General features: G+C 67.5%; 53 protein-coding genes, 1 tRNA gene and 2 pseudogenes (1 of these 56 running past the window's edge). 32 read left to right on the top strand and 24 right to left on the bottom strand.

Going from position 1 to position 55,289, the window contains the following annotated elements; translation table 11 throughout:
- From AC3A6X_RS33355 to AC3A6X_RS33305, 11 genes are all read right to left on the bottom strand, one after another.
- On the bottom strand, positions 1-473 hold the 5' portion of the coding sequence (locus AC3A6X_RS33355) for an ABC transporter permease (RefSeq protein ID WP_487846197.1). 448 nt of this gene lie to the left of the window's left edge; 473 of the gene's 921 nt are visible here — the first part of the coding sequence; it begins with the start codon at positions 471-473; the stop codon falls past the left edge of the window.
- Positions 464-1,525, bottom strand: coding sequence for an ABC transporter permease (locus tag AC3A6X_RS33350; protein WP_487846237.1), 1,062 nt, complete (start codon positions 1,523-1,525; stop codon positions 464-466). Before AC3A6X_RS33350 ends, AC3A6X_RS33355 begins: the two co-directional genes overlap by 10 nt.
- 163 nt (positions 1,526-1,688) lie before the next feature.
- Positions 1,689-3,188, bottom strand: a complete 1,500-nt coding sequence (locus AC3A6X_RS33345) for an ABC transporter ATP-binding protein (protein WP_487846236.1) — start codon at positions 3,186-3,188, stop codon at positions 1,689-1,691.
- A gap of 156 nt (positions 3,189-3,344) precedes the next feature.
- Positions 3,345-4,346, bottom strand: a complete 1,002-nt coding sequence (locus AC3A6X_RS33340) for a BMP family protein (protein WP_487846196.1) — start codon at positions 4,344-4,346, stop codon at positions 3,345-3,347.
- Between the two features lie 33 nt (positions 4,347-4,379).
- Positions 4,380-5,009 carry a uracil phosphoribosyltransferase gene (upp, locus tag AC3A6X_RS33335; protein ID WP_106559555.1) on the bottom strand — a complete coding sequence of 210 codons (630 nt, stop codon included), beginning with the start codon at positions 5,007-5,009 and terminating at the stop codon, positions 4,380-4,382.
- Between the two features lie 37 nt (positions 5,010-5,046).
- Positions 5,047-6,456, bottom strand: a complete 1,410-nt coding sequence (locus AC3A6X_RS33330) for a URC4/urg3 family protein (RefSeq protein WP_487846195.1) — start codon at positions 6,454-6,456, stop codon at positions 5,047-5,049.
- A complete protein-coding gene (locus tag AC3A6X_RS33325; RefSeq protein WP_487846194.1) occupies positions 6,453-7,811 on the bottom strand; it encodes a GTP cyclohydrolase II in 1,359 nt (452 codons plus the stop codon). Before AC3A6X_RS33325 ends, AC3A6X_RS33330 begins: the two co-directional genes overlap by 4 nt.
- A gap of 67 nt (positions 7,812-7,878) precedes the next feature.
- A complete protein-coding gene (locus AC3A6X_RS33320; RefSeq protein ID WP_487846193.1) occupies positions 7,879-8,364 on the bottom strand; it encodes a DoxX family protein in 486 nt (161 codons plus the stop codon).
- Positions 8,361-9,128 carry an HvfC/BufC family peptide modification chaperone gene (locus AC3A6X_RS33315; RefSeq protein ID WP_487846192.1) on the bottom strand — a complete coding sequence of 256 codons (768 nt, stop codon included), beginning with the start codon at positions 9,126-9,128 and terminating at the stop codon, positions 8,361-8,363. The genes AC3A6X_RS33320 and AC3A6X_RS33315 overlap by 4 nt, the downstream gene beginning before the upstream one ends.
- Entirely contained in the window at positions 9,125-9,976 is an 852-nt protein-coding gene (gene bufB / locus AC3A6X_RS33310; RefSeq protein ID WP_487846191.1) for an MNIO family bufferin maturase, read from the bottom strand. Before bufB ends, AC3A6X_RS33315 begins: the two co-directional genes overlap by 4 nt.
- Positions 9,977-10,002: 26 nt before the next feature.
- Positions 10,003-10,293 carry a BufA1 family periplasmic bufferin-type metallophore gene (locus AC3A6X_RS33305; RefSeq protein WP_487846190.1) on the bottom strand — a complete coding sequence of 97 codons (291 nt, stop codon included), beginning with the start codon at positions 10,291-10,293 and terminating at the stop codon, positions 10,003-10,005.
- Between the two features lie 156 nt (positions 10,294-10,449).
- Between AC3A6X_RS33305 and AC3A6X_RS33300 the strand changes: the two genes are divergently transcribed.
- From AC3A6X_RS33300 to AC3A6X_RS33285, 4 genes are read left to right on the top strand one after another with little or no spacing between them, the layout of a single operon-like run.
- Positions 10,450-11,022 (top strand): sigma-70 family RNA polymerase sigma factor, encoded by a 573-nt coding sequence (locus AC3A6X_RS33300; protein WP_487846189.1) that lies wholly within the window; start codon positions 10,450-10,452, stop codon positions 11,020-11,022.
- A complete protein-coding gene (locus tag AC3A6X_RS33295; RefSeq protein ID WP_487846188.1) occupies positions 11,019-11,660 on the top strand; it encodes a DUF1109 domain-containing protein in 642 nt (213 codons plus the stop codon). The genes AC3A6X_RS33300 and AC3A6X_RS33295 overlap by 4 nt, the downstream gene beginning before the upstream one ends.
- Before the next feature lie 23 nt (positions 11,661-11,683).
- Entirely contained in the window at positions 11,684-12,352 is a 669-nt protein-coding gene (locus AC3A6X_RS33290; RefSeq protein ID WP_487846187.1) for a transcriptional regulator, read from the top strand.
- Positions 12,330-12,782 carry a hypothetical protein gene (locus AC3A6X_RS33285; RefSeq protein WP_487846186.1) on the top strand — a complete coding sequence of 151 codons (453 nt, stop codon included), beginning with the start codon at positions 12,330-12,332 and terminating at the stop codon, positions 12,780-12,782. Before AC3A6X_RS33290 ends, AC3A6X_RS33285 begins: the two co-directional genes overlap by 23 nt.
- A 449-nt stretch (positions 12,783-13,231) precedes the next feature.
- Here the strand turns inward: AC3A6X_RS33285 and AC3A6X_RS33280 are convergent, their stop codons facing one another.
- Positions 13,232-14,749, bottom strand: coding sequence for a helicase HerA-like domain-containing protein (locus tag AC3A6X_RS33280; protein ID WP_487846185.1), 1,518 nt, complete (start codon positions 14,747-14,749; stop codon positions 13,232-13,234).
- A 112-nt stretch (positions 14,750-14,861) separates the two neighbouring features.
- Between AC3A6X_RS33280 and AC3A6X_RS33275 the strand changes: the two genes are divergently transcribed.
- From AC3A6X_RS33275 to fabG, 10 genes are all read left to right on the top strand, one after another.
- Positions 14,862-15,179 (top strand): phosphopantetheine-binding protein, encoded by a 318-nt coding sequence (locus AC3A6X_RS33275; RefSeq protein WP_309961784.1) that lies wholly within the window; start codon positions 14,862-14,864, stop codon positions 15,177-15,179.
- A 170-nt stretch (positions 15,180-15,349) separates the two neighbouring features.
- The gene (locus AC3A6X_RS33270) at positions 15,350-15,973 is read left to right on the top strand and encodes a COG4648 family protein (protein WP_487846184.1); all 624 of its coding nucleotides are present in this window, start codon (positions 15,350-15,352) and stop codon (positions 15,971-15,973) included.
- A 13-nt stretch (positions 15,974-15,986) separates the two neighbouring features.
- Entirely contained in the window at positions 15,987-17,681 is a 1,695-nt protein-coding gene (locus AC3A6X_RS33265) for an ApeI family dehydratase (RefSeq protein WP_487846183.1), read from the top strand.
- A complete protein-coding gene (locus tag AC3A6X_RS33260) occupies positions 17,678-18,661 on the top strand; it encodes a lysophospholipid acyltransferase family protein (RefSeq protein ID WP_487846182.1) in 984 nt (327 codons plus the stop codon). The genes AC3A6X_RS33265 and AC3A6X_RS33260 overlap by 4 nt, the downstream gene beginning before the upstream one ends.
- On the top strand, positions 18,633-19,229 hold the full coding sequence (locus AC3A6X_RS33255; protein ID WP_487846181.1) for a LolA-related protein: 597 nt from the start codon (positions 18,633-18,635) through the stop codon (positions 19,227-19,229). The genes AC3A6X_RS33260 and AC3A6X_RS33255 overlap by 29 nt, the downstream gene beginning before the upstream one ends.
- Positions 19,226-21,619 (top strand): MMPL family transporter, encoded by a 2,394-nt coding sequence (locus AC3A6X_RS33250; protein WP_487846180.1) that lies wholly within the window; start codon positions 19,226-19,228, stop codon positions 21,617-21,619. The genes AC3A6X_RS33255 and AC3A6X_RS33250 overlap by 4 nt, the downstream gene beginning before the upstream one ends.
- Positions 21,619-22,464: a polysaccharide deacetylase family protein gene (locus AC3A6X_RS33245; protein WP_487846179.1), complete on the top strand. Its 846-nt coding sequence runs from the start codon at positions 21,619-21,621 to the stop codon at positions 22,462-22,464. Before AC3A6X_RS33250 ends, AC3A6X_RS33245 begins: the two co-directional genes overlap by 1 nt.
- Entirely contained in the window at positions 22,461-23,222 is a 762-nt protein-coding gene (locus AC3A6X_RS33240; protein ID WP_487846178.1) for a class I SAM-dependent methyltransferase, read from the top strand. The genes AC3A6X_RS33245 and AC3A6X_RS33240 overlap by 4 nt, the downstream gene beginning before the upstream one ends.
- Positions 23,219-23,680 carry a hotdog family protein gene (locus AC3A6X_RS33235; protein ID WP_487846177.1) on the top strand — a complete coding sequence of 154 codons (462 nt, stop codon included), beginning with the start codon at positions 23,219-23,221 and terminating at the stop codon, positions 23,678-23,680. The genes AC3A6X_RS33240 and AC3A6X_RS33235 overlap by 4 nt, the downstream gene beginning before the upstream one ends.
- A 5-nt stretch (positions 23,681-23,685) precedes the next feature.
- Positions 23,686-24,417 carry a 3-oxoacyl-ACP reductase FabG gene (gene fabG, locus AC3A6X_RS33230; RefSeq protein WP_487846176.1) on the top strand — a complete coding sequence of 244 codons (732 nt, stop codon included), beginning with the start codon at positions 23,686-23,688 and terminating at the stop codon, positions 24,415-24,417.
- 40 nt (positions 24,418-24,457) lie between these two features.
- Here the strand turns inward: fabG and AC3A6X_RS33225 are convergent, their stop codons facing one another.
- From AC3A6X_RS33225 to AC3A6X_RS33210, 4 genes are all read right to left on the bottom strand, one after another.
- Positions 24,458-25,234, bottom strand: coding sequence for a glycosyltransferase family 2 protein (locus AC3A6X_RS33225; RefSeq protein WP_487846175.1), 777 nt, complete (start codon positions 25,232-25,234; stop codon positions 24,458-24,460).
- Positions 25,201-25,998, bottom strand: coding sequence for a lysophospholipid acyltransferase family protein (locus tag AC3A6X_RS33220; RefSeq protein WP_487846174.1), 798 nt, complete (start codon positions 25,996-25,998; stop codon positions 25,201-25,203). Before AC3A6X_RS33220 ends, AC3A6X_RS33225 begins: the two co-directional genes overlap by 34 nt.
- A 15-nt stretch (positions 25,999-26,013) precedes the next feature.
- Positions 26,014-27,045 carry a chorismate transformation FkbO/Hyg5 family protein gene (locus tag AC3A6X_RS33215; protein ID WP_487846173.1) on the bottom strand — a complete coding sequence of 344 codons (1,032 nt, stop codon included), beginning with the start codon at positions 27,043-27,045 and terminating at the stop codon, positions 26,014-26,016.
- Between the two features lie 91 nt (positions 27,046-27,136).
- Positions 27,137-28,498, bottom strand: a complete 1,362-nt coding sequence (locus AC3A6X_RS33210; RefSeq protein WP_487846172.1) for an NAD(P)/FAD-dependent oxidoreductase — start codon at positions 28,496-28,498, stop codon at positions 27,137-27,139.
- A gap of 168 nt (positions 28,499-28,666) precedes the next feature.
- On the opposite strand from AC3A6X_RS33210, the gene AC3A6X_RS33205 reads away from it, so the two are divergent.
- From AC3A6X_RS33205 to rng, 8 genes are read left to right on the top strand one after another with little or no spacing between them, the layout of a single operon-like run.
- Positions 28,667-29,392 (top strand): YebC/PmpR family DNA-binding transcriptional regulator, encoded by a 726-nt coding sequence (locus AC3A6X_RS33205; protein WP_487846171.1) that lies wholly within the window; start codon positions 28,667-28,669, stop codon positions 29,390-29,392.
- A gap of 22 nt (positions 29,393-29,414) precedes the next feature.
- Positions 29,415-30,710, top strand: coding sequence for a phosphoribosylamine--glycine ligase (purD, locus tag AC3A6X_RS33200; protein WP_487846170.1), 1,296 nt, complete (start codon positions 29,415-29,417; stop codon positions 30,708-30,710).
- A complete protein-coding gene (hemF, locus tag AC3A6X_RS33195; RefSeq protein WP_487846169.1) occupies positions 30,710-31,624 on the top strand; it encodes an oxygen-dependent coproporphyrinogen oxidase in 915 nt (304 codons plus the stop codon). Before purD ends, hemF begins: the two co-directional genes overlap by 1 nt.
- Positions 31,615-32,232: a nicotinate (nicotinamide) nucleotide adenylyltransferase gene (gene nadD, locus AC3A6X_RS33190; protein WP_487846168.1), complete on the top strand. Its 618-nt coding sequence runs from the start codon at positions 31,615-31,617 to the stop codon at positions 32,230-32,232. Before hemF ends, nadD begins: the two co-directional genes overlap by 10 nt.
- Positions 32,232-32,885 carry a ribosome silencing factor gene (gene rsfS, locus AC3A6X_RS33185; RefSeq protein WP_309961812.1) on the top strand — a complete coding sequence of 218 codons (654 nt, stop codon included), beginning with the start codon at positions 32,232-32,234 and terminating at the stop codon, positions 32,883-32,885. Before nadD ends, rsfS begins: the two co-directional genes overlap by 1 nt.
- The gene (gene rlmH, locus AC3A6X_RS33180; RefSeq protein WP_093107651.1) at positions 32,882-33,349 is read left to right on the top strand and encodes a 23S rRNA (pseudouridine(1915)-N(3))-methyltransferase RlmH; all 468 of its coding nucleotides are present in this window, start codon (positions 32,882-32,884) and stop codon (positions 33,347-33,349) included. Before rsfS ends, rlmH begins: the two co-directional genes overlap by 4 nt.
- Entirely contained in the window at positions 33,346-33,951 is a 606-nt protein-coding gene (locus AC3A6X_RS33175) for a Maf family protein (RefSeq protein ID WP_487846167.1), read from the top strand. The genes rlmH and AC3A6X_RS33175 overlap by 4 nt, the downstream gene beginning before the upstream one ends.
- 7 nt (positions 33,952-33,958) lie before the next feature.
- Complete coding sequence (gene rng, locus AC3A6X_RS33170; RefSeq protein WP_309961817.1) at positions 33,959-35,485, top strand: ribonuclease G; 1,527 nt, start codon at positions 33,959-33,961, stop codon at positions 35,483-35,485.
- Here rng and AC3A6X_RS33165 read toward each other — a convergent pair whose 3' ends face one another.
- Both AC3A6X_RS33165 and msbA read right to left on the bottom strand, forming a co-directional pair.
- Positions 35,486-37,297, bottom strand: a complete 1,812-nt coding sequence (locus tag AC3A6X_RS33165) for a hypothetical protein (RefSeq protein WP_487846166.1) — start codon at positions 37,295-37,297, stop codon at positions 35,486-35,488.
- Positions 37,298-37,424: 127 nt separating this feature from the next.
- On the bottom strand, positions 37,425-39,209 hold the full coding sequence (gene msbA, locus AC3A6X_RS33160; RefSeq protein WP_487846165.1) for a lipid A export permease/ATP-binding protein MsbA: 1,785 nt from the start codon (positions 39,207-39,209) through the stop codon (positions 37,425-37,427).
- A gap of 145 nt (positions 39,210-39,354) precedes the next feature.
- Between msbA and tolB the strand changes: the two genes are divergently transcribed.
- The 7 genes from tolB (at position 39,355) to AC3A6X_RS33125 (ending at position 46,758) form a co-directional block, all read left to right on the top strand.
- Positions 39,355-40,671, top strand: coding sequence for a Tol-Pal system beta propeller repeat protein TolB (tolB, locus tag AC3A6X_RS33155; RefSeq protein WP_309961824.1), 1,317 nt, complete (start codon positions 39,355-39,357; stop codon positions 40,669-40,671).
- Positions 40,672-40,694: 23 nt separating this feature from the next.
- The gene (gene pal, locus AC3A6X_RS33150) at positions 40,695-41,210 is read left to right on the top strand and encodes a peptidoglycan-associated lipoprotein Pal (RefSeq protein WP_106556632.1); all 516 of its coding nucleotides are present in this window, start codon (positions 40,695-40,697) and stop codon (positions 41,208-41,210) included.
- Positions 41,207-41,962 carry a tol-pal system protein YbgF gene (gene ybgF / locus AC3A6X_RS33145; RefSeq protein WP_309961826.1) on the top strand — a complete coding sequence of 252 codons (756 nt, stop codon included), beginning with the start codon at positions 41,207-41,209 and terminating at the stop codon, positions 41,960-41,962. Before pal ends, ybgF begins: the two co-directional genes overlap by 4 nt.
- 17 nt (positions 41,963-41,979) lie before the next feature.
- On the top strand, positions 41,980-42,792 hold the full coding sequence (locus AC3A6X_RS33140) for a tRNA threonylcarbamoyladenosine dehydratase (protein WP_487846164.1): 813 nt from the start codon (positions 41,980-41,982) through the stop codon (positions 42,790-42,792).
- Positions 42,793-42,840: 48 nt separating this feature from the next.
- Positions 42,841-42,916: transfer RNA gene (locus AC3A6X_RS33135), tRNA-Lys, on the top strand.
- Positions 42,917-43,223: 307 nt separating this feature from the next.
- Positions 43,224-45,536, top strand: coding sequence for a DUF4062 domain-containing protein (locus AC3A6X_RS33130; protein ID WP_487846163.1), 2,313 nt, complete (start codon positions 43,224-43,226; stop codon positions 45,534-45,536).
- 769 nt (positions 45,537-46,305) lie between these two features.
- Positions 46,306-46,758, top strand: a complete 453-nt coding sequence (locus AC3A6X_RS33125) for a DUF4124 domain-containing protein (RefSeq protein ID WP_487846162.1) — start codon at positions 46,306-46,308, stop codon at positions 46,756-46,758.
- 324 nt (positions 46,759-47,082) lie between these two features.
- On the opposite strand, the pseudogene AC3A6X_RS33120 reads toward AC3A6X_RS33125, so the two are convergent.
- Positions 47,083-47,538: pseudogene (locus AC3A6X_RS33120) on the bottom strand (chromate resistance protein ChrB domain-containing protein); the annotation flags it as partial.
- Between AC3A6X_RS33120 and AC3A6X_RS33115 the strand changes: the two are divergent.
- Positions 47,524-47,781 (top strand): annotated as a pseudogene (locus AC3A6X_RS33115) (MFS transporter); the annotation flags it as partial. The pseudogenes AC3A6X_RS33120 and AC3A6X_RS33115 sit on opposite strands and share 15 nt — an antisense overlap.
- 21 nt (positions 47,782-47,802) lie before the next feature.
- On the opposite strand, the gene AC3A6X_RS33110 reads toward AC3A6X_RS33115, so the two are convergent.
- The 4 genes from AC3A6X_RS33110 to AC3A6X_RS33095 are packed head-to-tail and all read right to left on the bottom strand — an operon-like array spanning position 47,803 to position 51,169.
- Positions 47,803-48,288: a hypothetical protein gene (locus AC3A6X_RS33110; RefSeq protein ID WP_487846161.1), complete on the bottom strand. Its 486-nt coding sequence runs from the start codon at positions 48,286-48,288 to the stop codon at positions 47,803-47,805.
- A complete protein-coding gene (locus AC3A6X_RS33105; protein ID WP_487846160.1) occupies positions 48,278-49,612 on the bottom strand; it encodes a hemolysin family protein in 1,335 nt (444 codons plus the stop codon). The genes AC3A6X_RS33110 and AC3A6X_RS33105 overlap by 11 nt, the downstream gene beginning before the upstream one ends.
- A 30-nt stretch (positions 49,613-49,642) precedes the next feature.
- A complete protein-coding gene (locus AC3A6X_RS33100) occupies positions 49,643-50,473 on the bottom strand; it encodes an undecaprenyl-diphosphate phosphatase (protein ID WP_487846159.1) in 831 nt (276 codons plus the stop codon).
- A 3-nt stretch (positions 50,474-50,476) separates the two neighbouring features.
- The gene (locus AC3A6X_RS33095; RefSeq protein ID WP_487846158.1) at positions 50,477-51,169 is read right to left on the bottom strand and encodes a Bax inhibitor-1 family protein; all 693 of its coding nucleotides are present in this window, start codon (positions 51,167-51,169) and stop codon (positions 50,477-50,479) included.
- Here AC3A6X_RS33095 and AC3A6X_RS33090 point away from each other — a divergent pair.
- Together AC3A6X_RS33090 and AC3A6X_RS33085 are read left to right on the top strand one after the other, a co-directional pair.
- On the top strand, positions 51,168-52,814 hold the full coding sequence (locus AC3A6X_RS33090) for an AI-2E family transporter (RefSeq protein WP_487846157.1): 1,647 nt from the start codon (positions 51,168-51,170) through the stop codon (positions 52,812-52,814). The two genes, AC3A6X_RS33095 and AC3A6X_RS33090, sit on opposite strands and share 2 nt — an antisense overlap.
- 1,262 nt (positions 52,815-54,076) lie before the next feature.
- Complete coding sequence (locus tag AC3A6X_RS33085; protein WP_487846156.1) at positions 54,077-54,754, top strand: HNH endonuclease; 678 nt, start codon at positions 54,077-54,079, stop codon at positions 54,752-54,754.
- A gap of 43 nt (positions 54,755-54,797) precedes the next feature.
- Here AC3A6X_RS33085 and AC3A6X_RS33080 read toward each other — a convergent pair whose 3' ends face one another.
- Positions 54,798-55,166 (bottom strand): hypothetical protein, encoded by a 369-nt coding sequence (locus AC3A6X_RS33080; RefSeq protein ID WP_487846155.1) that lies wholly within the window; start codon positions 55,164-55,166, stop codon positions 54,798-54,800.
- Between the last annotated feature and the right edge of the window lie 123 nt (positions 55,167-55,289).

The following is a 55,289-nucleotide window of genomic DNA, read 5'->3' as shown; positions in this document are numbered from 1 at the left end:
TACGCCAGCAGCGGCACCAGCAGCAGCGCCAGCAGCGTGAGCGGCGTCTGCGCGTCGAGCACGGGGATCGGCAGCCACTCCATCGGCGCGAAGGGCGTGACCGTCGGCGGCGTGTTGACCTTCGGGAAGCTCACGCGGTAGCCGTAGTAGCTGAGCGCCGTCGCCAGCAGCGTGATGCCCAGGCCCGACACGTGCTGCGACAGCGCGAGGCCCACGGTGAGCAAGGCATGCAGCAGCCCGAAGACCGCACCCGTGAGCGCGGCCACCGCCACGCCCGCCCACAAGGGCGCACCGGCATACACCGCGAGCCATCCGGTGAAGGCGCCCGCGACCATGATGCCTTCGATGCCGAGGTTCAACACGCCCGCGCGCTCGCACAGCAGCACGCCGAGGGTACCGAAGACCAGCGGCGTGGCGATGCGCAGCACCGCCACCCAGAAGGCCTGGTTGGACAGGATGTCGGCTATTTCCATCGCAGGCGATATTGCGTGAGCAGTGTGGCCACCAGCACCGCGATCAGCGAGGCGGCCACGATCACGTCCGCGATGTAGGTGGGCACGCCGATGGCCCGGCTCATGGTGTCGGCGCCCACCTGCACGCCGGCCACGAACACGCCCGCGGCCAGCACGCCCAGCGGGTGCAGCCCGGCCAGCATCGCGATCACGATGCCGCTGTAGCCGTAGCCGGGCGACATGTCGAGCGTGACGTAGCTGGTGCGGCCCGCCACCTCGATCGCGCCGGCCAGCCCCGCCAGCGCGCCCGAGATCAAGGCCACCAGCACCACCGTGCGCGTGACCGGCACGCCGGCGAAGGCCGCGGCCCGCGCATTGGCGCCCAGCGCGCGGATGTCGAAGCCGATCACCGTGTACTTGAAGAGCACCCAGGCCAGCAGGGCCAGGGCGCCGGCCCACAGCAAGCCGGTGTGGACGCGGGTCTGGGCAATCAACCGGCCCAGCTCCAGCTCGGACTGCAGCGACACGCTCTGCGGCCAGCCCATCGCCGTCGGGTCCTTCATCGGCCCGTCGAGCAGGGCCGAGACGCCGAGCAGCACGATGAAGTTGATCAGCAGCGTGGTCACCACCTCGTCCACGCCCAGCTTGTTCTTCATCAGTGCGGGCCCCAGCAGCAGCAGGGCGCCCACGCAGGCGGCCGCCGCCATCATCAGCGGGAAAAGCAGCCAGATCGGCAGCGCGAAGCCGGTGCCGCCATGCAGGCCGCCCACCGCCACCGCCGCGAGCGCGCCGCCGTAGAACTGCCCCTCGGCGCCGATGTTGAAGAGCCGGGCCTTGAAGGCCACCGTGGCGGCCAGGCCGGTGAGGATCAGCGGCGTGGCGCGCGTGAGCGTCTCGCTCCAGGCGAAGACCGAGCCGAAGCCGCCCTGCAGCAGCAGTGCATAGGTGCGGCCCACCGGCGCACCGGCCCACAGCACCAGCAGCGCACTGACCAGCAACGTGAAGCCGATCGCGCCGACGGGCGCCAGCATCAGCGCGGCGCGCGAAGCTTCGTGTCGACGCTCCAGTCTCATCATGGGTGTGGCCCCCACGCTCGGCACTTCGTGTTCTCGCTGGACGAGTCGCCACCAGAGGCGGCGGCTCTTCGGCCTGTCCAAGCCTGCGCAGGCAGCCTTGGAGCCGCAGGCCTCAGCCCCTCGGGGGCGTGAGCCTGCTTGGGGCGGCCCGGCGCTGCGCTCATGAGCCCGCCATCGCCAGCCCGATGGCCTCGCGGGTCCAGGCCGATGAGGGGCGCGGCTCGCCCAGCCGGCCACCGTGCATCACGGCGACCCGGTCCCCCAGCGCCAGCACCTCGTCGAGGTCATCGGAAATCAGCAGCACCGCGGCGCCGGCATCGCGTGCCGCGATCAGCTGCTGCTGCACGTAGGCGACCGCACCGATGTCCAGGCCCCAGGTGGGCTGGTGCGCGACGATCAGGCGCGCCGTCTTGTTCTTCGCCGCATCCGGCGCCAGGAGCGCACGGCCGAGGATGAGCTTTTGCATGTTGCCGCCCGAGAGCGCGCGCGCCGGCGCGTCCAGCCCGGCGCCGCGCACGTCGAAGGCCTGCTCGACGCGGCGTGCATGGGCACGCGCCGCCGCCCGCCGCACCCAGAGCCAGCGCGAGAAGCCGGCGTTGCGAAGCCGCTCGGAGACCGCGTTCTCCCACACCGGCAGGTCGCCCACCACGCCGACCGCGTGCCGGTCCTCCGGGATGCGGGCCACGCCGCGCCGGACCAGGCGAGCGGGCGAGGCGGGCAGGGCCCGCCCCATCAGCTGCACGCTGCCGCCGGTCGCGCGGCGCGTGCCGCAAAGCAGCTCCGCCAACGCGACCTGGCCGTTGCCGGAGACGCCGGCCACGGCCGTGATCTCGCCGGCGCGCAGGCCGAGCGAGACATCGAGCAGCCGGTCGTGCCCCTCGCCGGCGGTGCGCACGTGGTCGAGCACGCAAACCGCATCGCCCACCTGCCGCGCCGGCGTTGGCTTCACGCCCTCCACCGCATGGCCGACCATCCACAGCGCCAGCTGCGCCTGCGTGGTCTCGCGCGCGGGCGCCTCGGCCACCAGCCTGCCGCCGCGCAGCACGGCGATGCGGTGCGAGACGCGCAGCACCTCGTCCAGCTTGTGGCTGATGAAGATGATCGAGAGTCCGCCCGCCACCATCTGCGCGAGCGTGTGGAACAGCGCCTCGCTTTCCTGCGGGGTGAGCACGGCGGTGGGCTCGTCGAGGATCAGGATGCGCGCGCCGCGGTACAGCGCCTTGAGAATCTCCACCCGCTGCCGCTCGCCCACCGACAGGCTGCCGACCCGGGCCTCCGGCTGCACCGGCAGTCCGAAGCGCTGCGAGACCTCGAGCAGCCTGGCGCGCGCCGCGGCACGTCGCGAGAAGGGCTGCCACCAGGGCTCGGTGCCCATCATCACGTTGTCGAGCACGCTCAGGTTGTCGGCCAGCGTGAAGTGCTGGTGCACCATGCCGATGCCCGCGGCCAGCGCGGCCTTGGGCAGGCCGGGCGCCAGCGGCCGGCCGAAGACCTCGATCTCGCCTTCGTCGGCGGTGTAGTGGCCGAAGAGGATCGACATCAGCGTGGACTTGCCCGCGCCGTTCTCGCCCAGCAGCGCGAGCACCTCGCCGGCCTTCAGTTCGAGCGAGATCGCGTCGTTGGCGACCAGGGCGCCGAAGCGCTTGGTGATGCCGCGCAGCGAGAGGACGCTCTCTTGCTCCCTCTCCCGCTTGCGGGAGAGGGCGGGGGTGAGGGCAGCGGAGGGTTGCCGAGGCTGAGCGCTATCCACGGCCCAATGCCCTCACCCCAACCCACTCCCGCAAGCGGGAGAGGGAGCAGGAACCATCCATCGCGTTTACTTGGCGGTGGATTTCGGTTGGCTGTCGTCGACCTTGACGGTGAATTTGCCGGAGAGGATCTCGGCCTCTCTCGCCTTGACCTTGGCGACGATCTCCGGCGGCACCTTCTTCTCGAAGGTCCCCAGCGGCGCCAGCTCGGAGCCCTTGTGCTTCATCATCGAATAGGGGCCGTAGTCCTCGGCGGTGAACTTGCCTTCCTTCACCAGCTTGATCGCGCGGTCGGCCGAGGGCTCGAAATTCCACAATGCCGAGGCCACCACGGTATCCGGGTACTTGTCCTGCGTGTCGATCACGTTGCCGATGGCGAGCTTGCCCTTTTCCTTGGCCGCGTCGCTGACGCCGAAGCGCTCTGCGTACATCACGTCGGCGCCCTTGTCGATCATCGCGAAGGCGGCCTCCTTGGCCTTGGGCGGGTCGAACCAGCTGTTGATGAAGCTCACGCTGAACTCCACCTTGGGGTTGGTTTCCTTCGCGCCGGCCATGAAGGCGTTCATCAGCCGGTTGACCTCGGGAATCGGGAAGCCGCCGACCATGCCGATCTTGTGGGTCTTGGTCATGCCGCCGGCCACCATGCCGGAGAGATAGGCGGGCTCCTGGATGTAGTTGTCGAAGACCGAGAAGTTGGGCGCCTGCGGCTTCAGCGAGGAGCCCATCAGGAAGGCCGTCTTCGGGAAGTCCTTCGCGACCTTGCGCGCCGCGGCCTCGACGCCGAAGACCTCGCCCAGGATCAGCTGGTTGCCCGCCTGCGCGTACTCGCGCATCACGCGCTCGTAGTCGGCGTTGGAGACGTTCTCGGTGGCCTTGTACTCGATCTCGCCGCGCGCTTCGGCCGCCTTCAATGCCTTGTGGATGCGGCCGACCCATTGCTGCTCGAAGGGCACGGTGTAGACCGCCGCCACCTTGAGCTTGGCCTGCGCGAGTGCGAGGCCGGGCGCGCCGGCCGCGAGCGCTGCGGCGATGGCGACTGAACGGACGATCAGGTGACGGCGTAGGGGCACGGACTCTCTCCTCGTTGATGGAAGCTTGTTTGTTTACTTGGTGCCGAAGATGCGGTCGCCTGCATCTCCCAGGCCAGGCAGGATGTAGCCGTGGCTGTTGAGCTCGCGGTCAATTGCGGCTGTGTAGATCGGCACATCGGGGTGCGCCGCCTGCATGTTGCGAATGCCTTCGGGGCAGGTCAGCAGGCACACGAACTTGATCGACTTCGGGTTCAGCTCCTTGAGCCGCTCCACCGCCGCGACCGCCGAGTTGCCCGTGGCCAGCATCGGGTCGACCACGATGCAGTCGCGCTCGCCCATCTCGCCGGGCATCTTGAAGTAGTACTCGACCGCGGTCAGCGTCTTCGGGTCGCGGTACAGGCCGATGTGGCCCACGCGCGCGCCGGGCACCACGCTGAGCATGCCGTCGAGGATGCCGGTGCCGGCGCGCAGGATGGAGACAAGCACGACCTTCTTGCCGTCGATCACCTTGGCGTTCATGGTCTCGAGCGGGGTCTCGATCTCGATGTCCTGCATCGCCATGTCGCGCGTGACCTCGTAGGCCATCAGCATGCTGATCTCGTTGAGGAGGCGGCGGAAGCTGTTGGTGCTGGCCTCCTTGCGGCGCATCAGCGTGAGCTTGTGCTGGACGAGGGGGTGGTCGACGAGGTGGACGTTGCTCATGAGAAAAGGCTTCCTGCGTTTTTCGAAAGGAGGGAGTCTAGAAGACCGTGCCGTCGCTTTCGATGCGCAGAGGCGGCGTGCCGCCACGCAAGCGCTGTGCCAGCACGCGGCCCGCGGCCCAGGTGCCGCCTTCGAGCACGCGGGCCAGCGGCAGCTCTTCCTCACTGCGGCCGAGCGCCTTGCGCACGCGCGGCGCCAGCTCGTCGAGCAGCGCGATGGTCAGCGCGCGCCACTCGACGATGAACTCGTCGCCGGTCTTCCAGGTGCGCTCCAGCAGGGCTGGGTCCCGCGGCACGATCACGCCGCTGTCGAGCAGCAGTCCGCCGTTGCGGTACTCCGGCAGGGCGGTGAGCGCCTCCAGGTGGCGCACCCTGACGCCGGCCCATTCGAAGGGCTCGATCAGCGAGTAGGTGAGCCACTGCGAGAGCTTGTGGAAGGGCATCCAGCCGTTGGTGAGCCCGGGCCCGCGCACGGCGCGGTGGCGCCAGCAGTCTCCCAGGGCCAGTGCGGGATCGCCCGAGGGAATGCCGCCGGCTGCATCGCTGCCGTCGGCTGCAAGGCTGTCGATGAAGTTGGCGGCGGGCCAAATGCCCGACAGCGATTCGAGCAGCAGCGAAAGGATGTCGTGCGCGGTGACTTCGGCCGTCGGCGGCGCGGTGGGTCCGAGGGGGCTGACCAGCGCGTTGAAGATGCCGCCCGGGCGGCCGTCGTCGCCGAAGGTCTCGGGCTGCTCGCTCATGGCCTCGCCCAGGCGGCGCAGCAGGGTGGCGCGGCCGGAGAGCCCCACCAGCTGGTTCATGTCGCTGACCTGGAAGGCATCGCCGAGCCGGTCGGTCACCAGGCCGCGCAGCCCTGCGGCGTCGGCCTGCAGCGGGCGATCGGGGTCGGAAGAGAACAGGCCGCTTGTGAAGGCATGGAAGCTCGCGACGCCCAGCCCTTCGGAGCGCGTGAAGCGCTTGCCGGTGGCAGGCTCGGTGTAGTGCCAGTAGGGGCCGGCGCCGGCATCGAGCAGCACGCTCACCAGCACCAGGTCGATATGGGCGCGGGCGCGCTCCGTCGGGTTCAGATGGCCCAGCAGGCGGTCGAGCTCTTCCATCCGGTTCACGTCGCCGGCCTCGAAGTGGCGCCAGCGGCTGTGAAAGGGGATGGGGCCGGAAGGGTAGCGTTCGTGCGTCACTCCCGCCACGGCGCGCGCGGTCTCCTCGAGCGCCGCCTCGTCGCCGATGGTGAACCACTCCGATTCGCCGCGTCGCGCATGCGCCAGCAGCGCGGCGGCGCGGATGCGGATCGCGCGGGTGGTGCGCAGGAAGGCCACGGCGCCGGCGGGGTGGGCGGTGTCTTCGACGAACTCGAGCGCGGGGTCGACATGGCCGTCGGCGTCGGCATGGCGAACAGCCGCGTTCGAAGTGGGCCGGTCGGGGTCGACCCCGTAGTTGTCCTTGCTCATGTGTCGAGGGTCCTTCCCTTGGCCTTCTTGAGTTCTTCGGCGTCGGGCACGACGCCGGGCGTGAAGTAGCCGGCCGCCATCTTGGCGTCCATCTCGACCCGCGCGTCGGCGGGGATCAGCTCGTCGGGGATGTTCACCCGCTCGCCGATCTCGATGCCCGAGCCGGCGATGGCGTCGAACTTCATGTTGCTCATCGACACCAGGCGGTGGATCTTGCGGATGCCGAGCCAGTGGAAGACGTCGGGCATCAGCTCCTGGAAGCGCATGTCCTGCACGCCCGCCACGCACTCGGTGCGGGCGAAGTATTGGTCGGCCGTGTCGCCGCCCACCTGGCGCTTGCGCGCGTTGTAGACCAGGAACTTGGTCACCTCGCCGAGCGCCCGGCCTTCCTTGCGCGAGTAGGCGATGAGGCCCACGCCGCCGCGCTGCGCACCGCGGATGCACTCCTCGATCGCATGCGTGAGATAGGGGCGGCAGGTGCAGATGTCGGAGCCGAAGACGTCGGAGCCGTTGCACTCGTCATGGATGCGTGCCGTGAGCTCGACCTCCGGGTTGGCCAGGTCGCGCGGGTTGCCGAAGATGTAGAGCGTCTGGCCGCCGATGGGCGGCAGGAAGACCTCGAGGTCGGAGCGGGTCACGAGCTCGGGGTACATGCCGCCGGTTTCCTCGAAGAGCACGCGGCGCAGGTCGGTCTCGGAGCAGCCGAAGCGGCGGGCCACCTCGGGCAGGTACCAGACCGGTTCGATCGCCGCCTTGGTGACGATGGCCGCGCCGCCGGCCGTGAGGAACTTGCCGTCGGCTACCAGCCGGCCCTTCTGCAGCCCCTCGATGACCTCGGGCAGGATCACATGCGCCTTGGTGATCGCGATGGTGGGGCGGATGTCGTAGCCGGCCGCCAGCTCGGCCGCGAAGGCATCGGCCACCACCGCACCCCAGGGGTCGAGCGAGACGATGCGGCCCGGCTCGCCCCATTGCGGGTAAGGCCCGACCACGTCGGTGGGCGCCGTGTTGGTGAGGTCGGCCTTGTGCTCGCGCTTGAGCGCGCCGGCCGCCACGGCCAGCGCGCGATAGACGCTGTAGGAGCCGCTGTGCGTGCCGATCACGTTGCGATGCGCGCGCTTGGTGGTGGTGCCCACCACCGGCCCGCGCTCGGCGGCGCTGGCGGCGCCCCACTGGATGGGCAGCGCGCCCATGCCGCCGGCATGCGAGGTCAGGCGGATATGCGGCCGTTGCGGGGAGGAAGAGGCCGGCAAGGTGGAGGCCGGCAAGGCGGAGGCCGGCGCGGAGGGGGAGGGCTCGGAAGGATTCGGGGAAAGCGTCGGCGTGGAAGGAGTCGGAACGGCGTCAACGGACATTGCAGGCCCTCAAAAAACACAATGTAGCGAGGGCTTCTGCGGCTGGCAAGCCGCGCACCGTGGGCGATTAGGCGATGCGCAACACCCGGTCGAGCGAAAGCGTGCCCCCGCCGCGCCCGACGAGGTAGAGCAGCAGAGCCGCCCACGACAGGTGCGTGGGCCATGCGTCGGGGTAGACGAAGAGCTGGATCACCAGCGTCATGCCCAGCAGCGCCAGGGCCGACAGGCGGGTGAACAGGCCCAGCACCAGCAGCACCGGGAACAGGTGCTCGGCGTAGGCCGCGAGATGGGCCGCGAGCTCCGGTGGCAGCAGCGGCAGCTTGTACTCGGTGCGGAACAGCTCGTAGGCGCTCGGCGTCAGCGTGAGGAAGCCTTCGACCTTGGTGCGCCCCGAGAGAAAGAAGATCGCGGCGATGCCCACGCGCGTGGCCAGCGCCAGCAGGTCGTGCGGGACGAGGCGCGTGAGCAGCTCGGCGAGCCGGTTCCAGTGTGCGCGAAGGCCGTGCGCGTCATCGGCTGCGAAGGGGGCGGAGGCGGCGGTGTTCGAGCTCATGGGGTGCTTTCGGTGGAAGGGGCGGTGGGGTGGGTGAAGGCGCCGGCGCGCAGCAGGGCTTCGAGCAGCGCTGCGAGCTTGCAATCGGCATCGAGGGCCAAGGCCAGCTCGGCGGCGTCGCCCAGCGGCAAGCCGTTGGCGCAGGCATCCAGGAAGGCGCAGGCCGCGCGGCCGATGGGATGCCAGGTCACGGCGTCGGCGGGGCGCGTGAGAAGTGCGCCTTCGCCGCGCCAGACAAGTTCTTCTTCGTCGCTGCCGTCGCCACGGTTGCGCGCCCAGATGCTGTAGATCGGCTGCGCGTCGAACCAGGCCCAGCGCGCCGCCGGATGTGGAGGCAGCACAAGGGCCGCGAGCCGCTCGGGCGCCTGGCGCGACAGCCATGCCGTGTCGACCAGGGGCGCGTTTTCGGCCGCATGAGCCTCGCGCCACAACGCGTCGAGGCGTGCGACATCGGGCAGGTAGGGCAGCTCGGTGGCCGGCTCGAAGCCTTGCAGGAAATCGGCAAAGCCTTCGCCGTAGTTGAGCAGCCGCCCATCGCGCGGCGGGCTGGCCGCCACATGCAGCGCGGCGGCGGCGCGGAACCATTCGCTGCCCACCAGCCGCGCAACAGCCGGGAAGTTGGCTTCGAGCGCGTCGATGCAAGCCTTCATGACCGTGTTGCGGTAGACCGCGAAGGCGGGCTGCGCGGCGAGCTGCCGCACGGCCGGGTTCGTCACCGCACCGGGCGCGAAGAGGGCCTGGGCGAAGGCGTCCTGGAAGCTCATGCCAGGGTCTCCGGTGTTGGCGTGCCCTCGCGCAGCGCGGCTTCGGCCAGGCTGCGCTCATGCATCAGCGCGTCGAAGGCCGGTACGTTGCCATCGCGCTCGATCAGCGTCGGCCGCGCACCGGCGCGCTCGATGAAGCGGCGATAGAGCGCCCAGACTTCCGGCGCGACCGGTGCATCGTGCGAATCGATCAGCAGGGCCTCGCCCAGCGCTGGGTCCTGCGAATGGCCGGCGAGATGGACTTCGCTCACCAGCGCCTGGGGAAAGCGGTCGAGCCAAGCCTCAGCCGAGTAACCGAGATTGCGCGCCGACACATGGACGTTGTTGATGTCCAGCAGCAGCGTGCAGCCGGTGCGGCGCGCCAGCTCGGCGAGGAAGTCGATCTCGTCCCAGGCGTGGCCATCGAAGCGCAGGTAGTGGGAGGGGTTCTCGATCGCGATCGCCGTGGCCAGCGCGTCCTGCGCTCGGCCGATGTTGGCCGCGATGCGGTGCAGGGCCTCGGTGGTGCGGGCAAAGGGCAGCAGGTCGGGAAAGTAGTGGCCGTTCCAGGCCGACCAAGCCAGGTGTTCGGAAATCAGCGCCGGCCGGATGCGCCTGGCGAGCGCTGCCAGCCGCTGCAGGTGCGCGGCATCGGGCTCGCTCTCGCCCGCGAGCGAGAGCGACACGCCATGCAGCGAGACGGGATGCTGCTCGCGCACCGCCTCGAGCCATCCGAGCCGCGGCCCGCCCGCCACCATGTAGTTCTCCGGATGCACCTCGAACCACAGGCCGCAGGCGCGCGCCGACACGGCGGCGTCGTAGTGTTCGGCCTTGAGGCCGAGGCCGGCGGTGAGGGCGGGGGAGGGCATGGTGGCGCAGGGGCCTGTGGGATCGATCAGGACTTGATCGGCGTCAGCGAGCCCATGCCCTTGGGTGTCTTGATCGTGGCGCAGGTGCCGGCCGGCACGTTCTTCCAGGCGTTGCCCTGGTAGTCCACCTTCGAGGTGCCGGCGCAGGTGGTGCCGGGGCCGGCGGCGCAGTCGTTCTTGCCGGCCATGGAGACGCCGTAGCATTTCTCCATCGCGGCCATCTTGTCGGCCATCGGCTTCGTATCTTGGGCCATGGCGGAACCGGCGGCGAGGACGCCGAGGGCGAGGGCGGTGATGGCGAGAGGACGAGTGATCATGGATAGTGCTCCAGTGGTTGAGTGAAGTTTGCAACCGCGCGTTTGGCACGGTCGCTTCTACTTCGCCGTCCGCGGCGGCGGGGTTACAACGCACGGCACAATCCGCCGGATTTCTTTTTTTGCCCGTCGCCGTAACCGGAGCGGGCCGGCGCACGAATGACCCATGGGAGCCCGATGGCAAGGAGCGATGCGGAGACGGTGCTGCACGAGTTGTTCGTGCGCGGCCTGGACGGCGATGCCGCGGCCTACCGGGCTTTCCTGCAGAAGCTCAGCGCACACCTGCGCGCCTTTCTGGCCAGGCGCCTGTTCGGATGGCCCGATGAAGTGGAAGACCTTGTCCAGGAATGCCTGCTCGCCATGCACAACCAGCGCCACACCTACCAGAGCGACCAGCCGTTGACGGCCTGGGTGCATGCGATCGCGCGCTACAAGATGATCGACCTGCTGCGGTCCAAGGCCGGACGCGAGGCGCTGCACGACCCGCTCGATGACGAGCTCGCCGTGTTCGCCGATTCGGCCACCGAGGCCAGCGATGCGCGCCGCGACCTGGCCGGGCTGCTCGACACCCTGCCGGACCGGCATCGATTGCCGATCGTGCACGTCAAGCTCGAGGGCCTGTCGGTGGCCGAGACCGCACGCCTGACCGGCATGTCGGAGTCGGCGGTGAAGGTGGGCATCCATCGGGGGCTCAAGGCGCTGGCACTGAAGATCGGAAAGTCCTCATCATGAAAACAGACGAACTCGTGGCCTTGCTTGCGGCCCGCGCGGAGCCGGTGCCGCGGCATGCTGCCGTACGGCGCTTTGCGTTCGCGCTTGCAGTCGGCCTGCCGCTGTCGATTGCCGTGATGGCCCTCGAGTACGGCGTGCGGCGCGACCTGGTGCAGACCCTGTTCTGGCCGATGTTCTGGGTCAAGCTGCTGTTCCCGGCCTGCATCGCCGTCGCCGGCTTCGTGATCGTGCAGCGCCTGGCGCGGCCCGGGGTGCGCGTGCGCACCGCGTGGCTCGGCCTGGCGGTGCCGGTGCTGCTGGTGTGGGCACTGGGGCTCGTGACCTGGCTGATGGCGCCGCTCGACGAGCGCGTGGCGATGGTGTGGGGGCAGACCTGGCGGACCTGTGTCTTCAACATTGCGCTGATCGCGGCGCCGGTGTTCGTGGCTTCGCTGGTGGCGCTCAAGAGTCTCGCGCCGACCCAGCCAGCGCTGGCCGGCGCGGCGGCGGGTGCGATGTCAGCGGGGGCGGGGGCCGCCGTTTATGCCTTGCACTGCCAGGAACTGGCGGCGCCATTCCTGGCGATCTGGTATGTGATTGGGATGGCGCTGCCGGTGGTAGCGGGGGCGATCTTGGGATCTCGGTTGCTGCGGTGGTGAAACAGCGGGTAGAAGAATTATCCATGCCCAATATGGGCACAAGCATGCCCAAATTGGGTATAGTCATGCCCAATATGGGTACAAGGCGTATTGTTCTCCCTCATCACGGCAGCCTCGCGGACGCGCTTTTTTCTGGCACGAGGCAACGGGTGCTCGGGCTGCTGTTCGGCCAACCTTCGCGCAGCTTCTATGCCACCGAATTGATCGGATTGACCGGAAGCGGATCGGGCGCAGTTCAGCGTGAACTGGCCAACTTGGCACAGAGTGGATTAGTCAACGTGACAGCGGTCGGCAATCAGAAGCACTATCAGGCCAATGCCGAGTCCCCTCTCTTCGAGGAACTGTGCGGCATCGTGCAGAAGACCGTCGGTCTGGCCGAGCCGCTGCGGCAAGCACTGGGGCCGTTGAAGGGACGGATCCTCGCAGCATTCGTCTATGGTTCAGTCGCCAAGAAAGCCGACACGGCCCGCAGCGACATCGACCTGATGCTGGTCAGTGATGAAGCGAGTTACGGAGATACCTTTGCGGCGTTGGAAGCGGCGAGCAGCAAGCTCGGCCGTACCGTGAACCCGACGATCCTCACGCGCAAGGATCTTGCAAAACGCTTGAACGCGAAAGACTCGTTCCTGACCCGTGTGCTCGAACAGCCCAAGATCTGGATCATCGGAGGTGACAGTGACCTCGCCGTTTGAAAACCTGAGTGGCCCGGGCAAGCCATTGAAGGCAGAGCTGCCCGACGCCAAGGAATTTGCCGGGCTCAAGCGCTCGGGGCACGCCAGGTTGCAGGACGCACTCAATGTGTCTCTCTCGTTGGAGAGTCGCTTTGATCTGGCCTACAACGCTGCGCATGCGCTGTGCCTGGCGGCGCTCCGGTGGAGCGGCTATCGCTCCACCAATCGATACATCGTGTTCCAGCTGCTGCCGCACACCCTCGGACTCGGGCCCGAAGTCTGGCGCGTCCTGTCGAAGTGTCACGACATTCGCAATCTCGGCGAGTACGAGGGCGATCTGAACGTCGACGAGCGCATCGTCACTGACTTGGTTACTGCGTGCCAGATTGTTGCGACGCGGGTCGACACCCTGGGGCCGGTTCCACAAAAAGCGCAAGGAGAGAAGGAATAGGAGATGTCGCGTGGCAACTGGCCAATGTTGTCTGCATCCTTGGGCCTTGGAACTGCTTCGCGGAGCACAGCTTGCGCATCTGCGGCCACTCGGGCCCGAGCGAGGGCTTTTCCACGCCGGGGGCCTCCAGCAGCGCGTCCACAAAACGCAGCGCATTGGCCAGGGGTTGTGGGATGGACGAAGATCTTGGGATGCGTCACCAGGCGCAGAATGCTCGCAAGCACCATGGACTGCAGCTTCAGGGGTGTTCCTCGATTCGCGTCGATCAGGGCCTGTTCGAGCCACGCGCTGGCAGTCGCATGATGCGGATGGTCGCTTCGCGAGGCGGCGACCAGGATGTTGACATCAGGTGTCACGAATCGGCGGCGTCCAGCATCGCCTTGTTGCTGAGTCCATCCAGTCCCGAAGCCAGCCCTCCCTTGTACAGATTTCTGTATTCCACGGCGCACTCACCGTCGCGACTTGGCGCCAAAAATCCCCCCCAGCACCCCTCGCAGGATTTCCTTCCCCACCTGCGTCCCCATCGTCCGCATCGCCGACTTCGCCATGGTCTGCGCAAGCCCATCGCGCTTGCCCCCGCGCGGCCCGGTCGAGCCGAACAGGATCTCGTTCAGGCTGCCCATGACGCCGCCCGATTCGGCCGGCGTCGCGGCGCCGGGCTTCCCAGCAGACGCAGGCGCATCCGGCGCCGTCTCGGCCCGCCCCTTGAGTTTCTCGTAGGCCGACTCCCGGTCCACGGCCTTCTCGTACACGCCGGCCACCAGCGAATTCGCCATCAAGGCCTGCCTCTGCGCCGGCGTGATGGGCCCGATCTGGCTGCCCGGCGGCAGCACATAGACGCGCTCGGTGATGCTGGGCCGCCCCTTGGCATCGAGGAAGCTCACCAGCGCCTCGCCCACCGCCAGCTCGGTGATGGCGGTCTCGATGTCCAGCCCCGGCTTCTGCCGCATGGTGGTGGCGGTCGCCTTCACCGCCTTCTGGTCGCGCGGCGTGAAGGCGCGCAGGGCGTGCTGCACGCGGTTGCCCAGCTGCGCCAGCACCGTGTCGGGAATGTCCAGCGGGTTCTGCGTCACGAAGAACACGCCCACACCCTTGGAGCGCACCAGCCGCACCACCAGCTCGATGCGCTCGACCAGCGCCTTGGGCGCCTCGTTGAAGAGCAGGTGCGCCTCGTCGAAGAAGAACACCAGCTTGGGCTGCTCCGGGTCGCCGATCTCGGGCAACTGCTCGAACAGCTCCGACAGCAGCCACAGCAGGAAGGTGGCGTAGAGCCGGGGCGAGTTCATCAGCTTGTCGGCCGCCAGGATGTTGACCACGCCCTTGCCGCCCTCGGTCTGCATGAAGTCGGAGATGTTGAGCATGGGCTCGCCGAAGAACTTGTCGCCGCCCTGGCTCTCGATCTGCAGCAGCCCGCGCTGGATCGCGCCCACGCTGGCGGCGCTGATGTTGCCGTACTCGGTGGTGAACTGGCTCGCGTTCTCGCCCACGTGCTGCAGCATCGCGCGCAGGTCCTTCAGGTCGAGCAGCAGCAGGCCGTTGTCGTCCGCGATCTTGAACACGAGATTGAGTACGCCGGCCTGGGTCTCGTTGAGGTTGAGCATGCGGCCCAGCAGCAGTGGCCCCATGTCGGAAACGGTGGCGCGCACCGGGTGGCCCTGCTCGCCGAACACGTCCCACAGGGTGACGGGGCAGGCCACGGGCGGGGGCTGCTCGAGGCCCCGCTCCTTCAGGACGGCGGCCATCTTCTCGCCGATGCTGCCTGGCTGGCTGGCGCCGGTCAGGTCGCCCTTGACGTCGGCCATGAACACCGGCACGCCGATGGCCGAGAGCTTCTCGGCGATGGTCTGCAGCGTGACGGTCTTTCCGGTGCCGGTGGCGCCGGTGATCAGGCCGTGGCGGTTCGCAAGCCCCGGCAGGAGGCTGCATTCGATGCTGTCGTGGCGGGCGATCAGGAGGGGGTCGGCCATGGGTGCTCCGGGTGTTTCAGTACTGAGCGCAGTCTATCCAAGGCGTCCGGGGCCGCCTCCTATAATTCCGACCCCGTGCGATAGTTCATTCAAAAGTTCTCGGAGCCCTCATTTGTCATCGACCCAGCCCCCCATTTCCGCCCTTGGCGATGCGCCCGAACAGACCGCTCTGGAGACCGAGCTGGCCGTGCTTCTGGTGGAGTCGTTGAATCTCGAGATCGCACCCTCCGAGATCGTGCCGTCGGCGCCGCTGTACGGCGAAGGGCTGGGGCTCGATTCGATCGACATCCTCGAAGTCGCCCTGGAGGTCTCGCGCAAGTACGGCTTCCAGCTGCGCTCGGACGACGAGCGCAACCAGCAGATCTTCCAGTCGCTGCGCAGCCTCGCAGCCCACGTCGCCCAGAATCGCGGCGACTTGGAGAAGGCATGAACGAACCCGTCATGCCCGCTCATCCTGCCCAGACGCGCCCACTCTGCGTTGCAAATGCTCGCCGTAGCACGGGCTACGGCTGCGCTTTGCGCCTTGAATGGGCACGCCTGGACAGGCTGCTCGGGCACGCCGGATTCATTCACGCCTTCTGAGTCATGTCTCGATGGCGCATGGCGCTCCTGCTGCTCGCGGGGGTGGCCTATGCCGGCGTTTCCCATTGGATGATGCTCTTCCACGCCGCCGAGCCCTGGGCGGTGGGGGTGCTGCTCGGCCCGCTGTGGCTGACGGCGCTGGGGCTCGCGGGTAGCCGCTTCGGCAAATGGGGCCTGGCGATCGCCGGGCTGGCTGGCGTGCTGGGCTTTGCATTGGTGCTGCGCGGCGAGGCGGGCGACCCCAACCGGCTCTACATGCTGCAGCACGTGGGCATCAACGCGCTGTTGTGCGGCTGGTTCGGCGGCACGCTGCGGCGCGAGCGGCTCTCGCTGATCGGCCAGTTCGCGCAGCGCATCCACCCGCTGTCGCCCGCGATGCGCGACTACACCTGGCGCGTGACCCGGGTCTGGACCGTGTACTTCGCGCTGCTGGTGCTGGCCTCGATCGTGGTCTATGCCACGATGTCCTTCGCCGCCTGGTCGGTACTGGCCAACCTGCTGACCCCCCTGATGGTGGCAGTCCTCTTCGTGGGCGAGTATCTGCTGCGCTACCGGCTGCATCCCGAATTCGAGCGCACCCGCCTGATCGACACGGTGCGTGCCTTCTACAGTGCGCCGGCCGATCCGGCGCCGCGGCAATGAATGTGATCCCAGCTTGAGCCCTGAACTTCTTCCGCTCCTGGCCGACCGCGATCCGGACGCGCCGCTCGCCTGGCGCGCCGGGGTGCCGGTGAGCGCGCGCGAGTTCCTGGCCGACGTGGCGCGCCTGGCGCCGCAGCTGCCGGATGGCGGCCCGGTGGTCAACCTCTGCTCCGACCGCTACGCCTTCACGCTCGGCCTGGCGGCGGCGCTGGTGCGCGGCCAGACCAGCCTGCTGCCGCCCGACGCGCGGCCCGACACCCTGGCGCGCCTGGTCGAACCGGGCTCCCGCACCTATGCGGTGCTGGACGACACCGGCATCGAGACGCCCGGCATGCCGCGCGTCCTGATCGAGCACCGGCTGCCTCCCGCCGGCGCTGCCCTGCAGGCCGTGCCTGCGATTGCCGGCAGCCTGCACGCGGTGAGCCTGCTGACCTCCGGCTCCACCGGCACTCCGCAGCCGCACGCCAAGTCCTGGAAGACGCTGGTGGGCGACGTGGCCGCCGCCGTGGGCCGCCTGTCCGAGCTGCTCGGGCGCCCCTCGCTGGCCGGCCTGACGCTGGTGGCGACGGTGCCGGTGCAGCACAGCTACGGCCTCGAATCCTCGGCACTGCTCGCGATGCTGGGCGGGGCTGCCTTCGACAGCGGAAGGCCCTTCTTCCCAGCCGACGTGGCCCAGGCGCTGGCCTCGGTGCCGCAGCCGCGCGCGCTGGTGACCACACCCTTCCACCTCAAGACGCTGCTGCTCTCGGGCATCGCGCTGCCGCGGGTGGACCTCATTCTCTCGGCCACCGCGCCGCTCTCGCCGCAGCTCGCCGCCCAGGCCGAGCAGGCCATGGGCGCCCAGATGATCGAGATCTACGGCAGCACCGAGTCGGGCCAGGTCGCCACCCGGCGCCCGACCCGCAGCGAGGTCTGGGAGACCTTTGGCGAGATCCGCGTGCATGCCGAGCACGACGCCGAGGGCGCCGAGCGCTTCGTCTTCGCGGGCGACTTCGTGCCCGAGCCGACGCCGATGGCCGATGTGCTGGAGCTGGTCGACGACCGGCGCTTCCGCCTGCTCGGGCGCGCCAACGACCTGATTCATGTGGCCGGCCGGCGCAGCTCGCTGGGCTACCTCAACCACCACCTCAACAGCATCCCCGGTGTGGAGGACGGCGCCTTCTGGCTGCCCGACGACGTGACCGATGGCGTGGTGCGCCCGGTCGCCTTCGTGGTGGCGCCCACGCTCGACGCCCACGCCATCATTTCCGCGCTGCGCGAGCGGCTCGAAGCGGTCTTCGTGCCGCGCCGCGTGGTGCACGTGAGCGCCTTCCCGCGCGAGGGCACCGGCAAGCTGACGGCGCGCGCCCTGCGCGAGTTCGCGCTGGCGCAGCTCGCGTCCGACGGCACCCCGGTGCAGCTCACGCACGAGGTGCCGGCGGACCATCCCGCCTTCGCGGGCCATTTCCCGGGCCAGCCGCTGCTTCCCGGCGCCTTGCTGCTGGCCGAGGTGCTGGAGGCCGCCCAGGGCGTGCCCGCGCTGGCCGCCCGACTGGGCCCGCGGCCCACGCTCGCGGCCGCCAAGTTCCTGGCGCCGGTGCGCCCGGGCAGCACGCTGCGCATCGATCTCAATCCCGAGAGCGGCGCCTCGCGCGGCCTGCGCTTCGAGGTGCGGGTGGCGGAGGTGGTCGCGGCCAGCGGCCGCTGGACGCCGGGCAGCGCACCATGAGCCTTGCGCAGCCCCCCGAGGCCGGCAACGCGAAATCGCGCCAGGCCGACTGGTCGCGCATGCCCGAGCGCAGCAACATGCTGGCGCTGCGCGTGATCTGCTGGATCGCGATCCGCTGCGGGCGCCCGCTGGCGCGGCTGGTGCTGCATCCGATCAGCCTGTACTTCCTGCTGTTCTCGCCCACGCCGCGCCGGCACATCAAGCGCTACCTGTTCCGCGCCATCGGCCCGCGCGCGGGCTGGGTCGACGGCTACCGGCTGCTGCATGCCTTTGCCTCCACGGTGCTCGACCGCATCTACTTCCTGCGCGGGCGCATGGACCTGTTCGACGTGCGCGTGCATGGCAACGTGCCGGTCGAGGCCGAGGTGACTGCGGGGCGGGGCGCATTCCTGCTCGGTGCGCACATCGGCAGCTTCGAGGCCATGGGCGCCTGCAAGCACCAGAGCGGCCGCCCGAAGGAGTTGCGGCTCGCGATGCTGATGTACCAGGACAACGCGCAGCAGATCACCGCAGTGCTCGAGGCCATCGCCAAGCCCGGCCTGCGGCCGCACATCATTGCGCTGGGCCGGCCGCATTCCATGCTGGATCTGCGCGACTGGCTGGACGGCGGCGGCCTCGCGGGCCTCTTGGCCGACCGCACGCTGCCGGGGCCTGAAGAAGCAGGCCAGCAGCGCGGCAACAGCATCAGGCTGCCCTTTCTCGGTCATCCGGCCGTCATCAACGACGGCCCGTTCCGGCTGGCCGCGCTGCTGCGCCGCAAGGTGTTCTTCATGGCCGGCCTCTATGTGGGGGGGGCGCGCTACGATGTCCATTTCGAGCCGCTGGCCGACTTCAGCGAACGCGTGTCCGACCCGGCCGAGCGCGAACGCCGCATCCGCGGCGCGCTCGAAAGCTATGTCGAGCGGCTCGAGGCCCTGTGCCGCGCCTACCCGTACAACTGGTTCAACTTCCATGACTTCTGGCTCGAAGATTCGGATTGAGCGCTGGTGCCGCTGGCTGGTGGCCGCGCTGGCTTTCACGGCATCCTCCGCCTGGGCCTTCGACCTGCCCGAGCTGATGGGGCTGCTCGCCCGCCAGAAGAACGGCGAGGCGCGCTTCACCGAGCAGCGCTTCGTGCGCGGCATCGAAGGCCCGCTGGACGCGAGCGGCACGCTGAGCTTCCAGGCGCCCGACCGGCTGACGCGGCGCACGCTCGCGCCGCGGCCCGAGACCATGACGGTCGACGGCAACACCCTGACCCTGTCGCGCGGCGGCCGCACCCGCACGCTGACGCTGGACAGCATGCCCGAGCTGCTGGGCATGGTCGAGGCCATGCGCAGCACCTTGAACGGCAACGCGCTGACCCTGCAGCGCTACTTCCGCAGCACGCTCACGGGCACGCCCGACAAGTGGACGCTGGACTTGGCGCCCATCGACGAGAAGCTCGCGGCGCAGGTGCGCTCGCTGCGGCTGACGGGCAAGGCGGGCGAAGTGCTCGGCATCGAGATGGAATTCATCGGCGGTGACCGTTCGGTCATGGTCATCACGCCGGTGCGCGCCGCATCGTGAGCCGGCCCGAGTCAGCAGCGTCCGGCCGGGGGCGCCACGCGCTGGCCATCGTCATCTGGCTGCTCGCGCTGGCCGCCGGCATCGCGCTCATCGCGCGCACGCATTTCAGCGCCGACCTCTCCGCCTTCTTGCCCGCGAGCCCGGACGAGCGGCAGCGCGTGCTGATCGAGCAGCTGCAAAGCGGCATCGCCTCGCGCACCCTCTTCATCGGCATCGAGGGCGGCAAGGATGCCGAGCAGCGCGCGGTGGTGTCGCGCGGCGTTGCGGCATCCATGCGCGAGAGCAAGCTCTTCGACCAGGTGCAGAACGGCGAGACCGGCGACTGGAAGGAGGCGGGCACCTGGCTTTTCGAGCATCGCTACCAGCTGGCGCCCGATGTCAGGCCGGAGCGCTTCACCGTCGCGGGCCTGCGCGACGCCCTCGTCGACACGCTCTCGCAACTGGGCACGCCGGCCGGCAACATCACCAAGCCGCTGTTGGAGCGCGATCCCACCGGCGAGACCCAGCGCATCGCCGAGGGCCTGATCCCCGCCAGCTCGCCGCGCAGCGAGCAGGGCGTGTGGGTCTCGCGCAGCGCGCCGCGGGCGCTGATCCTGGCCACCACCCATGCGGCTGGCAGCGACCTCGATGCGCAGGCGCGGGCGATCGCGCGCATCCACCAGGCCTTCGACGCCGCCACGCGCGAGATGAAGGGCGCGGGCCCGCGGCTGCAGCTGACCGGCGCGCCGGTGTTTTCGGTCGAGAGCCGCGATCGCATCAAGCACGAGGCCATCCAGCTCGCCACCGTCGGCGGCATCGTGATGGGCGCCTTGCTGCTGCTGGCCTTCGCCTCGCCGCGCGCGCTGGTGGTGGCGCTGCTGCCGGTCGCGACCGGCGTAGTCGGCGGCACCGCGGCCGTGAGCCTGGCGTTCGGCGAGGTGCATGGCCTCACGATGGGCTTCGGCAGCACGCTGATCGGCGAGACCGTGGACTACGCGATCTACTACCTGATCCAGGCGCGCGGCGCCGCCGTGCCGGGCACGGGCTGGATGCGCTGGCGCGAGATCCATTGGCCGACCGTGCGGCTGGGACTGCTGACCTCGGTCTGCGGCTTCGCGGCGCTGGTTTTCTCGGGCTTCCCGGGGCTGGCGCAGCTGGGCGTGTTCTCGCTGGCCGGGCTGATCGCCGCCGCGCTGGTCGCGCGCTTCGTGCTGCCGGTGCTGGCGCCCGACGGGGCGACCGGCATGGGCATGCGGCGGCAGATGGCGCACATCGCGGGCCTGGTCGTGCGGGCGCTGCCGCGGCTGCGCCTGGTCTTCGTCGGCCTCGGCATTGCCGCGCTGGCCCTGGTGCTCTGGCAGGGCGGCCATCTGTGGCGCGCCGACCTGAGCGCGATGAGCCCGGTGCCCAAGTCCGCACAGCAGCTCGACGAGGAACTGCGCGCCGACATCGGCGCCAGCGATGGCGGCACCCTGGTGGTGGTGCGCGGCGCCGACGAGCAGGCGGCCCTGCGCAATACCGAAGCCGCCGGGGCGAAGCTCGAGGCGCTGGTAGACCAGGGCGATCTCGCCGGCTTCGAGAGCGTGACCCGCGTGCTGCCCAGCGAGGCCGCGCAGGCGGCGCGCATCGCCAGCCTGCCCGATGCCGCGACCCTGAAGAACCGGCTGGCCGAGGCCACCCAGGGCCTGCCCTTGCCGGCCAGCCGGCTCGAACCCTTCCTGGCCGATGTGGAGACGGCGCGCGGCCAGGCCATGATCCGCCGCTCCGACCTGACCGGCGGGCCGCTGGGCGCGGTGGTCAGCGCGCTGATGTTCGAGCGCCCGGGCGGCGGCTGGTCGACGCTGATCGCGCTGCATCCCGGCGAGCGCTTCGACGCGAAGCGGCTCGAGGCCGCGCTCGCCGAGGTGCCCGAGGTGCAGGTGGTCAATGTGGGCGACGAGCTGCGCAGCCTCTACCGGCGCTACCTGCACGAGGCCTTCGTGCAGGTGATGCTGGGCGCGCTCGCCGTGGTCGTGCTGCTGGGCGCCTGGCTGCGCTCGGGGCGCCGCCTGCTGGCCGTCTGCGAGCCGCTCCTGGTGGCCGTGCTGCTCACGCTGGGCGGGCTCGCACTGCTGCAGGTGCCGCTGGGCATCCTGCACCTGGTGGGGCTGCTGCTGGTGGTGGCGGTGGGCTCCAACTACGCGCTCTTCTTCGACCAGCTGCGCGAGACCGGCCGTGCCGACGAGGACACGCTGGCCTCGCTGATGCTGGCCAACCTGACGACGGTGGTGTCCTTCACGCTGATCGCGATCTCCGACATCCCGGCGCTGTCGGCCATCGGCCGCGTGGTCGCGCCCGGTTCGCTGCTGGCGCTGCTGCTGTCGGCCGCCTTCGCGCGCGGGCCCGCACGCGCCTCCGCGCCGCGCGGCTGATGGGAGAATCGGCGCCGATGTCCCAAGCCCTTCCTGCCTCCGGATCGTGGCCCTGGCCGCCCGTCGTGCGCGCCAGCGTCGGCTGGCATCTGCTGGCGCTGGCGGCGGCGCTCTTCGTGCCGGGGGCGCTGCCCTGGGCCATCGGCGCGGTGGTGCTGAACCATGTGCTGATCACCGCCGCCGGGCTGACGCCGCGCAGCAGCCTGCTGGGGCCGAACATCACGCGGCTGCCGGCGGCTTCGGCGGCGCGCGGCGAGATCGCCATCACCATCGACGACGGGCCCGACCCCGAGGTCACGCCGCAGGTACTGGACCTGCTCGACGCCCATGGCCAGCGGGCCACCTTCTTCTGCATCGCCGAGCGCGTGCGCGAGCATCCGGCCTTGGCACGCGAGATCGTTGCGCGCGGCCACAGCATCCAGAACCACACGGCACGGCATCGCCACAACTTCTCCTTGCTCGGGCCGCGCGGCTTCCATGCCGAGATCGAGCGGGCGCAGCAGCTGCTGCACGAAGTGACGGGCCAGCGCCCCATCTGCTTTCGCGCGCCGGCCGGGCTGCGCAACCCTTTTCTCGCGCCGGTGCTGCATCGCCTGGGCCTGGTGCTGGTGAGCTGGACGCGCCGCGGCTTCGACACGCGCGAGCGCGATGCGGCCGTCGTGCTGGCGCGCCTCACCAAGGACCTGAAGGCCGGCGACATCCTGCTGCTGCACGATGGCCATGCTGCGCGCACGGCCGCAGGCCGGCCGGTGGTCCTCGAGGTCCTGCCGCCTTTGCTCGAACGCCTTCGCACCGACGGCCTGCACGCAGTCACGCTGCCGCAAGCCCTGACTACTCCTGCATGAACGACCGCCCCTCGACCGACGCCGCCTGGCGTCAATTGCACGAAGCCGCCACCCAGCCCTACAAGAAAGCCGGCAACTTCGCCTGGCATTTCGCGCGCGGCAAGCTGGGGCGCGACCCGGTGTTCCGCGGCCTGATCGAGCGCGGCCTGATCGGCGAGCGCCGCCGCCGCGTGGTGGACATCGGCTGCGGCCAGGGCCTGTTCGCCAGCCTGCTTGCGGCGATGGCCGGCATGCAGGCGCAGCCCGGGCGCTGGCCCGCTGCCTGGGCCGCCACGCCGGCCGCGGCCGAGTACACCGGCATCGAGCTGATGCCCAAGGATGTGGCGCGCGCCGAGGCCTCCATCGGCCATTTGAAGCCGGCGCCGCGCTTCGTCTGCGAGGACATGTGCAAGGCCGCGATGCCGGCCTGCGACCTGGTCGTGATCCTCGACGTGCTGCACTACGTGGACCATGCCGCGCAGGAGGGCGTGCTGCGCCGCGTGCATGGCGCGCTGCAGCCGGGCGGCCGGTTGCTGCTGCGCGTGGGCGACGCGGCCAGCCGGCGCGGCTTTGCGATCAGCCAGTGGGTGGACCGCACCGTCACGCGTATCCGCGGGCACCGCGTCTCGCCGACCTGGGGACGCACGCTGCCCGAATGGACCTCGCTGTTGCAGCGCCTGGGCTTCTCGGCTGTGCAGAGCATCCCGATGAGTGCGGGCACGCCCTTTGCCAACGTGCTGCTGGTGGCCGATCGCGGCAAGGAGTCTTCGTCGTCATGAGTGCAGCGCAACAGCTCGACCAGGCCGGCATCGCGCGACTGATTCCCCACAGCGGCAGCATGTGCCTGCTGGAGCGGCTGGAGTCCTGGGATGCGCACACCATCCATTGCACGACCGGCACGCACCGGCGCGCCGACAACCCGCTGCGCACGGCCGGCGGCCTGCTGTCCCCCAATGCGATCGAGTACGCGGCCCAGGCGATGGCCCTGCACGGCGGCCTGATCGCGCCGGCGGGCAGCGAGCCCTCGGCCGGCTTCCTGGCCAGTGCGCGCAATGTGCGCCTGGCCGTCCCGCGGCTCGATGAAATCGAGGGCGTGCTGCATGTGCATGCGCAGCGCGTCTCGGGCGATGTGAGCCAGATCCTCTACGAATTCGCGGTGAAGGACGAAGCAGGGCGCGCGCTGGCCGAAGGCCGCGCGGTGGTCGTGCTCAACACGCCGCTTGCCATGGAAGCCTGATCCTCATGAGCCTCAACGGAAAACGCGCATTGATCACCGGCGCCAGCGGCGCCCTCGGCGCGGCCATCGCGCAGCGCCTGGCGCGCGACGGCGCCACGGTGCTGCTGCACGCCAACTCCAGGCCGCAGGCCGTCGAAGACCTCGCCGCCGCCATCACGGCCGCCGGCGGCCAGGCCGAGTGCCATGTCTTCGACCTCGGCAGCGACGAGGCCTCGCGCGCCGCCTGCGAGCGCATGCTGGCGGGCGGGCCGGTGCAGATCCTCGTCAACAACGCCGGCGTGCATGACGACGCGGTGCTGCCCGGCATGCGCGCGGCGCAGTGGCACAAGGTGATCGACATCTCGCTCAACGGCTTCTTCCGCGTCACGCAGCCCTTGCTGCTGCCCATGCTGCGCACGCGCTGGGGGCGGATCATCAACATGTCTTCGGTGGCGTCCCTCACCGGCAACCGCGGCCAGGTCAACTACGCGGCGGCGAAGGGTGCGCTCAACAGCGCGACCAAGGCGCTGTCGCTCGAAGTCGCGGCACGCGGGGTGACGGTCAACGCGATCGCCCCGGGCATCATCGCCTCGCCCATGGCCGATGGCGCCTTCGACAAGGCGATGATCGACCAGCTGGTGCCGGTGAAGCGCGCCGGCAAGCCGGAGGAGGTGGCGGCGCTGGCGGGTTTCCTGGCGAGCGAAGAAGCGGCCTACATCACGGGGCAGATCATCTCGATCAACGGCGGGATGATCTAGCTCCCTCTCCCGCTTGCGGGAGAGGGCCGGGGTGAGGGTGTCAGCGCTGGAACGGCGGCGCCCGCCGCACCCGGCGCAGCAGCAGACTCGGCAAGCGCAGCACGAACTCGACCATCAGCCGTGTGTGCATCCACGTCAGCAAGGCGTTGTCGCGCAGGTAATTGAAGTGCGAGACCCCGCCTTCCTCGGCCGTGAGGTACTTGACCGGCGCATCGATGTTGACCGGCTTGACGCCGCGCCAGGCCAGGCGCACCACCGCCTCGGTGTCGAAGTCGAAGCGGCGCATCCAGGGCTGGCGCGACATGATCGCGATCAGCGCCGGCACCGGGTAGACGCGAAAGCCGTAGAGCGAGTCGCCGATGCCGGCGAACAGCGTCTCGAGCTGGGTCCAGCTGTTGGAGACCTTGCGGCCGCGCACCCGCAGCAGCGGCGCCGAGGCATCGAAAACAGGCCGCCCCAGCACCATGGTCTCGGGCCGGGCCTGCGAGGCCTGCATGAAGGCGGGGATCAGGTCGGCCGGATGCTGGCCGTCCGAATCCATGGTCAGCGCATGCGTGTAGCCGGCCTCCTGCGCCGCGCGCAGGCCGTGCAGCACGGCCGCGCCCTTGCCCTGGTTGTGCGGCAGCAGCCAGACGCGCAGGCCGGGATCGGCGGCGGCCATCTGCTGCAGCCGCTCGCCGGTGCCGTCGGTACTGCCGTCGACCACGACCCACACCGGATTCCATTGCGCGCGTGCCGCGCTGACGGTGGAGAACAGGCGCTCGCCCGTGTTGTAGCTGGGGATCAGGACAAGGTGGGTGCGCGAGACTGCTGGCATGCGGGCTGCGCGTCGGTGGCGCGCTGTTCCATGGGGTGTCGGAAATACTGTTCGATCTCGTGCAGCAGTGCGTTGCTGTCCGGCTGGGGCGCGAAGCGCCGGCCCAGGCGCAGCGTGAAGACGATGGGCAGCGGCGGCACCCGCCACAGCGGCCAGCCCTTGGCGAGGTAGGGCGAGTCGGTGTCGATGAACACGGTCTGGATCGGCGCCTGCGCCAGCTTGGCGATCAGCGTGACGCCCGGGCGGAAGGCGTTGAGCGGCGGCGTCACGGTGCGCGTGCCCTCGGGGAAGATCACCAACTGGCCGCCGGCCTTCAGGTCCTCGACCGCGAGCTTCACCATCGTGCGCGCCGAGTCGTTGCGGATGTAGCGCGCCATGCGCGCGCCCGCGCCGAGGAAGATGTTGCGCATCAGGTCGGCCTTCATGATGCAGGCGCTGCGCGGCAGGCGCGCCACCAGCAGCAGGGCGTCGAGCATGGTGGGGTGGTTGGCGACGAAGATCACGCCGCGCTCGTCGCGCAGCGCGTCGAGGCAGCTGGCATCGATGCGCATCATCCCCACGGCCGAGGCGGTGGCCCAGAAGGCGCGGTAGGCCAGCGCGATCACGCGGCGGCCCAGGGCGCGGCCGGTGCGCGCGGGCAGCACCGGGTAGAGCAGCATCGCGACCAGATTCCAGGCCAGCGAGATGCCGCCCAGCAGCGCCAGCAGGGCGTAGAGCAGCAGGGCGAGGGGGATGGAGACGATCCAGCGCAAGAGGCGCTTCATGGCGAGCCCGTAGCGTCAGGCGCCCAGCGAGCCGGCGGCGACGGCATGGGCTTCGATCTCCACCAGCAGGTCCTGGCGGCAGATGTCCGCCTCCAGGTAGACCGCGTGGCGCAGCATGTGGGAGTGGGCGCCGAGCCTCTGTTCGAGCACCTGGCGCACGATGGGCGTGTCGGCAACATGGCGCACGTAGACCACGGCATCGATCGAAGCCAGGCCGAAGCGTGCGGACGTGCGCTCGTTGGCCGCGGCGATCACGGCCTCGAGGTTGCGCAGCGTCTCCTCGGTCTGGGCCCGCACATCGCCCATATGCACCGTCTCGTGCCCGACGATGCTGGCCGTGCCCGAGATGAACAGCGCCACGTCGCCGCCGCCGATCTCGGCCAGCGCCGCGCGCGAGAAGGTGGGCGAGCGCGGCCCGTAGGCCGGCGGGTAGTGGTAGGCCGAGACCTGCCGCGGGTTCTCCACCGGCAGCGGCGCGACGCGCCCGGCCAGGAAGCGGATGCTCAGGGCGCCCCGGTGGATGCCCAGGGCGCAGGCGGCCGGCGCGCCTTCGAAGGCGGCCTGGCCGGCCTCGACGAAGGCCTGCTGGCGGCCCAGGTTGAACTGGCGGTAGCGCTCGAGGCCGCCGCCGTCGGCGTTGATGCGCGGCAGGTAGTTCCAGACGCGCAGCAGGTGGCCGCAGCCGGTCTGCGCGAGCGACTGGAAGAGGTCGCGGTAGGCGCGGTGGGCCGGCTCGGCGAGGTTGGCTCCTTCGCTCGTCTCGTCGAGGTCGATGGCGCCCAGCATCCAATGGCCGTCGCAGCGCCAGCGCACCACGCCGGTGGTGCCGGACTCGACGTGCTCGCTGGCGTGCCACACGTCGGCCATGGCGCCGGCCTCGGACAGCACGCGCGCGTTGACGGTGGGCATCCAGGACAGGTGCGCGGGGGTGCCGTAGCCCAGCGCGCCGAAAGGCGCTTGGCCCCCGGAGGACAGCGCCAGGCTTTGGGGCAGCGACAGTCGCTCGACGCGCAGGGGCGGGACCCCGTTGAAATCGCGCGCGCTCATAAGAAAACCTCCCCCAGGCTTGTCACTTCGTGTACTTCGCGCACCCCCTCCTGAAGGAGGGGGCGAGCGCCTTCGGGCGGCCGGGCGGCGCTCACCTGGCCTCGACGATGTTTTCGCCGGCGAGCGGCCCGAGGTCCCGGATGTTCCGGCGCCGCCGCTGCCAGGACTGCCAGGTACGCCGCGGATGGCCGGCCGACACCAGGTAGTACAGGGCCTTGAGCAGCCGCAGCGAGCGCCAGATCGGCGTCTTGCCGTAGATGTCGCCGGCCAGGAGCGAGAGCAGCGCTTCCTTCACGCGGAACGGGTTTTGGGGGTACATGAAGAATTCGCGGATGGTGGGATTGGTCACGCGGAAGATGAACCAGGAGAACTCGCGCGGGCCCCTGCGCATGTCGCGCTCGAAGCGCTGGCGCGCCGCGGCGGCAGCGGCCGGCCGGTCGAGCGCGGCGGCCACCACCTCGGCGCCTTCGAAGGCGCTGTACATGGCGAGGTAGACGCCCGAGGAGAACACCGGGTCGATGAAGGTGTAGGCATCGCCCAGCAACAGGTAGCGCTCGCCGCTGCAATGCGTGCTGGTGTACGAATAGTTGCCGGTGGCGTAGACCGCATCGTCCACCAGCGTGGCCTGCGACAGGCGCGCGGCCAGTTGCGGGCACAGCGCGATGGTGTCGGCAAAGAAATCCTTGAGTGGCTTGCTGCGCGACTTGAGGTAGTAGGGCCAGCAGACCGCGCCGATGCTGGTGGTGCCGTCGGCCAGCGGGATGTACCAGAACCAGCCGTGCGCGAACCAGAAGATGGTGATGTTGCCCTCGAGCTTGCCCGGCAGCCGATCGGCGTTGCGGAAATGGCCGAAGAGGGCCGAGCTGTTGTGCTTCGGGTTCTTCTTCTTGGCCTTGAGCTTGTTCGACAGGAAGGTGTCGCGGCCGGAGGCGTCGAGCACGAAGCGGGCGCGCCAGCTGCGCGCGGCGCCGTCGTCGAGGCGGGCGCTGACCGTGGCGCCCTCGGCGTCGAACTGGACATCGCGCACGCGGCAGCCTTCGATGGTCTGCGCGCCGCGGGCGCCGGCGTTGCGGAACAGGATCTCGTCCATCTCGGAGCGCCGGACCTGCCAGGCGTAGGGCATGGTCTTGTCCCAGGCGTCGGCGAACTCGACCATGGCGACGTGGTCGTGGTCGGGGGAGACGAATTCCACGCCGAACTTGGGCATGCCGATGCGCTCGATGTCCTCGCGCAGGCCCAGGCGGTCGAACAGCTGCACGTTGGCGGGCAGCAGCGACTCGCCGATGTGGAAGCGCGGATGGTGCTCCTTCTCGAGCAGCACCACCTTGCGACCCTGCTGTGCCAGCAGCGCCGCGGCGGTGGAGCCGGCCGGGCCGCCGCCGATCACGAGCACGTCGCAGTGCTCCGGTGCAGGCGCTGCGGCTTCGGCATTCGTTGTTGGAGGAATATTCATGCGCTGTGAGGGATGGAAACCGGAGATGCCCGAGCTGGCCTGGCGCATCAGCGGCGGATTATCCCAAAAAGGATCTGCGCTCCCGCTGTAGGACGCGGGGCCGTTGTACGCGCCGGACAGTAAACTCCCTACCTGCTTTGAAAACACGAGATAGCGAGAACGACTGCCATGGCCGGACACAGCAAATGGGCGAACATTCAGCACAGGAAGGGCCGGCAGGACGAGAAGCGCGGCAAGCTCTGGACCCGTGCCATACGTGAAATCATGGTCGCGGCCAAGGCCGGCGGCGGCGACCTGAGCGCCAACCCCCGGCTGCGGCTGGCGGTCGACAAGGCCAAGGCGGTCAACCTGCCGGCCGACACCATCAAGCGCAACATCGACAAGGCCACCGGCAACCTCGAAGGCGTCAGCTACGAGGAAATCCGCTACGAGGGCTACGGCATCGGCGGTGCCGCCATCATCGTCGACACCATGACCGACAACCGCGTGCGCACCGTGGCCGAGGTGCGCCACGCCTTCGGCAAGCACGGCGGCAACATGGGCACCGAAGGCTCGGTCGCCTTCCAGTTCAAGCATTGCGGGCAGCTCGTCTTCGCGCCCGGCACCAGCGAGGACAAGGTGATGGAGGTCGCGCTCGAGGCCGGCGCCGAAGACGTGGTCACCGACGAGGACGGCGCGATCGAAGTGCTCGCCGCGCCCGGCGACTTCGAGGCGGTGCGCGATGCGCTGCAAGCCGCCGGCCTCAAGCCCGAGGTGGCCGAGGTCACGATGCGGGCCGAGAACACCATCGAGCTGGCCGGCGAGGACGCCGCCAAGATGCAGAAGCTGCTCGATGCGCTCGAGGACCTCGACGACGTGCAGGATGTCTATCACAACGCCGCGCTCTCCGAATGAAGGCGCTCATGAAAGCCTGCGAATGAAGGTACTGGTGATCGGGGGAGGGGGCCGCGAGCACGCACTGGCGTGGCGCCTGGCCCAGGCCGCGCGCGTGAGCCGCGTCTACGTGGCGCCCGGCAACGGCGGCACGCGCGCGGATTCGCGCTACGAATGCATCGACATCGCCGAGCCCGCCGCGCTGCGGGCCTGGGCCCTGAAGGAAAAGATCGCGCTCACCGTGGTCGGCCCCGAGGCGCCGCTGGCGGCCGGCGTGGTGGACGAGTTCCGCGCGCACGGGCTGCGCATCTTCGGCCCGACCAAGGCTGCAGCGCAGCTGGAGAGCTCCAAGGCCTTCTCCAAGGCCTTCATGAAGCGCCACAACATCCCCACGGCCGAATACGAGGCCTTCACCCATCCCGGGGCAGCCCATGCCTACGTGGACGCCAAGGGCGTGCCTATCGTCATCAAGGCCGACGGTCTGGCGGCGGGCAAGGGCGTGGTGGTGGCGACGACGCTGCAGGAAGCGCACGAGGCCATCGACTTCATGCTGGTGGACAACAAGTTGGGCATCTCGCACAACGAGGGCGGTGCGCGCGTCGTGATCGAGGAGTTCCTGCAGGGCGAAGAAGCCAGCTTCATCGTGCTGTGCGACGGCGTGAACGTGACCGCACTTGCCACCAGCCAGGACCACAAGCGCCTGCAGGACGGCGACCAGGGCCCCAACACGGGCGGCATGGGCGCCTACTCGCCGGCACCGGTGGTCACGGCCGAGGTGCATGCGCGCGCCATGCGCGAAATCATCCTGCCCACCATCCGCGGCATGGAGAAGGACGGCATCCCCTACACCGGCTTCCTCTACGCCGGCCTGATGATCGACGCCGCCGGCCACCCCAAGACGCTGGAATTCAACTGCCGCATGGGCGACCCCGAGACCCAGCCGATCATGATGCGGCTCAAGTCCGACCTGTTCGAGGTGTTCTGGCACGCCACCGACGGCACGCTGGACCAGATCGAGCTCGACTGGGATCGCCGGGTCGCGCTCGGCGTGGTGATGGCAGCGCACGGCTACCCTTTGTCGCCTCGCAAGGGCGATGCCATCCACGGCATCTCGCCCGAGGCGCCCGATGCCGTCGTCTTCCACGCCGGCACCACGCTCGAGAGCGGCGAGCTCAAGACCAGCGGCGGGCGCGTGTTGTGCGTCACCGTGCTGGCCGACAGCGTCAAGCAGGCGCAGCAGCGCGCCTACGCGGTGGCGGCGCGCATCCATTTCGATGGGGCGCAGTATCGCAAGGACATCGGGTATCGCGCCGTCCAGGCGCGCACGCCCCACGGTTGATGCCCGACGATCCCCAAGCCGTCGGCGATTACCTGCGGGGCCTGCAGCAGCGCATCGTGGCCGCGGTCGAGGCGGCCGACGGCCAGGTCTGCGTGCGCGATGCTTGGCAAAAGGGGCCCGAGGAGCCCCTGCAGGGCAGCGGCCTGACCTGCATCCTGGAGGACGGCGCCCTGTTCGAGCGCGCGGGCTGCGGCTTCTCGCAGGTGCGCGGCCCGAAGCTGCCGCCCTCGGCCACCCAGCACCGGCCCGAGTTGGCCGGCGCGCCTTTCGAGGCGATGGGCGTCTCGCTGGTGTTCCATCCGCGCAACCCCTACGTGCCCACGGTACACACGAACGTGCGCATGCTGGCCGCGCTGCCGGCGCAGGGTGAGCCGGTCTGCTGGTTCGGCGGCGGCATGGACCTGACGCCGTACTACGGTTTCGAGGAGGACGCGGTGCATTTCCATCGCGCCTGCCGCGATGCGCTGGCGCCCTTCGGCGAGGACAAGTACCCGCGCTTCAAGACCTGGTGCGACGAGTATTTCTTCCTCAAGCACCGCAACGAGCAGCGCGGCGTCGGCGGCATCTTCTTCGACGACTTCGCGGAGCTGGGCTTCGAGCGCAGCTTCGCGATGCTGCGTTCGGTCGGCGACGCCTTCCTGCCGGCCTACCTGCCGATCGTCGAGCGCCGCCGCGCCATGCCTTGGGGCGAGCGCGAGCGCGCCTTCCAGCTCTACCGGCGCGGGCGCTACGTGGAGTTCAACCTGGTCTGGGACCGCGGCACGCATTTCGGGCTGCAGTCGGGCGGGCGCACCGAATCCATCCTGCTGTCGATGCCGCCGCAGGCCAGCTGGGCCTACCGCCGCGAGCCGGAGCCGGGCACGCCGGAAGCGGCGCTCTACAGCGATTTCATCGTGCGCCGCGAATGGCTGTGAACAGGCCTCGGATCGGGGTATTCGGCGGTGCCTTCGATCCGCCGCACAACGCGCATGTCGCCCTGGTGCAGGCCGCACTGGCGCAGCTGGGTCTGGCCGAGCTGCGCATCTTCCCGACCGGCGACGCCTGGCACAAGGAGCGCGCGCTGAGCGGGGGCGAGCATCGCCTCGCGATGGCGCAGCTGGCCTTCGAGGGCCTGCCGGGCGCCGTCGTCGACGCCCGGGAGCTGCGGCGCGCCGGACCCACCTACACTCTGGACACGCTGCGTGAGCTGCAACAGGAGCGGCCCGAGGCTGAACGGGTGCTGATCATGGGCGCCGACCAGGCCGCGTCGCTGCCCCGGTGGCACGGCTGGCGCGAGATCCTCGGCCTTGCCGTCGTCGCAGTCGCGCACCGTCCCGGTGCCACCGGCGCCGGGCCCTTCGATCCCCAGGCGCTGCCGGGCCTCCCGCCCGGCGCGCGCTTCGAGACGCTCGCGCTCGCGCCCATGGACACCAGTGCCACCGAGATCCGCAGGCGCGCCGCGCAGGCACAGGACCTCTTTGAACTGGTTCCGCCGGCGGTTGCACGCTATATTGACCAACACAACCTTTACCGTTCCACCTGATGAGTACTGAAGCCGCCGCCAAGAAAGACACCCAGAAACTCCAGAGAGCCATCATCGATGGCCTCGAGGACGTCAAGGCGCAGAACATCCAGGTCTTCGACACCGAGCACCTCTCGCCATTGTTCGAGCGCGTGATCGTCGCCTCGGGCACCTCCAACCGCCAGACCAAGGCGCTCGCCGCCAGCGTGCGCGACGCCGTGCGCGATGCCGGCTTCAACAAGCCGCGCGTGGAGGGCGAGGAGAACGGCGAGTGGATCATCGTCGACTGCGGCGCCGCGGTGGCGCACATCATGCAGCCGGCCATCCGCCAGTACTACCACCTGGAGGAGATCTGGGGCGACAAGCCGGTGCGCGCCAAGCTGGGCGCCCCCAAGCCGATTTCGGCCCGGTCGGCCGAGGAGAAAGCGCCGGCCGCGAAGAGCCCCAGCCCCTCGCTGAGGCGCTCCAGCGCCGCCAAGACCGCGCAGCGCGCGGCGGACGCCGCCGCCAAGCCGAAGCCGGCGGCCAGGAAGACGGCGGCCGGGAAGGCGCCGGCGAAGAAGACGCCGGTCAAGACCGTGGTCGTGAACAAGGCGCCTGCCAAGAAGGCGGCTGTCAAGAAGGCGGCTCCGGCGAAGAAGGCGCCGCGCAAGACCGCCACGGCGCGCGCATGAAGCTGCTGGTGGTCGCGGTCGGGCAGCGTATGCCCGACTGGGCACAGACCGCCTGGGACGACTACGCCAAGCGCTTCCCCCCCGAGCTCAAGCTCGAGTTGCGCGCCGTCAAGACCGAGCCGCGCGGCTCCAAGACCCTGGAAACGTTGTATGCCGCCGAGCGCGAGCGCATCGAGGCGGCCATCGCCAAGGGCATGCGCATCGTGGTGCTGGACGAGCGCGGGACGGCGCTCACCACGAAGGCGCTCGCAGCCCGGCTGCAGGCCTGGCAGGGCGAGGGCGACGACGTCGCCCTGGTGATCGGCGGCCCCGACGGGCTCGACCCCGCCTTCAAGGCCGCCGCGCACGAACGCATCCGGCTCTCGGACCTCACCTTGCCCCACGCGATGGCCCGCGTGCTGCTCGTCGAGCAGCTCTACCGCGCCTGGTCGGTCAACGCAGGCCACCCCTACCACCGCGAATGAAGGACCCGTTCATCTACCTCGCGTCGCAAAGCCCGCGCCGCGCGCAGCTGCTAGGCCTGCTCGGCGTTCGCCACGAGCTGCTGCTGGCCGGCCCCGAGGAGGACGCCGAGGCGCTGGAGCACGTGCAGCCGGGCGAATCGCCCACCGCCTACGTGCAGCGCGTCACCGCGCTCAAGCTGGAAGCGGCCGTGGCGCGCCATCGCCGCCTGGGCCTGCCGCCGGCGCCGGTGCTGTGCGCCGACACCACGGTCGCCTTCGGCCGCGCCATCCTGGGCAAGCCTGCGGATGCGCAGGACGCGCAGCGCATGCTGGCCATGCTCTCCGGCCGCACGCACCGGGTGCTGACGGCCGTGGCGCTGCAGCACGGCAGGCGCCGGCATGCGGCGCTCAGCGTGTCGCGCGTGCGCTTCGCCGCCGTCGAGAAGCGCCGCATCGCCGCCTACGTCGCCAGCGGCGAGCCCGAGGGCAAGGCGGGGGCCTATGCGATCCAGGGGCGGGCGGCGGCCTTCGTCGAGCACATCAGCGGCTCGCATTCGGGCATCATGGGGCTCCCGATGTTCGAGACTGCCCAGCTGCTGCGCCAGGCCGGCTTCGCGCTGTAGAAAAAACATGCAAGACATCCTGATCAACTGGTCTCCCCAGGAGACCCGCGTTGCGGTGGTCGAGCACGGCGCCGTGCAGGAGCTCCACGTGGAGCGCACGCTGGAGCGCGGGCTGGTCGGCAACGTCTACCTGGGCAAGGTCTCGCGCGTGCTGCCCGGCATGCAGTCGGCCTTCATCGACATCGGGCTGGACCGCACGGCCTTCCTGCACGTGGCCGACATCGTGGCGCCTTTCACCCCCGGCTCGCGGCCGAGCGCCGCGGCGGCCGATCGCGACGCGCGCAACGGCGGCGGCGTGGTGCCGATCGAGAAGCAGGTGTTCGAGGGCCAGTCGCTGCTGGTGCAGGTGATCAAGGACCCGATCGGCACCAAGGGCGCGCGCCTGTCGACGCAGATCAGCATCGCGGGCCGGCTGCTGGTCTTCCTGCCGCAGGACAACCATGTGGGTGTGTCGCAGAAGATCCCTTCCGACCTGCGCGATGCGCTGCGCGCGCGCATGCAGGTGCTGATCGAGGCAGCCGCCGCGGCCGGCAGCGGCGGCGTGGTGCCCGAGGCCACCGGCGGCTTCATCCTGCGCACCAACGGCGAGGATTCGAGCGATGCCGAGCTGGCGGAAGACATTGCCTACCTGCGCAAGACCTGGTCGCGCATCCGCGAGCTGTCGTCGCGCATGCCGCCGATGTCGCTGCTGCACCAGGACCTGAGCCTGCTGCAGCGGGTGCTGCGCGACATGACCATCGAGGACACGCAGACCATCCGCATCGACTCGCGCGAGCAGTTCGATGCGCTGCTCAAGTTCGGCCTCGAATTCATGCCGCAGGCGGCGGGCAAGCTGCAGCTCTACAAGGGCGAGCGGCCGATCTTCGACCTCTACTCCATCGACGAGGAGATCGCCAAGGCCCTGGGCCGGCGCGTGGACCTCAAGTCGGGCGGCTATCTGGTGGTGGACCAGACCGAGGCGCTGACCACCATCGACGTCAACACCGGCGGCTACGTGGGCGCGCGCAACTTCGACGACACCATCTTCAAGACCAACCTGGAGGCCGCGCAGGCCATCGCGCGGCAGCTGCGCCTGCGCAACCTGGGCGGGATCATCATCGTCGACTTCATCGACATGGTGCGCGACGACCACCGCGAGCAGGTGCTGGCCGAGTTCCGCAAGCAGCTGGCGCGCGACCGCGTCAAGACCACCGCGGGCGGGTTTTCGCAGCTGGGGCTGGTCGAGATGACGCGCAAGCGCACCCGCGAGTCGCTGGCGCACATGCTGTGCGAGCCCTGCCTGGCTTGCAGCGGGCAGGGCATCGTGAAGACCGCGCGCAGCGTGGCTTACGACGTGCTGCGCGAGATCCTGCGCGAGGCGCGCCAGTTCACGCCGCGCGAGTTCCGCATCGTGTCCTCGCCGCAGGTGATCGAGCTGTTCCTGGACGAGGAAAGCCAGCACCTGGCAGGGCTCAGCGACTTCATCGGCAAGCCGATCTCGCTGCAGGCGGAGCCGGCGATGGGGCAGGGGCAGTACGACATCGTCCTGCTCTGATCAGAGCCTCGCCAGTGCCGGCCCCTCTCGCGGGCCGAACCATGCACGCTGGTAGGCCTGCCGCGCCGCGCGCTCGGCCTTGGCATCGCCCCGCTTGCGCTCGACCTCGGCCAGTCCCGCAAGCGCCCAGCCGTTGTTGCGCACGCGGATCAGTGAGTCTCTGAAGGCCAGTTGCGCCTCGTCGAGCTTGCCCTGGCGCAGCCGCACCGAACCAAGGGATTGGCGCACCGGGTAGTACCAGTAGGGCGGCTCGGTGTAGCTGAGACTGTCCTGCATCACGATGGCTTCCTCGTAGGCCTTGGCGGCGGCATCGAGGTCGCCGCTCGCATCGGCGAGCCGTCCGGTCGCCACCAGGCCGGCGGTGCGAACGATCTCTTTAGCGGGCAATTGCCAGGCCTCGAAGGGCTTGAAGTCGGCGCTTTGCTCGATCTTCGCGATGGCATCGATCTCCTGCTGCGCGCCGGCCTTGTCCTTGCGCGCCGCGAAGGCGACGGCGCGCGCGTAGTGGTACATGGTGGTCACGATCACCGCGTCGTCCGGCGGCGCGGCGAGCTTGAGGATGGTGTCGGCATCGCTGAACTGCGCATGCGTGGTGAAGTGCGAAGCCTTGATGGGCTGGAGGATCGGGAAGGCCTTGACCAGTTCGGCCGGCACCGAGGCGTCGAGCTTCGCGGCGGCTGCGATGGCCGTCTTCGCATCGCCGCCCATCTGCGCCGACACCATCACGAAATGGATGTTGTGCGGGTAGTAGGCGGTTTTGTACAGCGGGTCGGAGGGCGAGGTCTTGAAGTACTTCTCGTCGACCCGGATCGCCTTGCGATTGGCCTCCAGGGACTCGCGGTACATGCCCACCCGGTAGTAGATATGGGCCGGCATGTGCACGACGTGCCCGGCGCCGGGCATCTGCGCCGCGAGGCGGTTGGCATAGGGCAGGGCCTTCTCGGGCTGCGTGGACGCTTCCACCGCATGGATGTAGAGGTGGATCGCGCCGGGGTGCGTGGGGTTGCGCTTGAGCACGGTCTCCAGCGCGCCGACGATGTCCGCGCCGCGCCCCTTCGGCTTGGCGCCGCCGGCCTCCCAGTAGTCCCAGGGCTGCGTGTCCATGGCGGCTTCGGCGAACAGCGCCTGGATCGTGTCCTCGGCCGGGTAGCGCTCGGCCACCGCCTTCATCGCGTCGGCATAGGCGGCGTCCAGCCCGGAGCGGTCGGCCTGCGGCTGCGCGGCGTAGCGCTTCTCGAGCGCCGTGATGAGTGCCTGCTCGCGCTCGGTCGCACCGGCCTTGCGCTCGACCGCCTTGGCCAGCGCGGCAAATGCCGGCGCATTGGCCTCCGGCATCATCGGCACGTTGATGTTGGGACCGAGCACGAGCGCCTCGCCCCAGAAGCACATGGCACAAGCGGGGTCCAGCTTCTGCGCGGCCTGGAAGGCACGCTGGGCTTCGGCATGGTTGAAGCCGAAGGACAGGCGCAAGCCCTGGTTGAAGTACGCCTGGGCCTTGGCCGAGCGCGTGCTGATCCTGAAGGCGAGCGAGCCGAGGTCCTTGTAGATCGGCACCTCACCGCCCGCGGCCTTCATCGGCTGCGGCTGGAAGGGCGCGGTCTCGGTCTTGACACGCACCAGCGCCTTGAGCAGGGCGGGCGGACCGGTCACCACCGGCCCGCAGGCGCGGCCCGTTTCGGACAGCAGGGGGTCGAAGCTCGACCTTCGGTCGCGATCGGCACCGACCTCGTCGGCAACGAGCAGGCCACACGAAGCGAGAGCGCAGGCGGCCAGTGCGGGCAGCCGGCGCCGGAAGGGGGCTCGATACGACATGGCGATTCCTTCTTCTCCGAGGTCGGGCAGGCGCCGCGTCGCGCGCGCCGCCCGACGAGTTGCAGGGCCGGGTCGAAGGAAAAATTCTGCTCGCCTGATGAGGCGGGCGCAATATGCCGAAGGCTGGTCAGAGACTGGGCTCGCCGCCCTCCGGCGCCGTGCGCACCGCATGTGCTTGCAGCCGCGCGTACAGCCCTTCCAGCGCCATGAGCTGCGCATGGCTGCCTTGTTCGGCGATGCGGCCGTGCTCCATCACCACGATGCGATCGGCGTGCTGGATGGTCGAGAGGCGGTGCGCGACGATCAGGGTGGTGCGGTTGCGCATCAGCCGCTGCAGCGCCTCCTGCACCAGGCGCTCCGATTCCGTGTCGAGCGCGGAGGTGGCTTCGTCGAGCAGCAGCACCGGTGCATCCTTGTAAAGGGCGCGCGCGATGGCGAGGCGCTGGCGCTGGCCTCCGGAGAGCTGGGTCGCGTTGTGGCCCAGCACCGTGTCGATGCCTTGCGGCAGGCCCTCGACGTGTGTCGCCAGGTTCGCGGCTTCCATGCAGCTGAGCACGCGCTCGCGGTCGAGCTCGGCACCGAGCGCCACGTTGGCGGCCAGCGTGTCGTTGAGCATGACCACGTCCTGGCTGACCATCGCGAACTGCGATCGCAGGTTCTTGAGCTGCCAGTCGCCGACGTCGTGCCCGTCCAGCAAGACCTGGCCCGCGCTCGGCAGCACGAAGCGCGGCAACAGGTTGACCAGCGTGGTCTTGCCCGAGCCGGAGGGCCCGACGAAGGCCACCACCTCGCCGGGCGCGATCGTCAGGCTGACGCCGTCGAGCGCGCGAGCCTCTTCCGCGCCGCGGTAGTTCACCCGCACCGCGCGCAGCTCGATGCGGCCGGCCACGCGCGGCGACTCGAAGCTGCCCTGCGATTCAGGCGCCACCTCGTCGATCAGCGCGAGGCCGCGCTCCAGCGCCGCCAGTCCGCGCGTAATGGGGCTCGTCATGTCGGCCAGGCGGCGGATCGGCGCGATCAGCATCAGCATGGCGGTGATGTAGGCCACGAAGCCCCCCACCGTGAAGCCTTGCTTGCCGCTTTGCCAGAGCGCGATCATGACCACCGCGGAGAGTGCGACCGCTGCGACGATCTGCGTCAGCGGCGTGGTCGCGGCCGAGGCGATGGTGGACTTCACGGCCAGGCGGTTGAGGTCGTGGCTCAGCCGGTCGAAGCGCCGGGTCTGGCTGGCCTCGGCGTTGTGCAGCCGGACCATGCGGTGCGCGAGCACGTTCTCCTCGACCACGTAGGCCAGCTCGTCGGTCGCCTGCTGGCCGAGCAGGGTGAGCCGGTAGAGACGCTTGGAAAAGGCCTTGATGATCCAGGCCACGCCCGGCACCAGCACGCCGACGATCAGCGTCAGCTTCCAGTTGAGATAGACCAGGTAGAGCAGCAGCGCAATCAGCGTGAAGCCGTCCCGCGACAGGCCCAATAAGGCCTGCACCAGCAGCATGGCGCCGGTCTGCACCTCGTAGACCACGGTGTTCGACAGTGAGCTCGCCGACTGGCGCGAGAAGAGGGCGAGCTCGGCCGCCAGCAGGCGCTCGAAGAGCACCCGCCGCAGGCGCTGCATGCCTTCGTTGGCGATGCGCGCGAGCGCGTACTGCGAGATGAATTGCGCCAGGCCGCGCACCGCGAACAGCAGGATGACGGCGGCCGGTATGGCCCACAGCGGGAGCTGGCCGCGCGTGAAGCCGCGGTCGAGCAGCGGCTTCAGCATGGCAGCCATCAGGGGTTCGGTCACGGCGGCGATGAGGGCACAGACGAGGCCCAGCGCCCACCAGTGGCGCGAGCCTCCGAACCAGGTCATGAGTCGCGCGAGTCGGCGCGTGAGAGGGGGGCGCGCGGACTCGGCGGCGGGGGAAGGCTGCATGGCGGCGCATTCTAAGATGGCGCCTTGCTGTAGGACCGCGCCGGCACATACACGTTTTGTGACGGCCGGGGCATCGCAGTGTGTACCATGTGGCCTCGTTTCATCCGGGCAGGAAACTAAATTCCCGGAAAGCTCTCCGAACCGCATGAAAAAGCAGTTGCAAGAAATCTCCCCAACCCCTTCTTCATCGTTCTCCGTTCGCCGCACCTTGATCGCGGCCCTGGCTGCCTCCCCCCTCGCTCCCGCTTTTGCCCAGTTCCGGGTCGAAGTCTCGGGTGTGGGTCTGACGCAGCTGCCGATCGCGCTCGTCCCTTTCAAGGGCGAGGACGCCTCGCCGCAGAAGATCTCGGCCATCGTGCAGGCTGACCTCGAACGCAGCGGCCAGTTCCGCGGCGTGGATGCCAGCGGGCAGTCGCTCGACGAAGGCTCGCGGCCCGACCTGAGCCTGTGGCGCCAGCGCACGGCCGATTCGCTGGTGGCGGGCAGCGTGACCCGGCTGGCCGATGGCCGCTTCGATGTGAAGTTCCGCCTCTGGGACGTGGTGCGCGGGCAGGACCTGGGTGGCCAGAGCTACACCGTGCCGCAGGGCGACCTGCGCCTCGCGGCGCACCGCATCGCCGACTACGTCTACGAAAAACTCACCGGCGAGAAAGGCATCTTCTCGACCCGCATTGCCTACGTGACCAAGGGCGGCACTCGCTACACCCTGTGGGTGGCCGATGCCGACGGCGAGAACGCGCAGGCCGCGCTCGCGAGCCCGGAGCCGATCATTTCGCCGGTCTGGTCCGCCAACGGCGGGCAACTGGCCTACGTGTCCTTCGAGTCGCGCAAGCCGGTGGTCTACGTGCACACGGTGGCCAGCGGCCAGCGCCGGCTGGTGGCCAACTTCAAGGGCAACAACAGCGCGCCGGCCTGGTCGCCCGACGGCAGCACCCTGGCGGTGACGCTGAGCCGCGACGGCGGCTCCCAGTTGTTCACCATCCCCGCAGGCGGCGGCGAGCCGCGAAGGCTCACGCAGAGCGCCAGCATCGATACCGAGCCGAGGTACTCTGCCGACGGCGGCACCATCTACTTCGTGAGCGACCGCGGCGGCGCACCCCAGATCTACAAGATGAGCGCCGGCGGCGGCAACCCCACGCGCGTGACCTTTACCGGTGCCTACAACATTTCTCCCTCCGTCAGCGCCGATGGCCGGTGGTTGGCCTACATCTCGCGAGTGGGCGGTGCCTTCAAACTCCATGTGATGGAGCTGGCGACCGGCAACGTGGCAGCGCTCACCGACACCACGGCCGACGAGAAACCCAGTTTCGCCCCCAACAGCAAGCTGATCGTCTACGCCACCCGGCTGGGAGGCCGTGAGGCGCTGATGACGACCACGCTCGACGGAAAAATAAAAGCGCGACTGGCCGGGCAGGCAGGAGACATCCGCGAACCGGACTGGGGTCCGTTTCAAAAGCAATGAATGATCAACCTGAGGAGTTCGAAATGTTAAGACGTACGATTTATTCGCTGGCCATTGTGGCGCTCATCGCCGGGTGCTCGTCCGGCACCAAGCTCAACGATGCGCCGGTGGTGGATCGCTCAGGCGGCACTGGCTCCGGCGGTGCAGCCAGCGGCGTGGCGCCGGTCACCATCGACCCGAACGCGCAGACCGCGCAGGGACCGGTGGGCGTGGCGCGCATCGTCTATTTCGACTTCGACAGCTACACCATCAAGCCCGAGTTCCAGTCGCTGATCGACGGCCATGCCCGCTTTCTGAAGGCCAATACGCAGCGCCGCATCTCGATCGAAGGCCACACCGACGAGCGCGGCGGTCGCGAGTACAACCTGGCGTTGGGCCAGAAGCGTTCCGAGGCCGTGCGCCGTGCGCTGGCCCTGCTCGGCGTGTCGGACAACCAGATCGAAGCCGTGAGCTTCGGCAAGGAAAAGCCGGCCGCGCAGGGCAGCGGTGAAGATGCATGGGCGCAGAACCGCCGCGCCGAGATCACCTACCGTCGATGATGCGAATCGTTGCTCCGCTGCGTGGCGCGGCGCTTGCCGTTGCCCTGCTGTGCGCCTCTCTCGGCGCGCAGGCCGCGCTGTTCGAGGACGACGAGGCGCGGCGCGCCATCCTCGATCTGCGCCAGCGGGTCGAGGCGATGCGCCAGCAGGCCGAGCAGCGCCAGAACGAGGAAAACGCGCAGCTGCGGCGCAGCCTGCTCGAATTGCAGACGCAGATCGAGCAGATGCGAGGCGACCTGCAGCGCATGACCGGTCAGAACGAGCAGCTCACGCGCACGGTCACCGAGATGCAGCAGCGCCAGGGCGAGATCGACGACCGGCTCAAGAAGAGCGAGCCCTCGAAGGTCTCGGTCGACGGGCGCGAGTTCTCGGCCGATCCGCGCGAGAAGGCCGACTTCGAAGCCGCGTTGGGCGTCTTCCGCGGCGGCCAGTTCGCGCAGGCGCAAACGGCCTTCGCCGAATTCGTGAAGCGCTATCCGCAGAGCGGCTACAACGCCTCGGCGCTGTTCTGGCTCGGCAATGCGCAGTACGCCACGCGCAACTACAACGAGGCCATCGCGAACTTCCGTTCGATGCTGTCGCTGGCGCCTGACCATGCGAAGGCACCCGAGGCCGTGCTGTCGATCGCGAACTGCCAGATCGAGTTGAAGGACACGCGCGCGGCGCGGCGCACGCTGGAAGACCTGACCAAGGCCTATCCGCAGTCCGAGGCCGCGCAGGCCGGGCGCGAGCGCCTCTCGCGCCTGCGCTGAAGCAGGGGCTCGCGAACGTGAGCGCTGTCGCTCCCGTCGTTGAACTGGACGACGCCGACCTGGCCCGCCGTTTCGGCGGCCTGGAGCGGCTGTATGGCGTGCCGGGCGCGGCCCGCATCCGCGACGCCCATGTGCTCGTCGCCGGCATCGGCGGCGTCGGCTCCTGGGCCGTGGAAGCGCTGGCGCGCAGCGGAGTCGGGCGGCTGACGCTGATCGATCTCGACCACATCGCCGAATCGAACATCAACCGCCAGATCCACGCGCTCGACAACACGGTGGGACAAGCCAAGGTCGAGGCGATGCGCGAGCGCATCGCGCACATTCATCCGGCCTGCCAGGTGCTGGCCATCGATGACTTCGTCGAGCCCGGCAACTGGTTGGCGCAGCTCGCGAGCGCCGAGGCTGCGAACGGCCCGCTTGCAGCCGTAGTCGATGCCTGCGACCAAGTACGGGCCAAGCTGACCATGGCCGCATGGGCGCGCGAGACCGGCGCCGGCTTCATCACCGTGGGCGCGGCGGGCGGCAAGCGGCTCGCGCACAAGGTCGACATCGACGACCTTGCCGCAGTCACGCACGACCCGCTGCTGGCGCAGCTGCGCCAGCGGCTGCGCAAGGAACACGGCGCGCCGCGTGAGGGCCGCAAGATCGGCGTGACCTGCGTCTTCAGCCGCGAAAGCGTCGCACCGCCCGATGCCTCTTGCGCCATCGAGGCGGGCGACGGCTCGCTCAACTGCCATGGCTACGGCTCCGTGGTCAGCGTGACGGCCACCTTCGGGCAATGCGCGGCGGGCTGGGTTCTCGATCGGATTGCGCGCGGCGGGACGCTATAATTTCGGGCTTTGCCGGATTCGACGCCGGCAGAGCAAAAGAAGAAGCGTGGGACGTTAGCTCAGTTGGTAGAGCAGCGGACTTTTAATCCGTTGGTCACAAGTTCGAATCTTGTACGTCCTACCAACAATGACAAGGGTTAGCAGGTGAGTGCCTGCTAACCCTTTTTGCTTTCTGATCGATCCTGTCACGATTCATGTCACGATTCGTGTTCCGTTGGTCGACCCGGATCGCGGGGCGCACCACCAACTCTTGCTGACAATCACGGCGGAGGGCGGACTGCGGGGCGCGCCGGTGAGTTATTCAGTGCAACAACTTGGTCGGCAAGACTGGTCTTGATCGATCGGCGGAGGCAGGCTGTTGCCTTGTACGATGCGACGCCGCACCGCGTTTTGATGCGCTAAGAGAGTGGAAATCGGAACGACCTCAAACTATGTCTACCGTTGTAAAAATTTTTCTTGCCTCGCCGGGAGATCTTGCCGACGAGCGGCTTATTGTTCGTGAGCGTGCCGAACATTTCAATAAGCTATGGTCGGATCAATTCAAAACGTTCTTCAGAGTTATTGGCTGGGAAGATCTACCTCCGACCGCCCAGCGACCGCAAGGACGCATCAACAAAGATGCCGAGGAATGCGAGTTGTTTATTGGCATGATGGCAACACGCTGGGGCTCGGACTCGGGTGAATTCAGCTCTGGATTTGAAGAGGAATTTTTTACGGCGCGTCAGCGATGGAAATCCAGTGGTTCGCCAGAAATTGCACTTTTTTTCCGAACTTTGGAGTCTTCTCAGATCGCCGATCCCGGGCCTCAGTTAAGCAAGGTTCTTCAATTTAAGAAGTCTGTTATTGAGGGGAAAGAGTTTCTTTTTAAAGAGTTTTCGAATAAAACTGATCTTGCCAATTTCGTGGATGGCGTGCTTTCCCAGTACGCTATCGATCGTCAGCATGGCGCAGCTAATCAGCCGAGTACTTCTATTTTAGAGGTTGAGAAGACGACGCAGTCTGAAGAGGTTGATGCAACCGAAATCGATCACATATTGGCGGCAGCAGGGGCTGCGGGCGGAGTGGCTACGGAAAAATTCGATACTTGGGCGAAGTTGCGACTCCATCTCTACTCCACATCAATTTACTCCAATACTAATGGCGAAGCAATAATCGGTAGGCATGAGGCCAATTTAATTTATCGAAAAAGAGATGAGTGGCGGCTGACCGATGGCGAGCTTTGGACTCTAAGTAGAGCAATGTTGGCTGACGCAGGATACATATCTGGATGGTTCTGGCTTGCCAAAGGTGGTGTCAGTGTTACGCGCCATCGGTTATGGTTTTTTTGTTGTGTCGGCGACGAAGAAAAAGGGCGGGCGGCAGAAATACTTTCGAGTGACTCGCAACTGCCAAGCAACGATCTGCTTAAACTTGCTCTGCAACAGCCAGCTTGCATTCCTAGCATATCCAAACTGCTTGGACGCGTTGGCACGCTAGAACATATCGAGGTTTTGAAAGAGGTACGCGACGAAGCTGATGAGCCTTCGCTGAAGCACTTTGAAAACGCCGAGTTTCTGATCAAGCAGCGCCACAATATGGATTTTCCAATAGGCCAGTTGATCAAGTATGCCGGGCGCAACATATCCGGGGCACAAGAAGAATTAACTAAAAAATTAACTCAATTGCCTCCGATGGAGTTGGAATTGTGGGTAAAAACCGGCGAGGAGGAAGCGCGTTATACGATCTTGAAGATGCTCGGCAAGGTTGATCTGATTTCAGAAGCGCTTGCCAATGATTTGATTAAGGATTCAAGCAAGCGGATTCGTCATCTTGCTGTTCAAGAGCTAATCAAAAAAGGTAGGGCATTCACTCGGAGCCAACTCTCAGAGCTTTTCCCCGAGGAGTCGTCTGGTGGTGGGTTGCTTGGATTTTCAAAATGGGTTGATATAGGCGCCCTGGTGGCGGATGCTCTCAAGAACCGGTCCACGCAAGAACTGGAAGGCATGATCGATTTTTTTGATCTTGATGCTTCCTCAGCATTTGCCTTGCTTGCCGACCGAGAGTGGGGGGCATTTAGAGATGAAGTGGAGAGGCAGTTGGATAGCGAATTTCAGTTGCTGCTCGATGAGTCGGAAGCTCGTTTTAAAGAACAAAGATTCTTTTCTGTGCTGGCCCTTTGGCAGAAAGATGGGTCTCATCTTGTTGAGTATGTAAGGTCGGATTTCCTAAGTTTGACTTTGCAAATCGTTAAGAAGCATGGCCATCCGAAAGCTGAGGCGTGGGGGCTGAAATATTCGCAAACAACATTCTCCGAGTCAGTTCGTTCGGCTGCTCTGCAGTTATTGTTGGATGTTGGTGCGAGTATCGATCGCGCGGTGTTAATCGAGGGTCTTTCGGCTGGAAATTCCGCATTGGCGGAAAAAATGGTAAAAGCAATAGTCAATGCGGGTGCATTTGATGCTGTTACATTTGAAGCCATTGCCAACCAAGATTCGAGAGGATTTCGCGATAGTTTGATCGATGTTTTGAGTAGTGACTGGGGTGCTAACTTCGAAGAAATCGTAGGCGCTTTCTTGTCGTCTCAGTCGGATCGGGTGCGTATGGTGGCTGCCCGAGCGATCGCGAAGAATTTTTCTCGCGAGGCGCTTGAGGCTAAGTTGAATGAGTACATAAACCTCCCGACGTACTACTACGATGTAGCATCCCTATTTGATACTGCTTTATATCGACCTAGAGAATTTGACGATACGCTCCTGCCCGAGTAGCAGAGGTGAAGGGGTGTCCACTATTTGGTGAGCGCATCGCGGCGTTGGTGCGTGGCGATGAAGTGGGCGCCGCAGATCCCGTGCCGCGTGCCTCGGTCCTAGGATCTCGATCGGCCGTGCGCCTCAGACGAAGGGCTGGAGCCGGCGAACTCGACGATGTCGGAATAAGGTTTACCGCCCGGGCCTGGTGAGTTGCTCGGCCACATGGTCCTGTTGAGTTCGAAAACCTACCTCAAGTGTCTTAGAAGGTCGTCGGCGATGCCCCAGCCTAGATTGTGAAAGTACGTGCCGCGGGACTGTCCATGGTGTTTTGCGACCACATCAAGAGCACCCTAGTGCACGTCCGCTCTTGCAGCTGCATGGCTAACGAGCGCCGCGACTGAAGAACATTGGCAAGGGCCACCGGGCCGCCAGCAACGACGCCACGGCCAGGAGGCCGGGCACGCGCAAGCGCGTCTGACGACGTGACCCCGGGCAAGCCCGCCAAGGGGGCCGCGGCGCGTTTTTTCTTGCCACCCGGCCCCTGCCCATGGCCTTCGTAGCAATCGCCGCTGCGGACGCCACGCGCATGGTCGTGCTGCGCCTGCTTGCGAGAGCCGCCGATCGCCGACCCGAAAGCTCGCCCGGTGCGGGCTTCTTCATCGCCGCCCGCGGTGCCCGACCGCGACATCTTCGGCAAATCGCGTGCCCTCGAAACGCCGCCGCAATCGTGAAATCCTCCCCGGGTCGGCTACGTCTTGGTCGCATGCCTGCCGCGACAATCCTCGGTATGAAGCTCATGCTCACGTGCCTTGTTCTCGTCATTGCAGTGGCCTCGACCTCGGTTGCCGCCCAGCAGCGCGTCTATCGTTGCGAGACGAACGGCAAGGTCGCCTACTCAGACGCGCCGTGTGTCGGCGCGAAGGTCATCGATGCGACGCCGACGCAGGGCGCGGACAAGATGGGTGGTGCCTCGCGCAAGGGCCGCGAGGTTCAGCGCGACGAGTTCACCACGTCGCTCGACAGCGCAACGCGTCCGCTGCACGGCCGATCTCACGACGAGATGAACGTGCTGCGACGCCGAGTCAACTTGCCGGGCCGCGATCAGCAGCAATGCGCCCGGCTCGACGGCCTTCTTCCGACGCTGCTGGCCGATGCGGGTCGCGCTAGGGGCGAGGCGAAAGCACGCGCGGACGTAGACGTCTATAAGGCCCGCAAGGAGTTCTTCGATCTGAAGTGCTGAAACGAGCTTTGCATGCTCGGCATCTGGCAGAGGGCACCGTCGTTTGCCCCGTCGAGTGCCAGACCTGCGTTCTGGTCGGCGTCGGCTATAGCCACACTATTCACCCGTGGGGTCGCCATGCCCACCTGACCTTGCGCGAATTGGCTCGGCGAGGGGCACGCGATGTGATCGATCTCCGGACGTTCACGGGTAAGCCATTCATGACAGATCTCCTGAAATAGTCCGACTCCGGTTCAGCGCTCGCTTTTTTGCCTTTGAAGCAGTGCCGCCGCGGCTTGTGGTCGCTTCTCGGAGATCCGATGTCGCCCATCTAAAGCCCCCCTCTCACGCCTTGCCCCGCACAGCTTCGCGTTGGAAATGTGCGTACAAGGAATCCAGCACGCCGCTGATCTCCGCCAGCAGGCCGTCGTCATCGGGCAGGCGCTCGCGCGCACCGGCCAGCATCGCTTCGAACCCGGCGCCTTCAGCGACCGAGCCTGTCCCCATGTCCAGCGAGCGCACCATCGCGCCCATGCGCATGAGCGCCGGGTCATCCTTGAGCCCGAAGCTCGCCATCAAGGTTTCAAAAGTGACTCGTTCCCCGACGTGGGTATAGGCGGCGCCATCGAAGTCGAAACCGAGTGCCTTGCGCGGGCAGTCGGCCGGCTTGGCAAGCCACTGGAAGCGCGCGGTGCGATCGATGAAGCGGCGGATCAGCCAGGCGCTCGCGACCCGGTCGACCCACGGGCGACGGCGTGTGGCCCAGAGGCGCCCCTGGTAGTCGGCAACGCCTTGTCGTCGATGGATGTTCCCACGCGGACGGCCTACGTGATGGCCGTCGTGACCCCGGCTGAACGCAGCGCGGCGGCAAGCTTCACGGCCGTGCCGCGCAGCCTGGCGGCGGCGATCAGTCCGACACTGAGCGGCGCGCTGTTCGCGGCGGGGTGGATCTCGATGCCGCTCATCGCCTGCGGCATGCTCAAGATCGCCTATGACTTGACGCTGTGGCGTGCGATGCGGCGTAGCCGGCTTGATGGAGAGTGAGGCGTGGTCGTCCGATGGCTCTCAGCAGAGTCGCCGCAAATTCTCCAGCAGCGACTTCATCTGGAGGGCATCTGCCCATACGCTACCCTCCAAGACAGCAATCCCGAGCTCAGACGGATTTCGGTCCGAGCGCACCTGGACATTGAACTTCTCATGGACACCGTCGAAGCGCAGCTCGACGTCGGCGCGCTCCAGCAGCGCGACGATCGTTCGGCGTGAACCGAAGATTCGACCGGCCGTCGCCGTCACGTTCAGGTGACACGACGGAGACAGTTCATATTGCCAACGACGATCAAGACGTGGCTGATCGCCGAGCCAATTCATCTTGTCCAGCAGTTCGGCTCGCGTCATCTGCGACGGGCTGAATACGGGCACATCGTCGGTGGGATAGCCGTCCGAGCACGCCAAGCCAAGGGAAGCCAGGAAGCAAAGCAGCATCGCACTCCAACGCGTCCTCACCGGCAAGGTGCCGGGCTGGTGCGTGCACGCTGCACGATCAGTGCTCATTTCCGTGCAGTGCCTGCTGCTGCTCTTTCGCCCCAGCTGTCTCGGGCACCCGGCTCGCGAGCACCTTGTCGATGGTCTTGCCATCCATGTCGACGATCTCGAAGCGCCAGCCCTCCCAGTCCATTGTGTCGGCGATCTTGGGCAGCCGGCCAGTCAACAGCATCATCATGCCGCTGAGCGTGTGATAGCGGCCGCGATCCTCTTCGGGCACCTCGTCGAGCGCCAGGCGGTCTTTCAACTCGGGCACGGGGATGTGGCCATCGAGCAGCCAGCTGCCATCCTCCCGCTGCACCGCCCATGAAGTCTCGGGATCACGCGGCTGGAATTCGCCTGTGAGCGCCTCGATCAGGTCCTGCAAGGTCACGATGCCTTGCAGCTCACCGTATTCGTCCACGACAAAGGCCATGTGCACGTCCGAAAGACGAAAACTGTCGAGCAGCTCCATGCCGGTGAGGGTTTCGGGCACGTACAGCGGTGTCTGCAGCGGCTGGATTTCCAGCTCCCGCGGGGCGCCGCGCAAGGCCTGGGACAGCCACTTGCGTGCATTGATGACGCCCAGCACGCTGTCCATCCCGCCGCGCACCACCGGGAAATGCGCGTGATCCGACGCCTCGATGCGCGCCAGGTTGTCCTCGAACGGCAGGTCGACGTCGAGCCATGTCACGTCGCCACGCGGGACCATCAGTGAGCCGATCTGGCGGTCGTCAAGCCGGAACACGTTACGCACCATCACATGCTCGTGCGATTCGATTACGCCCGCGGTCGTGCCTTCAACCAGCATGGCGTGGATCTCCTCTTCCGTCACGGGGCTGCCGCTGGTCTCCTTCACGCCCAGCAGGCGCAGAAGCGTCCGGGTCGACGTTGACAGCAGCACCACGAAGGGCTTGGTCGCGATGGCCAGCCAGTTGATGGGCCGCGCCACCAGCCGCGCGAAGGTTTCCGGATACGACTGGCCGATGCGCTTGGGCACCAGCTCGCCGACGACGATAGAGAAATAGGTGATCAGCACCACCACCAGGCCTGTCGCCCCGTAGCTGGCCCAGGGTGCGGGCACGCCCAGCGAAGCGAGCCACACGGCCAGCGGTGCCGCCAGCGCCGCCTCCCCGACGATGCCGTTGAGCACGCCGATCGAAGTGATGCCGATCTGGATCGTCGACAGGAAACGTGTCGGATCCTGGCCCAGCTTGACGGCCGCTGCGGCCGAACGGTTGCCCTCATCCACGAGCTTCTGCAGCCGCGCCTTGCGCGCAGTGACCAGCGCGATCTCGGACATGGCGAACAGGCCGTTTAGCAGGATGAGGGCGAAAAGTATGGCTATTTCCATAGGGGTCTGACGCGAAGTAGAAAGGAATGCTCAGTACGGACTCAAGGAGCCGCCGAGCAGCAGCGCGAGCACCAGCGCACCGAGCCCGATGCGGTAGTAGACGAAGGGCATGTAGCCGCGCGTGGACACGAGCTTCAGGAAGACCACGATCACGCCGTAGCCCACGCCGAAGGCGATGAGGGTGGCCAGCGCCGTCGGCCCCGGCGCTACCGGGCTGCCGACGTCCCAGCTGCGATAGAGCTGGTAGAAGCCCGAGGCCAACACGGCGGGGATGGCGAGCAGGAACGAGTAGCGCGCTGCCGCTTCGCGGGTGTAGCCCATCAGCAGCCCGGCGGTGATGGTGCCGCCCGAGCGCGACACGCCGGGAATCAGCGCCATCGCCTGGGCCAGACCGAACATCAGGCCATGCCGCCAGCCTAGTTGGTCCAGCGTGCGTTGCTTGCTGCTGGAGCGGTCGGCCGCGCCCAGGATCAGCGCGAACACGATCAGCATCGCGGCGGTGATGTAGAGATTGCGCAGCGATCCTTCGATCGCGTCCTTGCACAGCAGGCCCAGCACCGCGATCGGCAGCGTGCCGACGATGATCAGCCAGCCGACGCGTGCGTCGGGGTCCCCGCTGCGGCCGGCGCGCGCGAGCGAGGCCCACCAGGCCACCGCGATGCGTGCGATGTCGCGCCGGAAGTAGAGCAGCACGGCTGCCTCGGTGCCGATCTGCGTGATCGCTGTGAAGGCCACGCCGGGATCGCCGCCTGAGGGCAGCAGCGGACCCACGATGCGCAGGTGGGCGCTCGACGACACGGGCAGGAACTCGGTCAGCCCCTGCACCACCCCTAGGAAGGCGGCCTCCGCCCAGGCACCCACAGCTTATTCGTCGCGACTGCCGCCGATGCCCAGCAGGAGCAGCAAGGACTGGAAGACGTTGTAGACGCTCAGGTAGACGCCGAGCGTGGCGATGACGTAGTTGGTTTCCTGGCCGTCCTGCACCCGCTTCAGGTCATACAGGATGAAGGCCGAGAAGATGCCGATGGCCAGCACCGCCAGCGTGATCATGAGTGCGCTCGACTGGATGAAGAAGTTCGCGACCCCTGCCACCAGCAGCATGATGGCGCCAATAAACAGGAACTTGCCCATCGAGCTCAGGTCGCGCTTGATGACCGACGACAGCGTGGCCATGCCCAGGAAGATCGCGCCGGTGCCGGCGAAAGCCATCATGACCAGGCTCGCGCCGTTCGCGAGGCCCAGCACCGAGCCGACCAGGCGCGACAGCATGACCCCCATGAAGAAGGTGAAGGCCAACAGCACAGGCACGCCGGCGGCCGAGTTCTTGGTTTTTTCGATGGCATACATGAAGCCGAAGGCCCCTCCCAGAAACACCACCAGGCCGATGCCAGGCGAAATCGCGCTCGCGATGCCAGTACTGACACCGATCCAGGCGCCCAGCACGGTCGGGACCATGGAGAGCGCGAGCAGCCAGTAGGTATTGCGCAACACGCGGTTGCGCTCGACGGAAACGGCCCGGTCCGCGGTCGCGGAGAAGGTGTGAAGGTTCTGGTTCATGAAGGAATCCCTTTGGTTGCGAAGTGAAGAGGAGGCGCGATGGCCCGTGGAACGGCAGGGTGCCGATGCGGGATGCGAACGCATCTTGAAAGCCAAGGAGCCTGCGGCCGAAGCGCGGCCGCGGATGTCAGGCGAGGAAGGCGCTTGCCGCGCAGGGAGGCCGTTGCGGCCCCTCCAGGCAGGGTGGTGGCCGGGTCACATCAGCGGGTTGCAGGGGGCGGAGCCTGGCGAGCGGCTGGCCGGTGCCGTGATGCTCGGCGTCCAACAGTACTGTGAAGTCGAGCACATGCTCGGCATGCGGCTGGACGGGCTGGTCGTCGATCTGGTGGTCATCGAGCGATCCGCCGAATCCCGCGTGCTGCGAGTCGTCGGCCGACTGGCTGTGGCCTTGTGCCGGACCGTGCGCTGCGAGCGCGAAGCGCTGCTCCGTCATGGCGACGCCCGACCAAAGCAAAACGATGGCAAGCAGGAGCGCAACAACCCGGGGTGGCATGGGACCACCAGTGTACAGGGAGGTGGCGTCCCTCTGCCTGAACAGAGCCACGGTGGTCAAGTCACCGAGATTGCCGCTCTTTCGTCCTCCTCCTTGCCATCGCCGCCGCGAAGAAAAACAAACGGTCGACGCTTCACAACTACACAATTTCGCATGATGTCAAAAGTCACGTCATCGTTCACCCGTCAGGTTTTCATCGTTGCAGCAACCGTCGTGCTCATCGGTGTTGCCTGGAAGCTGGCTGACGTCTTCGTCCTGCTCTTTGGCGGCATCGTAGCGGCAGTCGCGCTGCGAGCGCTCACCGCGAAGCTGGAGCGTCTTGGTATCCCGGCTCGATACGCATTCATGACGGGCCTGCTGCTCATCCTTGCTGCAGCCACGATCACCGTTGCCTGGCTCGGCGACCCGCTGGCCGAACAGCTGAGCCGCCTGCGGGAAGGCCTGCCCGCGGCCATCGAACGGGTGACAGCGTGGATAAAAAGCCACCGCATCGGGGTCACGGTTCTCGAATACTGGGTAAGTCTGCAGGATGACGGACTGCCGTGGTCTCGGCTGCTCGGCTTCGCCGGCACCGCGCTCGGCGCCCTGGGAACCCTCGCGTTGATCATCTTCCTGGGCATCTATCTGGCAGCCGATCCCCGCATGTACAAGGACGGGCTGTTGAGTCTCTTTCCGAAGGCCAAACGCGAAGTCATCGCGAACGCATTGGAGCAAAGCGCGGACGCCCTCCGACGTTGGCTCCTCGGACAATCGTTGTCAATGCTCTTTGTCGGAAGCTCCACCGCCCTGGGTCTCCTCGCCCTCGGCGTGCCGCTTGCGTTCTCTCTCGGCCTGATCTCGGGCCTGCTGTCGTTCATTCCCTTTGTCGGGGCGCTGGCCGGCGGCGCCCTCGCGGTGCTGGTAGCGTTCATGCAAGGGCCGACGACCGCCATGTACGTGCTGCTCCTGTGCATCGCCATCCAGCAGGTGGAAGGACACCTGTGGATACCGTTGATCCAGCGCTGGGCAGTGTCGCTGCCGCCCGTGTTGAGCCTGGTCGCTACGCTTGTGTTCGGGATCCTGTTCGGTCTCATTGGGATCCTTTTTGCGGCGCCGATGATGGTTGCCGCCGTGACATTGGTGCGCTACCTCTATGTCGAGCGCGCTGAGTGAGACGCGAAAGCGGCAAAGTGTGCGCTAGCGCGACGTGCTCGCGCAGACTGCTCCGGTCGGCGTCAATGCACCGCGCCCCAATCCAAGCTGAGGATGCCCGCAAACAATGCACCGCTCACAATCCAGGCCAGCGCGTCTTCGCTCAACTTGGTACGGACTCGGTTCCACATCCGACGCCGCAGAACGGGAACGCCCTGTCGCCGCGGCGATCGCGCTATAGACCGAACGCGCCGCTGCATGTAGCCGGCCATGTCCACGACCAAGGTTCCAAACTGCGCTCCGCCCGATGATGCAGAGGTGTGTCCAAAGAGGCCACCTCTATCCCTGTGTTTGCATCCAGCAAATCTGATAAGATCGCTCCAACGACTGAGCGCATACGCATAGGAGTCGCCCGTCCATGTTGGAGGCGGCGCAGCCGGTGAAGCTCAGAAGTCGAGCCCTCTGCAAGGAGGGCTTTGTCAGTGGAGGGGTTTGGTGCGCCGAAGTCCTCTGCCGTCGCCCGTACACACGCCTAGTGCTCCCGGTGAAAATAGGAGCGACCCCGACCTTTGAGGGTGAGCCTTCGGATCGCACAAGCTGCTGAGCTTGTCGCCCCAGAATCTTCTGCGCCTAGCTCTGCGGCGCTTCCATACACCTGCCCTGCGATACGAGTTCTAGATGGGCGGGTTGATCTGCCCTAGACGGCGGCGCCAAGTGCTTAAGCCTCGCTCGCCCTAAATTTCTGTAGCCCGCTGCGTGCGGGCTTTTTCGTTTCTGGTCACGACGACATGGTCGAAAAGTCTATCCGCTAGGACAAGCCCCGACCGCTGACTCGCAAGAGTGGCCGGTTTTTTTATGCCCGCACGGTTTTCGCCGTCGCGGGCTTTTTTGTTTCGCTGAACCTCGACCGTCGGTCGGGGTTTTTTTTCGCCCGCCTTCGGGCTCTCCCTCGTGGACTACGCCATGCGCAAGCTGCAAAAGCTGCTGGAGTGGATCTTCATGATGATCGATCTCTACGATCTGATCGACATGGTGATCAACTTCATCAAGAACTTGTTCTAACGTGCGGCCCTTGTCCTGACTTCGACTCATTCGCAGGTCAGGCTGGCATTGCTCTCAATGTCGGTCAAGGCCCAAGCTCGCCCAAAATTTGGTCCGAGGCCTCATTGCAACCAGCGCGGTCGCGATCCCCGCCGGGCGGAAGCTCGCGCAACACTTCGGGCATCCGCAGCCGGAATGCTCTCGGTGATACTCCGGCGGTGCATAAACCTCGGGTGTTGAACATGAGCGCCGACTGGACAGAGGCCGAGCTACGTGCAGCCGTCGAGGCTTACCTGGAGATGGCTGAGCGAAGCCGCAGGGGCACTCCATTGGTCAAGGCGCCCGTCTACAGGGAACTTGCAAACAGGTTCGGACGGACGCGCAAGGCCTTCGAGTACAGGATGCAGAACATCTCCTATGTGCTGACGCTCATGGGGAGAGACTGGCTACCGGGCTTGGTGCCAGCGAAAAACGTCGGCATGAAGGTCGCCGCGCAAATCGAGCGGCTCATTACGGAACTTGAGGGGCGTCCTAGTGCGCCACGCGTGGCTGAGGCGATCGAGGTAAGGGAGCGCCTCAAGCGCCTCCCGACAGCCCCTCCAAAGGGGGCCGTCAAACCGAAGGCATCTGTGACCTCGGTGACTGTCTTCGCTCGTGATCCCGACGTAAAGGCCTGGGTGCTCGCGCGCGCGGCGGGCAAATGTGAGGCGTGTAGTGGCCCAGCGCCGTTCGTCACTGCCGATGACCTACCGTTCTTAGAGGTTCATCACGTCCACCAGCTGGCGGATAAAGGCGCTGATCTAGTGACCAACGCGGTTGCGCTCTGCCCCAACTGCCATCGCAGGCTTCACTATGGCAAGGACGCCCACGAATATAGGGAAAAACTGTTCCAGCTCGTACCCGAGCTGACCCGGGAATAGCAGTCAACGCGCGCCAAGCTCAATCCCGCCTTAGTGCCGATGATCAGCGCACGCGGGGACCGACACCTAACCGATACTTCCTCGCGGAATCCGCCGACGCGCGAGTCGATCGGCCATGAGCCAATTCTTCCTCTGACTGGTGAATCGCCGCGGCCAGGGCGACAAGACGATCAGCGATCGCCTCCGGCTCTGAAGCCAGCCGCGTGAGCGCGGTGGTGCCGAGTGAACCCCCTCCGTAGTGCACGTCCACAAAGTGCGCAAGATCGTCGGGAACGTCCTGTCCGACATGCAGTAAAGCCGCCGCGATGGTGCCGTGGAACGTCGGCTCAGTGATGTCGTGGCTGCTGCCGGTCGACAGCCTCGCTTCGTAGACGCTCGGCTCGATCTTGCTGATATGGAGTTCGGGGATCATGTCGCGATGATGCCGGCTGCCTGCACGCAACGCCAGCGGTCAGGAGTTATCGAATGGAAGGGACTTCCCCGTCCCGATTAAGCCGCTGCGTATTGCGGCTGCCGGCAACAAAGTGCCACGATG

This window comes from Variovorax sp. Soil_C_12 (assembly GCF_057657375.1).
This window is presented reverse-complemented; position numbering and strand designations above follow the sequence as displayed.

Coding starts and splice junctions, on each gene's coding strand:
- hemF (WP_487846169.1), top strand. CDS start 30,710: ATGCCCGACGATCCCCAAGCCGTCGGCGATTACCTGCGGGGCCTGCAG.
- AC3A6X_RS33210 (WP_487846172.1), bottom strand. CDS start 28,498: ATGAATATTCCTCCAACAACGAATGCCGAAGCCGCAGCGCCTGCACCG.
- AC3A6X_RS33095 (WP_487846158.1), bottom strand. CDS start 51,169: ATGAACCAGAACCTTCACACCTTCTCCGCGACCGCGGACCGGGCCGTT.
- AC3A6X_RS33305 (WP_487846190.1), bottom strand. CDS start 10,293: ATGATCACTCGTCCTCTCGCCATCACCGCCCTCGCCCTCGGCGTCCTC.
- tolB (WP_309961824.1), top strand. CDS start 39,355: ATGAAAAAGCAGTTGCAAGAAATCTCCCCAACCCCTTCTTCATCGTTC.
- AC3A6X_RS33235 (WP_487846177.1), top strand. CDS start 23,219: ATGAGTGCAGCGCAACAGCTCGACCAGGCCGGCATCGCGCGACTGATT.
- AC3A6X_RS33105 (WP_487846160.1), bottom strand. CDS start 49,612: ATGGAAATAGCCATACTTTTCGCCCTCATCCTGCTAAACGGCCTGTTC.
- ybgF (WP_309961826.1), top strand. CDS start 41,207: ATGATGCGAATCGTTGCTCCGCTGCGTGGCGCGGCGCTTGCCGTTGCC.
- AC3A6X_RS33130 (WP_487846163.1), top strand. CDS start 43,224: ATGTCTACCGTTGTAAAAATTTTTCTTGCCTCGCCGGGAGATCTTGCC.
- AC3A6X_RS33330 (WP_487846195.1), bottom strand. CDS start 6,456: ATGAGCAAGGACAACTACGGGGTCGACCCCGACCGGCCCACTTCGAAC.
- AC3A6X_RS33110 (WP_487846161.1), bottom strand. CDS start 48,288: ATGAGCACTGATCGTGCAGCGTGCACGCACCAGCCCGGCACCTTGCCG.
- AC3A6X_RS33295 (WP_487846188.1), top strand. CDS start 11,019: ATGAAAACAGACGAACTCGTGGCCTTGCTTGCGGCCCGCGCGGAGCCG.
- AC3A6X_RS33245 (WP_487846179.1), top strand. CDS start 21,619: ATGGGAGAATCGGCGCCGATGTCCCAAGCCCTTCCTGCCTCCGGATCG.
- AC3A6X_RS33225 (WP_487846175.1), bottom strand. CDS start 25,234: ATGCCAGCAGTCTCGCGCACCCACCTTGTCCTGATCCCCAGCTACAAC.
- msbA (WP_487846165.1), bottom strand. CDS start 39,209: ATGCAGCCTTCCCCCGCCGCCGAGTCCGCGCGCCCCCCTCTCACGCGC.
- nadD (WP_487846168.1), top strand. CDS start 31,615: ATGGCTGTGAACAGGCCTCGGATCGGGGTATTCGGCGGTGCCTTCGAT.
- AC3A6X_RS33255 (WP_487846181.1), top strand. CDS start 18,633: ATGACTTCTGGCTCGAAGATTCGGATTGAGCGCTGGTGCCGCTGGCTG.
- AC3A6X_RS33085 (WP_487846156.1), top strand. CDS start 54,077: ATGAGCGCCGACTGGACAGAGGCCGAGCTACGTGCAGCCGTCGAGGCT.
- AC3A6X_RS33350 (WP_487846237.1), bottom strand. CDS start 1,525: ATGAGACTGGAGCGTCGACACGAAGCTTCGCGCGCCGCGCTGATGCTG.
- fabG (WP_487846176.1), top strand. CDS start 23,686: ATGAGCCTCAACGGAAAACGCGCATTGATCACCGGCGCCAGCGGCGCC.
- AC3A6X_RS33080 (WP_487846155.1), bottom strand. CDS start 55,166: ATGATCCCCGAACTCCATATCAGCAAGATCGAGCCGAGCGTCTACGAA.
- AC3A6X_RS33090 (WP_487846157.1), top strand. CDS start 51,168: ATGAAGGAATCCCTTTGGTTGCGAAGTGAAGAGGAGGCGCGATGGCCC.
- pal (WP_106556632.1), top strand. CDS start 40,695: ATGTTAAGACGTACGATTTATTCGCTGGCCATTGTGGCGCTCATCGCC.
- AC3A6X_RS33325 (WP_487846194.1), bottom strand. CDS start 7,811: ATGTCCGTTGACGCCGTTCCGACTCCTTCCACGCCGACGCTTTCCCCG.
- AC3A6X_RS33215 (WP_487846173.1), bottom strand. CDS start 27,045: ATGAGCGCGCGCGATTTCAACGGGGTCCCGCCCCTGCGCGTCGAGCGA.
- rsfS (WP_309961812.1), top strand. CDS start 32,232: ATGAGTACTGAAGCCGCCGCCAAGAAAGACACCCAGAAACTCCAGAGA.
- AC3A6X_RS33125 (WP_487846162.1), top strand. CDS start 46,306: ATGAAGCTCATGCTCACGTGCCTTGTTCTCGTCATTGCAGTGGCCTCG.
- AC3A6X_RS33300 (WP_487846189.1), top strand. CDS start 10,450: ATGACCCATGGGAGCCCGATGGCAAGGAGCGATGCGGAGACGGTGCTG.
- bufB (WP_487846191.1), bottom strand. CDS start 9,976: ATGCCCTCCCCCGCCCTCACCGCCGGCCTCGGCCTCAAGGCCGAACAC.
- AC3A6X_RS33240 (WP_487846178.1), top strand. CDS start 22,461: ATGAACGACCGCCCCTCGACCGACGCCGCCTGGCGTCAATTGCACGAA.
- AC3A6X_RS33320 (WP_487846193.1), bottom strand. CDS start 8,364: ATGAGCTCGAACACCGCCGCCTCCGCCCCCTTCGCAGCCGATGACGCG.
- rng (WP_309961817.1), top strand. CDS start 33,959: ATGCAAGACATCCTGATCAACTGGTCTCCCCAGGAGACCCGCGTTGCG.
- AC3A6X_RS33270 (WP_487846184.1), top strand. CDS start 15,350: ATGGCGCTCCTGCTGCTCGCGGGGGTGGCCTATGCCGGCGTTTCCCAT.
- upp (WP_106559555.1), bottom strand. CDS start 5,009: ATGAGCAACGTCCACCTCGTCGACCACCCCCTCGTCCAGCACAAGCTC.
- AC3A6X_RS33205 (WP_487846171.1), top strand. CDS start 28,667: ATGGCCGGACACAGCAAATGGGCGAACATTCAGCACAGGAAGGGCCGG.
- AC3A6X_RS33260 (WP_487846182.1), top strand. CDS start 17,678: ATGAGCCTTGCGCAGCCCCCCGAGGCCGGCAACGCGAAATCGCGCCAG.
- AC3A6X_RS33315 (WP_487846192.1), bottom strand. CDS start 9,128: ATGAGCTTCCAGGACGCCTTCGCCCAGGCCCTCTTCGCGCCCGGTGCG.
- AC3A6X_RS33175 (WP_487846167.1), top strand. CDS start 33,346: ATGAAGGACCCGTTCATCTACCTCGCGTCGCAAAGCCCGCGCCGCGCG.
- rlmH (WP_093107651.1), top strand. CDS start 32,882: ATGAAGCTGCTGGTGGTCGCGGTCGGGCAGCGTATGCCCGACTGGGCA.
- AC3A6X_RS33290 (WP_487846187.1), top strand. CDS start 11,684: ATGCCCAATATGGGCACAAGCATGCCCAAATTGGGTATAGTCATGCCC.
- purD (WP_487846170.1), top strand. CDS start 29,415: ATGAAGGTACTGGTGATCGGGGGAGGGGGCCGCGAGCACGCACTGGCG.
- AC3A6X_RS33165 (WP_487846166.1), bottom strand. CDS start 37,297: ATGTCGTATCGAGCCCCCTTCCGGCGCCGGCTGCCCGCACTGGCCGCC.
- AC3A6X_RS33280 (WP_487846185.1), bottom strand. CDS start 14,749: ATGGCCGACCCCCTCCTGATCGCCCGCCACGACAGCATCGAATGCAGC.
- AC3A6X_RS33220 (WP_487846174.1), bottom strand. CDS start 25,998: ATGAAGCGCCTCTTGCGCTGGATCGTCTCCATCCCCCTCGCCCTGCTG.